The 57,671-nt window shown below is 39.1% G+C and carries 52 protein-coding genes and 1 tRNA gene (2 of these 53 running past the window's edge); 24 read left to right on the top strand and 29 right to left on the bottom strand.

Translation table 11 applies throughout. The annotated features are described in order from the left end of the window. The 6 genes from GQR87_RS03800 to GQR87_RS03775 form a co-directional block, all read right to left on the bottom strand. Window positions 1-981, bottom strand: the 5' portion of a protein-coding gene (locus GQR87_RS03800) for a Na+/H+ antiporter NhaC family protein (RefSeq protein ID WP_158966703.1). The gene continues 327 nt to the left of window position 1, outside the view; only the first 981 of its 1,308 coding nucleotides appear in the window; its start codon is at window positions 979-981; its stop codon lies off the left edge, out of view. Window positions 982-1,075: 94 nt separating this feature from the next. Further along, a complete protein-coding gene (locus GQR87_RS03795) occupies window positions 1,076-2,203 on the bottom strand; it encodes a MalY/PatB family protein (RefSeq protein ID WP_158966701.1) in 1,128 nt (375 codons plus the stop codon). A gap of 52 nt (window positions 2,204-2,255) precedes the next feature. Beyond that, window positions 2,256-2,639 (bottom strand): response regulator, encoded by a 384-nt coding sequence (locus GQR87_RS03790; RefSeq protein WP_158966699.1) that lies wholly within the window; start codon window positions 2,637-2,639, stop codon window positions 2,256-2,258. 168 nt (window positions 2,640-2,807) lie between these two features. Continuing rightward, the gene (locus GQR87_RS03785) at window positions 2,808-4,373 is read right to left on the bottom strand and encodes a SulP family inorganic anion transporter (RefSeq protein WP_158966697.1); all 1,566 of its coding nucleotides are present in this window, start codon (window positions 4,371-4,373) and stop codon (window positions 2,808-2,810) included. 228 nt (window positions 4,374-4,601) lie between these two features. After that, window positions 4,602-5,807: a hypothetical protein gene (locus tag GQR87_RS03780; protein WP_158966695.1), complete on the bottom strand. Its 1,206-nt coding sequence runs from the start codon at window positions 5,805-5,807 to the stop codon at window positions 4,602-4,604. A gap of 154 nt (window positions 5,808-5,961) precedes the next feature. Beyond that, window positions 5,962-6,582: an FKBP-type peptidyl-prolyl cis-trans isomerase gene (locus GQR87_RS03775; protein WP_158966693.1), complete on the bottom strand. Its 621-nt coding sequence runs from the start codon at window positions 6,580-6,582 to the stop codon at window positions 5,962-5,964. A 569-nt stretch (window positions 6,583-7,151) separates the two neighbouring features. On the opposite strand from GQR87_RS03775, the gene ppc reads away from it, so the two are divergent. Then, window positions 7,152-9,773 carry a phosphoenolpyruvate carboxylase gene (gene ppc / locus GQR87_RS03770; protein ID WP_158966691.1) on the top strand — a complete coding sequence of 874 codons (2,622 nt, stop codon included), beginning with the start codon at window positions 7,152-7,154 and terminating at the stop codon, window positions 9,771-9,773. 290 nt (window positions 9,774-10,063) lie between these two features. Then, entirely contained in the window at window positions 10,064-11,917 is a 1,854-nt protein-coding gene (locus GQR87_RS03765) for a diguanylate cyclase (protein WP_199271685.1), read from the top strand. 140 nt (window positions 11,918-12,057) lie between these two features. Here GQR87_RS03765 and GQR87_RS03760 read toward each other — a convergent pair whose 3' ends face one another. Next, window positions 12,058-12,396 carry a YggL family protein gene (locus GQR87_RS03760; protein WP_158966687.1) on the bottom strand — a complete coding sequence of 113 codons (339 nt, stop codon included), beginning with the start codon at window positions 12,394-12,396 and terminating at the stop codon, window positions 12,058-12,060. Between the two features lie 209 nt (window positions 12,397-12,605). Here GQR87_RS03760 and GQR87_RS03755 point away from each other — a divergent pair, with 209 nt between their 5' ends. Then, window positions 12,606-12,785, top strand: coding sequence for a DUF2986 domain-containing protein (locus GQR87_RS03755; protein WP_158966685.1), 180 nt, complete (start codon window positions 12,606-12,608; stop codon window positions 12,783-12,785). A 297-nt stretch (window positions 12,786-13,082) separates the two neighbouring features. Here the strand turns inward: GQR87_RS03755 and GQR87_RS03750 are convergent, their stop codons facing one another. The 8 genes from GQR87_RS03750 to GQR87_RS03715 all read right to left on the bottom strand — a co-directional run bounded on the left by GQR87_RS03750 (window position 13,083) and on the right by GQR87_RS03715 (window position 22,045). Continuing rightward, window positions 13,083-13,850: an HNH endonuclease family protein gene (locus GQR87_RS03750; protein WP_158966683.1), complete on the bottom strand. Its 768-nt coding sequence runs from the start codon at window positions 13,848-13,850 to the stop codon at window positions 13,083-13,085. Between the two features lie 150 nt (window positions 13,851-14,000). Further along, entirely contained in the window at window positions 14,001-14,387 is a 387-nt protein-coding gene (locus GQR87_RS03745; RefSeq protein ID WP_158966681.1) for a DUF3465 domain-containing protein, read from the bottom strand. 51 nt (window positions 14,388-14,438) lie between these two features. Further along, the gene (locus GQR87_RS03740) at window positions 14,439-15,458 is read right to left on the bottom strand and encodes a M48 family metallopeptidase (protein ID WP_158966679.1); all 1,020 of its coding nucleotides are present in this window, start codon (window positions 15,456-15,458) and stop codon (window positions 14,439-14,441) included. Between the two features lie 7 nt (window positions 15,459-15,465). Then, window positions 15,466-16,545 (bottom strand): YjgN family protein, encoded by a 1,080-nt coding sequence (locus GQR87_RS03735; RefSeq protein ID WP_158966677.1) that lies wholly within the window; start codon window positions 16,543-16,545, stop codon window positions 15,466-15,468. 432 nt (window positions 16,546-16,977) lie between these two features. Then, window positions 16,978-18,609 (bottom strand): methyl-accepting chemotaxis protein, encoded by a 1,632-nt coding sequence (locus GQR87_RS03730; protein WP_158966675.1) that lies wholly within the window; start codon window positions 18,607-18,609, stop codon window positions 16,978-16,980. 191 nt (window positions 18,610-18,800) lie between these two features. Then, on the bottom strand, window positions 18,801-19,373 hold the full coding sequence (locus GQR87_RS03725) for a YdeI family protein (protein WP_158966673.1): 573 nt from the start codon (window positions 19,371-19,373) through the stop codon (window positions 18,801-18,803). 294 nt (window positions 19,374-19,667) lie between these two features. Continuing rightward, window positions 19,668-20,513, bottom strand: a complete 846-nt coding sequence (locus tag GQR87_RS03720) for an alpha/beta hydrolase (protein ID WP_158966671.1) — start codon at window positions 20,511-20,513, stop codon at window positions 19,668-19,670. Window positions 20,514-20,515: 2 nt separating this feature from the next. Further along, window positions 20,516-22,045 (bottom strand): sulfatase, encoded by a 1,530-nt coding sequence (locus GQR87_RS03715; RefSeq protein ID WP_158966669.1) that lies wholly within the window; start codon window positions 22,043-22,045, stop codon window positions 20,516-20,518. 564 nt (window positions 22,046-22,609) lie between these two features. On the opposite strand from GQR87_RS03715, the gene GQR87_RS03710 reads away from it, so the two are divergent. Beyond that, entirely contained in the window at window positions 22,610-22,852 is a 243-nt protein-coding gene (locus GQR87_RS03710) for a DUF1778 domain-containing protein (RefSeq protein WP_158966667.1), read from the top strand. A 353-nt stretch (window positions 22,853-23,205) separates the two neighbouring features. On the opposite strand, the gene GQR87_RS03705 is transcribed toward GQR87_RS03710, so the two are convergent. Continuing rightward, window positions 23,206-24,051 carry a MerR family transcriptional regulator gene (locus tag GQR87_RS03705; protein WP_158966665.1) on the bottom strand — a complete coding sequence of 282 codons (846 nt, stop codon included), beginning with the start codon at window positions 24,049-24,051 and terminating at the stop codon, window positions 23,206-23,208. 1,150 nt (window positions 24,052-25,201) lie between these two features. Here GQR87_RS03705 and rpsF point away from each other — a divergent pair. From rpsF to GQR87_RS03685, 4 genes are all read left to right on the top strand, one after another. Further along, entirely contained in the window at window positions 25,202-25,621 is a 420-nt protein-coding gene (gene rpsF / locus GQR87_RS03700) for a 30S ribosomal protein S6 (protein ID WP_158972874.1), read from the top strand. After that, the gene (rpsR, locus tag GQR87_RS03695; RefSeq protein WP_158966663.1) at window positions 25,621-25,848 is read left to right on the top strand and encodes a 30S ribosomal protein S18; all 228 of its coding nucleotides are present in this window, start codon (window positions 25,621-25,623) and stop codon (window positions 25,846-25,848) included. The genes rpsF and rpsR overlap by 1 nt, the downstream gene beginning before the upstream one ends. 15 nt (window positions 25,849-25,863) lie before the next feature. Continuing rightward, complete coding sequence (rplI, locus tag GQR87_RS03690) at window positions 25,864-26,316, top strand: 50S ribosomal protein L9 (RefSeq protein WP_158966661.1); 453 nt, start codon at window positions 25,864-25,866, stop codon at window positions 26,314-26,316. Between the two features lie 182 nt (window positions 26,317-26,498). Further along, on the top strand, window positions 26,499-29,384 hold the full coding sequence (locus tag GQR87_RS03685) for an EAL domain-containing protein (RefSeq protein WP_158966659.1): 2,886 nt from the start codon (window positions 26,499-26,501) through the stop codon (window positions 29,382-29,384). Here GQR87_RS03685 and GQR87_RS03680 read toward each other — a convergent pair. The 3 genes from GQR87_RS03680 to ispB all read right to left on the bottom strand — a co-directional run bounded on the left by GQR87_RS03680 (window position 29,365) and on the right by ispB (window position 32,084). Then, window positions 29,365-30,312, bottom strand: a complete 948-nt coding sequence (locus GQR87_RS03680) for a PstS family phosphate ABC transporter substrate-binding protein (protein ID WP_158966657.1) — start codon at window positions 30,310-30,312, stop codon at window positions 29,365-29,367. The genes GQR87_RS03685 and GQR87_RS03680 overlap by 20 nt on opposite strands. A gap of 148 nt (window positions 30,313-30,460) precedes the next feature. Further along, window positions 30,461-31,093 (bottom strand): MOSC domain-containing protein, encoded by a 633-nt coding sequence (locus GQR87_RS03675; protein ID WP_158966655.1) that lies wholly within the window; start codon window positions 31,091-31,093, stop codon window positions 30,461-30,463. Window positions 31,094-31,112: 19 nt separating this feature from the next. Further along, window positions 31,113-32,084, bottom strand: a complete 972-nt coding sequence (ispB, locus tag GQR87_RS03670) for an octaprenyl diphosphate synthase (protein WP_158966653.1) — start codon at window positions 32,082-32,084, stop codon at window positions 31,113-31,115. A 253-nt stretch (window positions 32,085-32,337) separates the two neighbouring features. On the opposite strand from ispB, the gene rplU reads away from it, so the two are divergent. The 4 genes from rplU to folA all read left to right on the top strand — a co-directional run bounded on the left by rplU (window position 32,338) and on the right by folA (window position 34,833). After that, window positions 32,338-32,649, top strand: coding sequence for a 50S ribosomal protein L21 (rplU, locus tag GQR87_RS03665; protein WP_158966651.1), 312 nt, complete (start codon window positions 32,338-32,340; stop codon window positions 32,647-32,649). Between the two features lie 15 nt (window positions 32,650-32,664). Further along, window positions 32,665-32,922 (top strand): 50S ribosomal protein L27, encoded by a 258-nt coding sequence (gene rpmA / locus GQR87_RS03660; protein WP_133471404.1) that lies wholly within the window; start codon window positions 32,665-32,667, stop codon window positions 32,920-32,922. 139 nt (window positions 32,923-33,061) lie between these two features. Next, complete coding sequence (cgtA, locus tag GQR87_RS03655) at window positions 33,062-34,225, top strand: Obg family GTPase CgtA (RefSeq protein WP_158966649.1); 1,164 nt, start codon at window positions 33,062-33,064, stop codon at window positions 34,223-34,225. 86 nt (window positions 34,226-34,311) lie between these two features. Beyond that, window positions 34,312-34,833: a type 3 dihydrofolate reductase gene (gene folA, locus GQR87_RS03650; RefSeq protein ID WP_233267393.1), complete on the top strand. Its 522-nt coding sequence runs from the start codon at window positions 34,312-34,314 to the stop codon at window positions 34,831-34,833. On the opposite strand, the gene GQR87_RS03645 is transcribed toward folA, so the two are convergent. From GQR87_RS03645 to ftsB, 10 genes are all read right to left on the bottom strand, one after another. Then, window positions 34,808-35,338 carry a hypothetical protein gene (locus GQR87_RS03645; RefSeq protein WP_233267392.1) on the bottom strand — a complete coding sequence of 177 codons (531 nt, stop codon included), beginning with the start codon at window positions 35,336-35,338 and terminating at the stop codon, window positions 34,808-34,810. The genes folA and GQR87_RS03645 overlap by 26 nt on opposite strands. Window positions 35,339-35,412: 74 nt before the next feature. Then, window positions 35,413-36,396: an RNA polymerase sigma factor RpoS gene (rpoS, locus tag GQR87_RS03640; protein ID WP_158966647.1), complete on the bottom strand. Its 984-nt coding sequence runs from the start codon at window positions 36,394-36,396 to the stop codon at window positions 35,413-35,415. Between the two features lie 65 nt (window positions 36,397-36,461). Next, window positions 36,462-37,271: a peptidoglycan DD-metalloendopeptidase family protein gene (locus GQR87_RS03635; RefSeq protein ID WP_158966645.1), complete on the bottom strand. Its 810-nt coding sequence runs from the start codon at window positions 37,269-37,271 to the stop codon at window positions 36,462-36,464. After that, on the bottom strand, window positions 37,271-38,215 hold the full coding sequence (locus tag GQR87_RS03630; protein WP_304611201.1) for a DUF368 domain-containing protein: 945 nt from the start codon (window positions 38,213-38,215) through the stop codon (window positions 37,271-37,273). Before GQR87_RS03630 ends, GQR87_RS03635 begins: the two co-directional genes overlap by 1 nt. Beyond that, a complete protein-coding gene (locus GQR87_RS03625) occupies window positions 38,212-38,850 on the bottom strand; it encodes a protein-L-isoaspartate(D-aspartate) O-methyltransferase (RefSeq protein WP_158966643.1) in 639 nt (212 codons plus the stop codon). Before GQR87_RS03625 ends, GQR87_RS03630 begins: the two co-directional genes overlap by 4 nt. Before the next feature lie 47 nt (window positions 38,851-38,897). After that, on the bottom strand, window positions 38,898-39,644 hold the full coding sequence (gene surE, locus GQR87_RS03620; RefSeq protein WP_158966641.1) for a 5'/3'-nucleotidase SurE: 747 nt from the start codon (window positions 39,642-39,644) through the stop codon (window positions 38,898-38,900). Further along, entirely contained in the window at window positions 39,641-40,696 is a 1,056-nt protein-coding gene (gene truD / locus GQR87_RS03615; RefSeq protein ID WP_158966639.1) for a tRNA pseudouridine(13) synthase TruD, read from the bottom strand. Before truD ends, surE begins: the two co-directional genes overlap by 4 nt. A gap of 2 nt (window positions 40,697-40,698) precedes the next feature. Continuing rightward, on the bottom strand, window positions 40,699-41,184 hold the full coding sequence (gene ispF / locus GQR87_RS03610; RefSeq protein ID WP_158966637.1) for a 2-C-methyl-D-erythritol 2,4-cyclodiphosphate synthase: 486 nt from the start codon (window positions 41,182-41,184) through the stop codon (window positions 40,699-40,701). After that, window positions 41,181-41,897: a 2-C-methyl-D-erythritol 4-phosphate cytidylyltransferase gene (gene ispD, locus GQR87_RS03605; RefSeq protein WP_158966635.1), complete on the bottom strand. Its 717-nt coding sequence runs from the start codon at window positions 41,895-41,897 to the stop codon at window positions 41,181-41,183. The genes ispF and ispD overlap by 4 nt, the downstream gene beginning before the upstream one ends. A 4-nt stretch (window positions 41,898-41,901) precedes the next feature. After that, entirely contained in the window at window positions 41,902-42,180 is a 279-nt protein-coding gene (gene ftsB / locus GQR87_RS03600; RefSeq protein ID WP_158966633.1) for a cell division protein FtsB, read from the bottom strand. A 384-nt stretch (window positions 42,181-42,564) separates the two neighbouring features. Between ftsB and gnd the strand changes: the two genes are divergently transcribed. The 12 genes from gnd to rpsG form a co-directional block, all read left to right on the top strand. Further along, window positions 42,565-44,019, top strand: a complete 1,455-nt coding sequence (gene gnd, locus GQR87_RS03595; protein WP_158966631.1) for a decarboxylating NADP(+)-dependent phosphogluconate dehydrogenase — start codon at window positions 42,565-42,567, stop codon at window positions 44,017-44,019. Between the two features lie 311 nt (window positions 44,020-44,330). Beyond that, window positions 44,331-44,407: transfer RNA gene (locus tag GQR87_RS03590), tRNA-Trp, on the top strand. Between the two features lie 236 nt (window positions 44,408-44,643). Further along, the gene (gene secE, locus GQR87_RS03585) at window positions 44,644-45,021 is read left to right on the top strand and encodes a preprotein translocase subunit SecE (protein WP_158966629.1); all 378 of its coding nucleotides are present in this window, start codon (window positions 44,644-44,646) and stop codon (window positions 45,019-45,021) included. 3 nt (window positions 45,022-45,024) lie between these two features. Continuing rightward, on the top strand, window positions 45,025-45,561 hold the full coding sequence (nusG, locus tag GQR87_RS03580; protein ID WP_158966627.1) for a transcription termination/antitermination protein NusG: 537 nt from the start codon (window positions 45,025-45,027) through the stop codon (window positions 45,559-45,561). 184 nt (window positions 45,562-45,745) lie between these two features. Continuing rightward, complete coding sequence (gene rplK / locus GQR87_RS03575) at window positions 45,746-46,174, top strand: 50S ribosomal protein L11 (RefSeq protein WP_158966625.1); 429 nt, start codon at window positions 45,746-45,748, stop codon at window positions 46,172-46,174. A 3-nt stretch (window positions 46,175-46,177) separates the two neighbouring features. Continuing rightward, window positions 46,178-46,867, top strand: a complete 690-nt coding sequence (gene rplA / locus GQR87_RS03570; protein WP_158966623.1) for a 50S ribosomal protein L1 — start codon at window positions 46,178-46,180, stop codon at window positions 46,865-46,867. Window positions 46,868-47,261: 394 nt separating this feature from the next. Further along, entirely contained in the window at window positions 47,262-47,780 is a 519-nt protein-coding gene (gene rplJ / locus GQR87_RS03565; RefSeq protein WP_158972870.1) for a 50S ribosomal protein L10, read from the top strand. A gap of 53 nt (window positions 47,781-47,833) precedes the next feature. Next, a complete protein-coding gene (rplL, locus tag GQR87_RS03560) occupies window positions 47,834-48,205 on the top strand; it encodes a 50S ribosomal protein L7/L12 (protein WP_158966621.1) in 372 nt (123 codons plus the stop codon). A gap of 279 nt (window positions 48,206-48,484) precedes the next feature. Further along, complete coding sequence (gene rpoB / locus GQR87_RS03555; RefSeq protein ID WP_158966619.1) at window positions 48,485-52,513, top strand: DNA-directed RNA polymerase subunit beta; 4,029 nt, start codon at window positions 48,485-48,487, stop codon at window positions 52,511-52,513. Window positions 52,514-52,602: 89 nt separating this feature from the next. Beyond that, complete coding sequence (gene rpoC / locus GQR87_RS03550) at window positions 52,603-56,787, top strand: DNA-directed RNA polymerase subunit beta' (protein ID WP_158966617.1); 4,185 nt, start codon at window positions 52,603-52,605, stop codon at window positions 56,785-56,787. Between the two features lie 224 nt (window positions 56,788-57,011). Next, the gene (gene rpsL, locus GQR87_RS03545; protein WP_158966615.1) at window positions 57,012-57,386 is read left to right on the top strand and encodes a 30S ribosomal protein S12; all 375 of its coding nucleotides are present in this window, start codon (window positions 57,012-57,014) and stop codon (window positions 57,384-57,386) included. Window positions 57,387-57,465: 79 nt separating this feature from the next. Next, window positions 57,466-57,671: the 5' portion of a 30S ribosomal protein S7 gene (rpsG, locus tag GQR87_RS03540; protein WP_158966613.1), read on the top strand. 265 nt of this gene lie beyond the right edge of the window; the window shows 206 of its 471 coding nt (coding positions 1-206); it begins with the start codon at window positions 57,466-57,468; its stop codon lies beyond the right edge, outside the window.

The raw sequence follows: 57,671 nt of genomic DNA, 5'->3' as shown, positions 1-57,671 counted from the left end.
TTCTGCCCCTTTACGACTTTTAACCCGCTTTTTGATGACAGAAACTAACCACTGTAAACCGCCATAAGCATGCATTAAAGCAACAATACCGCCTATCATTAACGCGATGGCCACCATATCTTGCATCCAGCCCATACCCTTTTGCACACTATGTAACATACTGGTATAGGTAAAAATGCCTTTTGCGATCCCCACAACACATGCTGAACTAATACCCACAGCCAACACAGTAATGACATTCAAACCCACAAGGGCGCACACAATAATAATTAAATAAGGGGTGATTAACCAAAAATCATAATCTTTTGCAGTCACCACCCCTGCACCATTAATATCCACCAACATTAACAGCACAATAGTGACTAAAGCCGCAGGCAGTACAATTAACAAATTTGCTTTGAACTTGTCTCTTAATTTCACCCCCTGTGTTTGCGTAGCCGCAATAGTGGTATCTGAAACAAATGACAAGTTATCGCCAAACATAGCGCCCCCAATGACGATTCCTACTGCTAAAGGTACAGGTACACCCAAACTATTCGCCAAACCTACACCCACTGGCGTAATAGCACTGATAGTCCCCATAGAAGTGCCCATAGCAAAAGCAATAAAACAGGAAATAATAAACAAGCCAGGTAATAACCAATTGGTCGGCACATAATTTAGTGCCCAATTAACAGTGGCATCCCGCGCGCCTATATCAATTGTCACCGCATAAAAAGCACCAGCCAATAGAAAAATCATTGCCAATAAAATAATGGTACTGTCACCTCCTCCTTTGCAAAACACCTCTACTTTTTCTACAAAAGACAAGGGCTTACTTTTCCGATTAAGTATAAATGCATAAGCACTACTGAGCATAAATGCCACCAAAATAGGCATAGTACTAAAATCTTGAGTGATCGCCCCAGAACCCACAACTAGTAATACAAACATAATTATTGGGCTTAAACCAAGCGCATTTTTTTCCGGAAAATTTGACATAAAAAGAGCCCTTTAAGGCAGACTATTAATTTAAAAAGAAGGTATAAATAAAAGACATAGAGTGCATCAACGAACGTGATGCACTCATATTAATTTAGGCTTTGAGTCGTGCTATCGCTTGTTCCAATTGAGAACGAGGACAACCAAAGTTAATTCGAACGAAATTCTTATCGCCAAAATCAATACCAGGTGATGGGCCAACGCCTTTATCTTCAAAATACTTTTGTGGGTTTTCAACACCTAAACCACTGCAATCGATCCAGGCTAAAAATGTACCTTGTGGCCGTAATAATGTTAAGCCATCGATACTGTTAATTTCTTGTTCAAGATAATCCAAATTAGCTCGAAGGTACTGTAAAAGTTCAGCATGCCATTGATCACATTGAGTAAAAGCGGCCAAAGTGGCTTCTAAACCTAACACTGTCACCCAGGGCATAATCCCCCTAGCAGCATTATTAAATTCAACTCTTGTTTTAGCATCTTCAATAATAGCAAAAGAGGTACCTAAACCAGCAACATTGAAGGTTTTACTGGCAGCCATTAGGGTGATAACTTTGCCGTTAAACTCGGATATTTTTCCTGCCGGAATATGTTTAGCCTTTTCATCTAAAATTAAATCACAATGAATTTCATCAGAGCACAAAAGCACATCATTTTGTTGGCAGATTTCTGTTATACGTTGTAATTCATGCTCTGAAAACACCGAGCCAACAGGGTTCATAGGATTACAGACAATAAATAACTTACAGGCGGGATCTGCTGCTTGTTTTTCTAATTCAGCTAAGTCTATAGTCCAACGACCATCTATTGCCACTGTGCCAATGTCAACTCGCTCTAAGCCATTAATTTTTGGTGCAGCTAATAAAGGTGGGTAATTAGGGGTTTGTACCATTACCTTATCACCAGGCTGGCAATACGCTTTACACACAATATTAAATGCTGGCACCACACCTGGGGTCCAAACAATCCAATCCGGCGAAATCTGCCAATCATATTGACGAGACAACCAGTCGACTACAGCTTGGTTCACAGCGGTATGATGAGCTGGCACTGTATAGCCAAGTAAGCCATGTTCGGTTCGCGCATGTAACGCATCTAATATAGGTTGGGCACATTTAAATTCAGTATCCGCTATCCACATAGGTAATACATCAGTGCCATTGTATTTTTCCCATTTAAAAGCGTAGGTAGGTTTTCTATCGATAATTTGATCAAAAAGCATGAATAAAATCACTTACTTTAAAGGTTAAATATTATTAATTAGGGCGATTTATTTAATCGGCATCCCGGATCAGTTTTTCTACTTTAGTTAATAGGTTATTCGTATGAAATGGTTTGACAATAAAATCACTGGCCCCCAAACGCATAGAATCCATCACTAACTGTTTAGTTGCATTGGCTGTGATCATTAAAAATGGGCAATTTGGCTTAGACTCACGCAAAGCTGCGAGAATTTCTAAACCGCCAACATCCGGCATTAACCAATCACATATAACGAGAGAAATAGATTGTATTTTTTCGCTTTGCACAAAAGCCAAGGCTTGGATGCTATCAGAAAAACTAATAATCTCACTCGAGGTAATATCTTCTAATACTATTTGCAATAACTCGAGTGTGACTTTGTCATCATCAATTACCACAATGTTACAATCGTACATAACTCGTCCTCACTGTTAGCCTCACGCAGAATAAAAAGTAATATCCTTGTCAGACCAACTAGACAAAACAAAGCTTAAAGGATGTTAAATTAAACAGAAATGAATCCGTCTAGCATAAGTTATCTTCAGCTTTGTTGCCATTGACTATTCCATATTTTGTGTAAACCATTAACCCAATTTATCTGAGGCAATATGATATCTAGGATCTTCATTTAAATTCATTTCTACATATTCTTGAGCTTTGGTCATTAGCTGACGGCATTCAGGGCTAATATGCCTAATATGCAGTTTTTTACCTTGTTTTTTATATTTATCAGCTAGGCCATCAATTGCATCTATGCCTGAAGAATCCCAAATACGTGAATGATTAAAATCAATCACCACATCTTGCGGATCATTCTGTGGATCAAACAAATTTTTGAAATGTAATACTGAGCCAAAAAACAATGGTCCTTGTAACTCGTAAACTTTCCAACCATCATCATCTGTATGTGTTTTGGCATTGATATGTGCTGCATGTTTCCACGCAAAAACTAAAGCCGAAACAATCACACCGACCACTACAGCAATGGCTAAATCGGATATAACAGTAACAAATGTCACTAAGAAAAGTACAAATGCATCTTCTTTATTTACCCCTCGAATGATCCTAAATGAAGCCCATTCAAAGGTGCCAATCACCACAATAAACATGACTCCCACTAAGGCTGCCAAAGGGATCATTTCAATAAGTGGCGCAGCAAATAAGATAAAACCAAGTAATACTAATGCCGCAGTAATACCAGATAATCGACCTCGCCCACCTGAATTAATATTAATCATGCTCTGACCAATCATGGCACATCCACCCATACCACCAAAAAATCCGTTAACTGTATTAGCGACACCTTGACCTAAACACTCTCTGTTACCTTGGCCACGGGTATCGGTCATTTCATCAATTAATGACAAAGTTAACAGTGACTCAATCAAGCCGACTAAAGCTAAAATAATTGATGTGGGTAATATGACATATAAGGTATTAAGGCTGATTGGGATCACTGGTATTTTAAAGGTAGGTAGCTCACCGGCTAAGGTCGCCTCAGCTTTTTGATCAGCTGGTAACATGTCTCGTACAAAATCAATAACAGTTCTAGCTTCTAAATCTAAACCATGAACTAAAGCAGTGACACCCACAATCGCCACTAAAGAGGCTGGTACCGCTGTGGTTAATTTAGGTAGCAGAAAAATAATAGCCATAGTTAATGCCACCAGACCTAACATTAAATAAAGCATTTCCCCTTGCATCCAAACCCAATTATCTAAGCCATCTGCCACTTTAAACTGACCTAGTTGGGCGAGAAATATTACGATAGCTAAACCATTCACAAAACCTAACATTACAGGATAAGGCACTAAACGGATAAACTTACCCAGCTTGAATAGCCCAAACATGATTTGTAACAATCCTGCTAAAATGACCGCCGCAAACAAATACTGAATACCATGCTGAGCAACTAACGCCACCATGACCACAGCCATAGCACCAGTAGCGCCAGAAATCATCCCAGGACGACCACCAATAGCCGAGGTGATTAAGCCCATCATAAAGGCAGCATATAATCCCACCATAGGTTCAACACCCGCAACAAAAGCAAAAGCAACGGCCTCGGGAACTAGCGCCAAGGCAACTGTGATCCCAGACAATATATCGTTTTTGACATTGCTGTCTTTATTGGTGATCAAATCAAACATTTGAATTCCTCGTGAAAGGTCGACGATTAAAAAATTGGCGCGGATTCTAGCAGTATTCGAGAGAAATTGCTTTTAACAGATTGTAAAAAAAAGAATTGTAGGCACCGACAGTGAATATGAAACAAGCCAAAGATTAAAGGCAGTTGCGAGGGACGAGATTAAAGCTGCGAGTCAAAAGCAAAAGATTGAAAGAATTTTCCCCCAGATATCACCAAGGAGTGACTAGAATTAGTTTAATTTCGGTATATTTCCGAGAAGTGCTTGTTTTAATAAATCATTTAATTCTTCAAACTGAAAGTTAGCTTCTGCTTTTTTGGCTATCGTCTTCGCTTCTTCAACACGCCCATTTTTAGTTAATGATGCCACCAACCTAGCTATATCTAAGGTGATAAATTCTTGAATAGTATTTAATGCCCATTCTCTATCTTCTTCTGTAGGAAAGTCTCTAAATAGAATAGAAAGACGTTGATTTTCGTAGGACATTAGTAAACCGAAGTATTCCTCTTCTGAGTTTAGATGCTTCCCATAGAGTGCAAACTCTCCCAAATCAATAAGCACATCTTTAAAAATAGGAAAATAGCGATTAAATTTTTTAACATCATTTAAATCTAGCCACTTAATTAATTCAAAAGCTTTATCTTTTCTATTCAAAGCCCTAGTCGCCCCAAAAAAATTCAAAGCTAAGTGAGGTGACTCTTCGTTACCCTCTACTATTTTGATCTTGGTATAATTAGAAATATACCTCAATAATGTTTTTGCTGGTGGGTATTGCTTACTTAAGTATTTCCAATGAGTAAAACCGAATGGCTTATTTCCAAAACCAATCCTCATACTCTTGTCAAATTGCGCTTGATAAAGCCACACTGTTTTAGCTAATGCTAATGCATAGTTTTGGCTATACATATCGTTTGCTGCACTTTGAATAATCTCTTTGTGTCCGAATGTATCATCGGGCACAAACTTTGGCAGTCCATTTAAAATTTCCAGCGCTCTATTCGATTGCTCTTTCCAAGAACCAGTTTCATTAATTACGACACACGGATAACTCTTAAAAGCTTTGTTATTTTTTTCACACTTAGACACAGCATTCTGGTTAGCACTGTTTTGGGAGACTTGATTAATTGAATATCCCCATGCTCCATTCTCTGATTGAGCAAAGCTTTTAAAGCCAACCTCCTCTTTGAATGTATTGAAATACTCTTCATATGCAGAAGAAGATATCAAAGCACTTTCTTCCTGTGGAACATACTTAAATATTTCACGGACTTTCGATTCAGGGCTATCATAAACTTTGACATTCGTAACATTTATACCATCAGGAATGTTAGAGTCAGTAGCTGACATATCATTGATAACATTAGAAGATGTGGCATCTAATTTAGAATTGGATATACAGCCGCTCAATAAAATTACCATAAAAATCAAATGCTTCATGAAAAATCCTTTTAATAATCTTGGGGTTACAAAAGTGAAACGTTACCATTATTTTCGACCATGCATACATGCATAAGATTGAGAATCCGTAATAAGAAAAAGGCTGGAAAACCCAGCCTTTAATCGTAAATATCGATGTTAGCATTAAAGCTGTTTAAGCAACGATATCTAATAATTCCACATCAAATACTAAAGTAGCATGTGGGCCAATTGCGCCACCTGCACCTTGCTCACCATAGGCTAAAGCAGATGGCACGTGTAATTTAAGCTTAGTACCTACTTTCATAAATTGTAGGGCTTCTGTCCAACCTTTGATCACGCCATTTACTGGGAATTCTGCAGGTTGACCACGGTCATAAGAACTATCAAAAACGCTACCGTCTAACAACATGCCGTGATAGTGAGTACGTACAGTTGAAGTAAGTGTAGGTACTTCGCCGTCACCTTGAGTTATCACTTCATATTGCAGGCCACTATCAGTAACAGTCACTTCGTCACGTTTGGCATTTTCTGCCAAATAGGCTTCACCTTCAGCAATAACTGGAGCAAATTCCTCAGCTTTAGCGGCTTGCATACGTTGGTGAATCTGATTAAAAGCCTCACGTAATGTATCGTTATCAACTTCAGCTTCTTGCTTATTAAAGGCAACGGCAAGACCAGCTTGTACAGCGGCAATATCTAACCCGTCGAATGGATTTGATGCTAATTGCTCACCCATTTGTAAACCGATCCCATAACTAGCTTGCGTTTCAATAGTAGAATATTTATCTGACACTTTGGCTCCAAAAATAATTTCGAGTTACCTCTATTAAGTAACCCCTAAAAAAAGTGGCGGTAAGTATATCACAGTGCTAAAGCAGCTTTCACCACTAAACTTATCTAAAACCTAAGAAGCACTTTATATTGGGTATATCCTGCCGTACAAACGCTAAGCCCTGCGGTTTACTTGCTCAAAATATATACAAACGGTGAACTTTTACGAGCTTATCATTAAAAAATAAGTCAACCTTTGTATATTCGCTTAGACAAACCCTCTGTATCTAAGTATCTTATGCCTATTCATAGTGATAAGTACTTACGCTGAATGTATCAAGCGGCTTTTGCACAAAGTAGCGTGATACACAAATAGTTGTTTCCTTTCTTTTAGCAAGAGCGTAAAGCAAAATAACGTCGGAGGATCTCCTCTAGATGGTTGTTTAACTGCATATAATGCGTAGTTTGCATTCGAAAAGAGCAGCATTGTGTATTCATTCTAAGGTTTTGAATAGCTTTAAACTATTGCTAAGTGATCGCTTATCACTATGAATTAATACTGTATTTTACTTTTTAACATTGGAGCCTAATATGTCACAAAATCTTGACTCTCAACTGACTGGAACTGTTCGCAATTTGGGCGTGGTGTTAGGTGAAACAATTAAAGCCCAGTTGGGCGAAGAATGGCTAGAAAGGATTGAAGCGGTAAGAAAGGATGGAAGAGAAGCTTATAAAGGTGATCAAGATTCAGCTACGCGAGTTAAACAACTGTTTACTGAATTACCGAGTGAAGATTTACTTACGGTAGGCAGAGCTTTCGCGCAATTTCTAAATTTAGCGAATATCGCCGAACAAGAATTTAATAGTAACAACGAGCAAGATGATTCTATTGACAATTTATTTAGTCATCTAGATCAAGCCAATGTTGAAGCTGCCACCTTTGAAGAAGCTGTGCAAAAACTGAATATTAATTTAGTACTAACTGCGCACCCTACAGAAGTGACTAGGCGTACATTAATTCATAAACATAGTGAATTAGCGAAATGCCTAAGCGAAATCAATGGCTCTGAACTAAAAGCATCGCAACGTGGTAAAATTGAAACCCGCATTGCCGATATTATCAGCCAAGCATGGCACACCGAAGAAATTCGTACTATTAGACCTACACCAGTAGATGAAGCCCGTTGGGGATTTTCGGTCATTGAAAACTCACTTTGGGAAGCCGTTCCTGATTTTATTCGTGAGTTAGACAGTCGTTTTAACAATAAATATGGCCTATCACTACCCCTTGACGCCTCTCCCGTAAATTTAGGTTCGTGGATGGGTGGGGACCGAGACGGCAACCCATTTGTTACCTCGAAAGTTACTGAAGAAGTATTATTATTAGCCCGTAAACGTGCAGCCAAATTATTTGCTCAAGATATCGACTTTTTACAAGCTGAGCTATCTATGGGTGACTGCGATGACAATTTACGCTCATTAGTCGGCGATGCACTTGAACCTTATCGCGCCTTGTTAAGACCTTTATTGGTCAAGTTAAATAAGACTCAAGAAGGTATCTTTGACAAACTAGCTGGCCAAGTCGTGTCAGAAGACAATTGGCTAAACGATAAAGAGCAATTGTTAGAGCCATTAATGACCTGTTATGCGTCATTACAAGCATGTGGTATGTCTGTTACCGCCAACGGGCATTTGCTTGACACTATTCGCCGAGTACATTGTTTTGGTGTGCATTTATTAAAACTAGACGTACGTCAAGACTCAGAAAGACATGCAGATGTATTTTCTGAACTAACTCGTTATTTAGGTATAGGCGATTATGGGCAGTGGAGTGAAGACGATAAACAAGCATTTTTACTTAAAGAGCTAAGCTCTAAGCGCCCTCTATTCCCACCAACATGGCAACCTAGTGAAGATGTTCAAGAAGTATTAGATACTTGTAAAGTCATTGCTAAAAACAGTGAGCACGGTTTTGGTATATATATTATATCAATGGCTAGTTTGCCATCAGACGTGCTCAGCGTGATCTTATTGTTAAAAGAATCAGGCGTAGATTGGCCAATGCCAGTCGCTCCTCTATTCGAAACCTTAGAAGATCTCAACCAAGCATCAAATGTGATGAGTAAGCTACTGTCTATTGATTGGTACCGTGGTTATATTCAAGGTAAACAATATGTGATGATTGGTTATTCAGATTCAGCCAAAGATGCTGGTGCTATGGCTGCAGGTTGGGCTCAATATGAGTCACAAGAAGCCTTAGTGACTATTGCCGAAGCAAATGACATTGAACTGACTTTATTCCACGGCAGAGGCGGCACTATTGGTCGAGGTGGATTACCCGCTCATGATGCTATTTTGTCTCAACCTCCTGGCTCCCTAGACGGTGGATTCAGAGTCACAGAGCAAGGCGAAACCATTCGTCACAAGTTTGGAATGCCGGTATTGGCTCAGCGTAGTTTAAGCCTGTATGCCACTGCGATACTTGAAGCATTAATTCTGCCTCCACCAAAGCCTAAACAAGAGTGGCGCGAAGCCATTATTCAAATGGCTGCAGATGGTCGAGATAACTATCGTAAAATTGTTCGTCATGATGAAAACTTTGTACCTTACTTTAGAGTCGCAACACCAGAACAAGAACTAGGAAAACTGCCGTTAGGTAGTCGACCTGCAAAACGTAAACCTTCTGGTGGTATTGAAAGTTTACGCGCCATACCTTGGATTTTTGCTTGGGCACAAACCCGTATGGTATTGCCATCTTGGTTAGGTGTAATGAAAGCGGTGCAAAGTTCGTTAGATGACAACAAACAAGGTGTTATTGAAGACATGCTCGATAATTGGCCGTTTTTCTACTCACGTTTGTCTATGTTAGACATGGTGTTTAGTAAAGCCGATCCAAGAATAAGCCAAGAATACGATCAACGTCTAGTGCCAGAAAATTTAAAACATTTTGGTGATGCATTACGTACAGAGCTACAAAATAGTATTGACTTGTTACTGGTATTACTAAAACAAGACACTGTGATGCAGAGTGATCCTAAAGGCGAGGTATCGATGAATATTCGCGCCAGTTACTTAGAACCGCTACATTACTTACAAATTGAACTATTAAGCCGTATTCGCGAGTTAGGAGAAGAAGAACACGATCCCACTTTAGAACGCGCGATGATGGTCACAATTGCTGGTATAGCAGTAGGTATGCGCAACACAGGGTAAGTCAGTGTAGACTCGACCCAATGTAATAGTTAAATTTAATAGCCAAGCAAAATGCTTGGCTTTTTTTACAACAAATTTTATCCCCGCAAAATATCATGTAATAAATCCTAAAAATTAAAGTTAGGTATTTAATTAAATACATGCATACAATATTTCTCTACCATTCGAAACAATCCGGCCTTAAACTTTGTTAATATGCGCAATAAATTAATAAAATTTATCTCCCATTTAAGGACAATATGGTGCTGCTAAAAGTTATGGAAAATGTTATCGCCCTGAAAAAGCACCACATGGAAACTTGGTCTAAATCCCTATCTATCGCATTGCTATTTATGGCTATGTTGATATTTTTACCGCTTATTTACCACTTTGGGGTAGCTTTACAACCTGCTAAAAAAGAAGCTGTTGATGGCCAATTAACTGTGATTCCTACAGATTTTTCGTCAACAAAAACCTTAGCTCTTGGTGGTGATTGGTCATTTTTTTGGCAACAACTCTTAGAGCCTGAACAAATTAAAAAAGCTATGCCTGAGTCTGCCAATGTAAAAGGATATGGCGGCTGGCAAGCGAATATATCTAACCAAGATTATGACGCTATCGGATTTGCTACCTATCATTTAGATGTGACTTTACAACAAAGTTCAAATAATTTGGCCCTACATATCCCTCCTATTGAGAGTGCTTACAACTTGTATATCAATTCTGAATTTATGCTCTCTGGTGGCAGAGTATCAAAGTTAGAATCTGCGGGCACACCAGGATACAACAATGCCATAGTGCGGATACCGGACGGCAGTAAAACATTTACGATCACCATTCAAGTATCAAATTATCACTCTAGTTGGGGAGGTTTATGGGAGCCGATAGTACTAGGAGATGCTGATTCGTTGCATACCTTGCAACGAGATAAAGTTGCATTAAGTATGTTTATTTTAGGTGCGCTGTTAATCACCATAATTCACGCTTTAATCCAGTTTTTTTTACGACCAACAGATAATATCCCATTAGTTTTTGCATGCTTATGTTTACTGTTTTTCTTTCGAGAGTTTACAATTGAACATATGAGTTTTGCCCTATCGTCCTTCGCAGGAGGGTTTGTGTTAATAACAAAATTAAACTTTTTAAGTTATTACGCAGGTATTCCTGTTGGTTTATACTTTTTCCATTCATGTTACCCACGTGTGTTCCGCCGCAAAGTGTGTACTTTGTTCTATACAATCTCAGTAATTTTTTCTGCTTTTATATTATTTTCTCCCACCCGTTATTTTGGAGCATCAGTCGACATATTCCAGATCATTGCTTTAATAGTGATGATGTATATTTTGCAGAGAATGTGGATAGCAATGCGGAAAAAACAAAATGGTGCAGCCGTCATGTTGATTGGCTCACTGATTGCATTTGCATTCGCCTTAAACGATATCCTTTATATGAATAACATTATTTCCACTGGCAGGTTTTTTAGCTTGGGGATTATTTGTTTTATCACTTGCCAAAGTTTTGTCACCAATAGCCGGTTTGATAATTTAATTAACAAAAATTCCTCACTAAGCCGCAGATTGAAAGAACGTAATTCCGATTTAGTGATTATGAGCCAGTTACTTGAGACAAAAGTAGAGCAGCGGACACGTGAATTAAAATTAGCTAATAACGAACTTAAAGCCTTAGCTAATAACGATCCTTTAACCAATGTTTTCAACCGCCATGGTTTACAACAATATATTCAAGCTGCCTTTGAACGTTTTCGTCGTAGCCAAGAAGTATTTAGCATTTTATTACTTGATTACGATCTTTTTAAAGAAATTAACGACACTTATGGCCACGATGTAGGCGATATTGTGCTACTCACAGGAACTGATTTAATAAAAAGTGGCATACGTGAACAGGATAAATTAGCTCGCTGGGGGGGGGAAGAATTCCTAATTTTACTACCCAATACTGATTTACAAGGTGCACTAGCCATTGGTCATAAACTAAAAGAAGCTATTAGCGCCAAACCAATAGGACAACCGATTGGAATTGAAGTGTCAGTCACTGGAGGAGTGGCTCAAGTACAGACTCATGACACCTTTGAAACCCTATTCAAACGAGCAGACGATGCATTATACAAAGGCAAACAAGAAGGCAGAAACCAAATTTGTGATTAAATATTAAAAAGAATTTTTTAATAGGCTAAAAAACATCAATGCCAGTTAACTTAGCTAACTGGCATCAGGTTTGAATCATTTTTTTGTGTGCTATAGAAGACTAATTTATTAATGACTCCATCGCCATTAACAAGCCAGTTTTACATTCCGTAAAATGCATCAACCAAAGCACCCACTTTGATTTCACTTACCAAAGGGTTCGCTGTTAATAAGGCTTCAAGCGCAGCTCGGTCTTCTTCTGTAGCATTGCCGTAGCGCTCTGCTGAAGTTACAGAGCCTTCAAAACATTCACTATTATCATCAAGAGTAATATATAAATTATGGCTTTCGACTAACTCAGCAAAGCTACTAAAAAACTGTTCATATTCAGCTTCTGAAGCAGAGGCCAATTTACAGCTAAATTCAAAACCTAAAATAGCAAACTCTTCCAAATATAATTTTTTTCGTAATCTTCTGTTTTTAATCGTATTTTCTGACATTTTGTTACCTATAAAAGCTAAAATTAAACAAATTTTTCATCCGTCCCAATATATCGAGCACATGAAATTGGCCGCATATTAACAGCTTTTATCAATTTGTACTGAAGTAAAAATAACAGCAGGGCTGCGGTGAGTTATAATAGTTAAAATCACGAGGTCGCTTAAAGGGCCTCAATCTTTATTTATCATCTAAGAAGTCTATTTCAAACATGAACAGAAAAAAGAAATTAACCCAGATACACAAGAAACGACTGAAAGCAGCTAAAGCCAAAGGCAACCCTAAAAAAAAGGATCCCTATATATCTAAAGCTGAGCGAGCCAAATTAGCTGCAGAAGCTGAGTCTACAGAAACAAGTGAAACAGAGCTTACTCCACCAACCACAGATTAACGTTTATTCCGCTAATAAGTATCCTGAACTCGGGATAAGCAGAGCCTCTCAATAACGCTCTTTTTGCGCCTAGTGGCGTTGGTTCTTCTAATAATAGCTGGCTATTGTGTACAAAAATCCGCCTTGCTATCCACGAAAAATGTCGTCATCGAGTAAGCGTTGATGGAAATTAATACCCTTTGAATTTTAAGTATAAATTAACACGACACAATTTAACCTGAATTAAGGTTAATACCAATCCGCTTTGATAAGTGTACACTCAGCGAGAATTTATCAATGCGGATTGGTATAAATTGTTTAGCTACAAGCTTTTACCAGACGATTCACTACTCTTTGTTCTGAGGCGATATAAGTCAAATTATACTTGTTCATCACTTTATTAAAATGGGCAATATACTCACATCTATATTGGTGATTAGGCGGTAACCAATCGTTAATACCTTTGGCTCCCTTTTGACGATTCAACGAGGCCTGAGCCAGAATCAAGTTATCCAAGTCATTGGCAAAAATGGCCTTTTGTTCTCTACTCCAATTACTGCCACCGTGACCATGGGCAAACTTTAACGGCACTATGTGATCCAAGTCTAAATCTTTAGATATGGTAAAAATTTCATTGGAGTAAGGGTCATACCATTCTCCGGCAAGTACGTTACATTGTTTATCTGACTTAAAATACACCGGCTTAGTGGATGTTTGCAGCAATAATTCATGGCGAGTATTCTGGCAATCTTTATCTGAGTCTAACCAATGGGGCCAATCCCCTCTATCGTATAACGTGACAAAGGCTCTACCTTGTTCAATGGCCTCTTTAGTCGCTTTATCTATTGATTTAGTTTTAGCCTTGGGTAAACGCCCACCCTGTGCAATACAAGTTGCAATAGAATCATATGCTTCAAACTTTTTTGTTCTTTTGAACGAAGTACTCGTTTGATCGTGACAAATACCAGAAGCAGAGAGTTTAACCTCAGGTTCATCGGCAGCAGTAGCCGCAAGACTAATATTGCATAATGTGAGGACCAGAGACAAGACAAGGGGGATTACTCTAAATAATGTGACAGCTTTCATTAACAACTTAGATTAAATAATACGCCACCTTATTTTGCCACGAGTAGCATAAAAGAAAAGCAAATAATGAGGATTGGTGAATTAACTACACATTAGTAACCCCATGAAAATAGTGACTTTATTTAAGGAGGGTATTAAACCGACCAGACTCTAGTCATAAACTCTGCCTTTATGCTTTAACCAACCATGGAGATGGTTACCATTGGGATCTTTATGAGTCCAATGCACCACTCCACCTTTATCATTCCATTCATATTCACCGAAAAATTGCACCGTATCGCCATTGGTAATGGAATTAATTCTTGGCGCTAGATCAATGTTATGGGCTATTAAGATAGTGTGGTTAGAGGCAATTTTAAGAATAAATTTTTGGTGACGAAAGCCTTGATTATCATCTTCTAATATACGTACAACTATACCGCTGCCTTTGACTTGTACATCACTTTGCTGATTTTTATAAGCTTGGCTAATAGATGCAGCTAGGGCAAAATTGACCCAGCCAAGACCGACTAATAATAAAACTAATAACTGCTTCATATTTTCAATCTTCTTAAATATGCTGAACTCGGGATAACCCTTTCAATAACGCTATTTTCTGGCTCTGGCATTATCAATCCGCTCTTTCATCAAGGGATGCGATTGCATTAAGGCATCTAACTTAGATTCTTCTGGTAAAGTGGCCGCTAACTTTTCCATGGCTTTTGCAAAACTTTCAGGATCTAAACCTAAGGTTTCTATTTGCTCAAGGGCAAAATTATCGGCTTCCCATTCTAGTTTTTGCGAAAACTGGTTTTGTACTAGGGTATTTGATAAGCCTGCAAATACTTCAATCATGCCGCCAAGATCACCAAAAAAATAATCTATCGCTAATGAGGTGGCTAAGGTTTCAGCAATCAGGCGCATAGAATGTCTATTTTCTACATGGCCAATCTCATGTAACAAAATAGCCTGCAATAACTCTTCATTGTTATCTATTAGAGATAACAATTCATCGGTCACCACAACTGTACCATCAGGTAAGGCAAAGGCATTGGCGCCCATTTTATCTGACTCACGAAAATTCAAATTATATTGGACGTCATTCAGAGTTAATTGACTTAAAGTCTGCTGCCAATTATCCCTATATGTTTGTTGTAACTTTGCATCCACTTTACTTTTATTCAGTAGGGTTTTATCCAGCGAATATAAGGTATGTTCAGAGGCAATTCGAATCGCACCCTCTGGCACATATTCAGAAAAATGTACGGCAAAACCTGGGATCATATGTTTAAAAAACACATATAAAAAAGCAGGTACTAAAATCAAACTCAATAACACCATTGAGCGATTTTTTTCTATCTTAGCAATACGATTAGACTTTTTATCAGCGCCTAACCATGAATCAGTTTCCGCGGTCGATTCAACCGACAGCAACCCCAACCCTGACAACACAATTTCACGGGGAATTGAACCTAATTTATCTTTGATTTTCAGCTCATCACGGCGCAGTTGAATGTGAATGTTATTATCTGTCACAGTTAGTGACATAGCGCCTGATTGGCTGAATGTCACTTCAGCCAATAGGCATTGGGATCCTCCCTCAGGATAGAACTGTCCTTGTACTTGCATGTTTGTATTAACCCAAAGCAATGTCGACGTCAAAAACACCGGCCACTTCTTCAGCAACCGCACTAGCCGATCCAGAAGCGTCCACTAACACTTTATCAGCACCTTCTAAAATATTGACTTGCGTCGCTTGGGCATAAAGTTTTGCACTGCGTACATGAGCCCAAGGCATGGCAAAACCTAATGTACAGATCAAGGCAATAAAATTAGTTAAATGCAACCAAACTAATTTGCTGACTGTTAATTCAGATTTAAAACTAGCCACTTCTTCAATACGTGAATGATTAAAAATATGATTACGAATACGTGCAGTATAAAAACTAGAGGCTAACAAAATAACTAATACATAAACCACCATAAGAATGATCAAAGATGATGACATTTGCTTCATTGCCTCAGGATCTTTCAATGCAGCTAACGAGCCACCAAGGGCAAATAAAGCGATAGCAAAAAGCGCAACACCAATAAAAAAAGCACCGAAAGAAGCAATATAATATTCACCCGTTTTTAAATCTGTTTGTACTTTTTTATCACCAAAAGTGACATTGGAATAAATGAATTCATCCATTTTTTTCAATACCCAAGGCAAAGCCAAATAAAGAGTAAACATAGAAGCAATTGGCAGTAATATAAACATAATAAATGCCTCACCAAAGCCCCCCTTAAAATTAAATCTGACATTACGATAAGCTGTCATTCTCATTTTAAAGCGAATACTCAAACATATTAAAAAAGGGGTAGCGGCTAGCAATAACAACATAATCACCAAAGCGGCGATTGGACTAAAAGCCGAGGCTAGAAAATACGCGCCAAAAAGTACCACCCCAATAATTCGACCTTTTAATATTTGGATGGGATCTGCTAAATAAGAAAATCTATGGCCATCGATTTCTGTATTCGAATAGAAATAACGGTTAGTTCTCACTTTAGCCCAAGCTGAATAGATGCCTAAAGTAATGATTGAAAGTAATAAATTCACAATCCAGATAGCAAAAAACTCACCTGCTTTGCCATGAAATTTCACATCTGAAGTATGTTTGATCGAGTGGTTGTCAATTGACGGGGTAACGCTAGTTTCGGTATTTTCCATAAATTCCTCTTTATACTAATAATATTCCGTAACAACACCATCAAAACCAAACTTTAATGGCGCGGGCAATAGATTACGCGATTGGTATAAAAGAAGAAAGTGAAATGTTAACTGCTTGTTTACAAAAAGATCAAAGCAAAATAGATGGGCTGTAACAGCGTGAAACAGACTAAAACAGTAGATAGGAGGTAAAAGCTAGTGAATAGACAAATATTAAGTAAAAAATAGTCACAAGGACACTGAAATTGACAATACGGTTGCGCCGAAAGCCTATTAACAACTGAGCACATAGGTAAAACAGTTTAGAGCGTTAGAGCACAAAAACCTTAAGTGAAGGTGTAATTCTTACGGTTTTTCTGCAAGAAAGTATGTTACAAGCTCCGACGCAGCGGAGCTTACTTCATTTTAACTCCCCCACCAGCCCCTTATAATTTAACACTTAAAACGAGAAACCATATCATTAAGCTCTACAGCAAACTTAGCTAAATTCTCGCTTGATTGAGCAGTCTCTCCAGCACTTGCGGTTATCTGCTCGGTCATGGTGTTTATTCGCACAATAATTTCTTGCACTTGTTGGGTTGTGACGCTTTGTTCTTCAGTCGACGCACTAACGATTGTACTTAGATCGGTCACTTCAATAATTTTGCTTTGCATCTGCCGTACTAGGCTCCCAGCTTCTTCTGCTAAGGAAACACTGGTATTGGCTTTTTCTTGACATTGCATCATATTATTTACTGCTTCTCCAACACCTAGCTGTAGAATATCGATCACTGATGTTATGTTAGCTGTTGATTCTTGAGTTCTACTAGCTAAAGTTCTTACTTCATCGGCAACTACAGCAAAACCTCTACCTTGTTCGCCAGCTCTTGCTGCTTCTATTGCGGCATTTAACGCGAGTAAATTTGTTTGCTCGGCAATGGCTTGTATGGTCGTAACAATCTCACCAATGTTATTACTAGAGTTTTTTAATTCTGATATTTGCTTAACAGATTGTTCAACACTGACATTCAGTTGATTAATAGACTTAATGTTTTTATCAAGTACCAAGGCGCATTGGTTAGTATTTTCTGTTGCTACATTTGTTGAATCAAGGGTTGCGTTGGTATTTTCAGCAACCTCCTTAATTGCTTTAACCATCTCATTAGAAGCTGTATCTGCTCTAATAACATCATTATGTTGCTCATACATTCCTTGATTAATTTGTTCTGTTACCGCTGATAATTTTTCTGCTTGTGATGCTAAATTGGATGACGAATTAGATATTTTGAGCAACATATCTCTAAAGTTTGCCAGCATTTCATTAAACACATAACTAATTTCAGCTAGTTCATCTTTGCCTTGAGTATTTAGTGTTAATGTCAGATTATTAGTTTCATTTACCTCAACCATCAAATCGCGCATCTGATGTAATGGCTGATAAATATTTTTACTCACCTTGTAAGATAACCAACTGATTAGTATAAGAAAACCGAATACTGAAATTAAAATATTTATGGTGGTATTCCAAAAAATAGTATCCACATCATCTAAATATATACCTGTTCCTATTACCCATTCCCATGGTTCAAATAATTTTACGTAAGAAATTTTATCTATGGGTTTATCGCTTCCAACTTTATTCCACTGATAGGATGTAAATCCTTCTCCTTTAGACTTTGCCACATTGACCATATCAACAAATAGCAAAGCACCGTTTGGGTCATTAATCTTTTTGACACTCTGTCCAATGAGGCTTTGTGTCGGGTGAGATAACATAATGTGATCAAGTGTGTTGACCCAAAAATACTCGTCTGTGTCGTAATGCATGGCACTTAAGGACTCTAAAGCATATTTTTTAGCTTCTTGTTCTGTGAGTTTCCCTTGCTTGAATTGTTGGTGAAAATATTTAACTAAATCGGTTGCGACTTCTGTTAAATGTGTGGTTTTTTGATACCTATCTTCTAACAAATTAGTCTTTAATGTATGCATAGTGAGAAACATCACTGCAATTAGGCTGATTAGCGATATTAAGATGATGATTAATAATTTGGATTTAACTTTTAACTTGCTCAATAATGTTTCCATTAATTTTATCCTGTCAATTTTAGTTTTATGGAAAGAACTGAGACTTTGCAGTACAAATCAACCCTATCAACATAATGTATCGGATCTTACTCTCTTTATCTTTAGCATCTATTTTTAAACATAATAGTAGAAGAAGATAACTTTGAGTTTCGAGTGTTAAGGCACAAAAACCTTAAATGAAGGTGTAATTCTTACGGTTTTTCTTCTCGGGTTAACATGGCCATATAATTTTCAAATCGCCTATTTCTGGTTTCGGCTTTTTTGGCACTGGCCAAGCCATGAACTATGACATAACGGTTTGATTTATTAAGTGTTGTAAAAAACTGTTTGGCCTGAGGATTATTTTCTAAAGCTGCAAGAAAATCTGCAGGCACTGTCATTTCGCTAACTGCGTAAGCTTTATCCCAACGTCCGTCTGCTTTGGCAGCACGTACATGCATGAGTCCAGCTTCCATCATACGACCTTCACTGATCAATCGTTCTACATGTTCAGTGTTTCTTTTTGACCAACTACTACGCCTTGTTCTTGGCGTGATCCGTTGAACATAAGCTTGCTCATCAATAGACTTTCTAATGCCATCAATCCAGCCCCAACACAGAGACTCAATCACAACATCATCCCAAGTAACACTATCAACGCCAGTATTTTTCTTAAAGATTTTCACCCACAACTCATTTTCTCTGTTGTGATTAACTTCAAGCCATTGAGCAAACTCAGCAGATGAGGCAAAAGCCATAATTTTAGCAGGGTCAACTTGAGCCATAAAAACAAAATCCTTTGGGGAAAAGCAGACTTTAGCAGAGAAAAGCAGTAGATAGGAGGTAGAAACTAGTCAATCAAAAAAGACAAACGATTCACCAAAGAGGGCACAGAGCACAAAGAGGGAAGACAGTTAAGATAAAATCTGTCGGAACCTCTATTCGCTCAAAAATATACGCACAAAATTCCGTCATGCCTGCATGTTATAAGATGAAATCGACTAATAGATAAATTGGCTCCGAATCACGAATTTTACTAATAGAGGTTGCATCATCATTTAGTACGGCTACGGTCCTTTTTAGTTGGCATTTAGGAGAGAGAACCACCCCATTACACTGCTTTTTACCACATCATCTTTATTTTGTAGGTGATTAATAATACTTTTGTGATCTCTGTTCATGGCTTCAATTACCTGCACATGATTATTGTTAATGAACATGGCCTGTGCAAATTGTTGAATTTCTTTGTCCATACCAGGATGGTCATTGTCCGCATACATAAGCAACATAGGCAATTTATTTTGCTCAATATGTGACGTCACTGACGCCGATCTATATATATGTTTATCGGTGCCCCACACTTGCTCTAAATGTGTTTTGTTAAGGCTTGAGAGTTCAAGCAGTGGACTAATTGCCACAACCCCTTGAATATTACCTCGTAAATTAGCGAGTTTAGACAACCACTGTTCATCAACGGCCAATAAGGCCGCAAGGTAAGCCCCAGCAGAATGCCCCGATATAACAATGTTAGAGGTATCACAACCGTAAGACTGCATATGTTGAACGGCCCATTTTATCGCTTTTACTGCATCTAACATTTGTGCTGGAAAAAGATGTTCTGGCGCTAAACGATAGTTTGGCGCAACAACGCATAAGCCTAATTGTGCAAAAGTTTCGGCAAATGCTTTTGACCCTTTCTCTTTAGAACCAAAGGTTAATCCTCCACCGTGAAAGTGCACCAGTACAGGATTGTTATCCCTTACTTTAGGTAAGTAAACATCTAACTTATCTCGATTGTCTGAATAGTCAGCTGAGGGCACGTAATCAATATTTTGCTTGGCTTGTATAGGCTTAGCAGCGAGTACATCTTCTACAATAAACAGCGCAGTGCAACAACACACCGCAGTGATAATAGGTCTAAGCATCATTATTCCTCAACCAATTTAGGAAACCACGGGGCTTGGCCATTTTTACTTTTTAAGAATTGGGCCTGTGTTTGTTGATACCATTTATGTAAATTCAAACGCATCGCATTAAGCCGATCTGGATATTTACTGGCAAGATCGGTTTGCTCGCCAATATCAGTGTCAAGGTTAAACAAGTGCGTTCGGCCATCTTCAAACCGTTCAATTAATTTCCAATTTCCTTCACGGATCGCAGCGCCGGGAAAACCACCTTGATTCGAATAATGCGGGTAATGAAAATACAGAGGCCGAGTGACTAAACGCTTACGATCAGCTTGTGATGGTATAAATGGGTTTAGATCTACACCATCTACATGTTGTTGTGGCAATAAAGGAATATTAGCCGCACTCAATAAAGTAGGGTATAAATCAGTTGAAGTGACGGGCTCATTGACTTGATTACCACTGTGTTGCATTTGTGGCAGTCTAACAATTAATGGCACGCGAATGCCCCCTTCATATAACCACCCTTTCCCACCCCTAAGCGGTAAATTAGAGGTAGGTGATCCCTCCGCGCTAGACAAGCCGCCATTATCTGACGTAAAAACAATAAGGGTATTTTGATCGAGCCCGGTTTGTTGAAGTTTCGCCAATAATCGCCCTACCTGCTTATCCATTTGGTTGACCATGGCAGCGTAGGTAGGATGATTCTGTTTTACCCGAACCTCTCGTTTATCGGCAATAGGCCATACTTGTTCTTCATCTTGAAACTCATCGTTATGGGCCAATGTTTGTGTTTTTGCTTGATACCTTTGAACATCTTGCTGAGGGGCCTGTAAGGGCGTATGCACGGTATAAAAGGATAACATCATGAAAAACGGGTCAGATTGTTGGCTGTATTGATCTACTAAAGCAATGGCTTCGTTGGTTAAACGGGCCGTTAGATACTCACCTTTGGGCCCATCCTTAAGGCGTGGATTTTTATAAGGCGAAAAATACCCTGCCGCAGGATGACCATTTTTAGTGCCGGCTATATTGACGTCAAAGCCTTGATGTTCAGGCCATAAATGTTCACTTAATCCTAAATGCCATTTTCCCAAAAAAGCTGTGTGGTAGCCGCTTTGCTTAAACGCTTCGGCAATGGTGGTTTCTGAAAGTGGTAAATAGTCTTTAAAACTTGCGGGTAAAAAACGACCAGCACGGGCAGGTTTGTTCTTGGTGGGAAACCAATCGGTAGCTTGCCCTCGAGTGGGGTGTTTTCCTGTTAAAAGAGCGAACCGAGAAGGGCTGCACACTGGGTTAGCAGCATAGCCATTAGTAAACATTACACCTTGCCCAGCTAGGGCGTCTATATTAGGCGTGTCATAAAAGCTTTGCGGGTTAAACGCCTTAATGTCTGAATAACCTAAGTCATCTACCACAATAAACAACACGTTGGGCTGTTTTTCAGGTGGTGAGGCTTTGGCAGAGCTGAAGCCAGCACCTAAACACAACAGAAGTAATGAAAGATAAGCCTTTGCTTTACAGCTAAAAAGGATAGAAGGTGTGGTCATAAAATCGCTCGTATATTAACTCTTTCATAACAATACATAAACATAGGATGTTTATCAACATTAAACCTTAACTAGGTGCTGTATTTAATATCTCCTAGTTTATTCGCACTTATTTACATTTAAAGACGATTTGAGTGCGCAGCAGTGAAAAGCAAAAGAATAAAGCTTTTCACCGAGTGACACAGATAATAAAGATGCGGCTTAGCCGAAAAGATTAAAAGCGATTTACCACAGCACACAGAGGGAAAGCAGTAGATAGTAAATAGTGGCTAGAAAAAGATCAAAGCAATTTAGCACAGAGGAAAAGAAGTTGATAGTGGCTAAAAAAGTCATTGTTATGGCCCCGAAATTATTTTTATCCTCAAATGTAATTTTAATTAACCTGTTGATTTTATATGTTTTTTTATGATTTGTTACAATGGGGGTCTAGCTAAGCTCTGTTATTGCGGAAGAGATTGGTTTCTTAAATTAAGGTTTATATAAAATTACAACATTTGTTCATAATTGACAGTTTGTTGCCACACTCGTTATTATGAACCCTAGGTTTTATTTTGTGAGGTTATTATGCGTTTATCTATCGACATTACCCCAGAGCAACATCAGCACTTAAAAGCCGCAGCTGCGCTACAAGGTCAATCTATTAAAAGCTATGTTTTAGAACGCGCCTTACCGCAAGGCAATGAGCAAAAAGCTATCAATCAGCTAGAAGCATTTTTAGCACCACGAGCAGATAATGCCAAAGCAGGTAAAACCTCAACTAGATCCGTTGATACTATATTTGATGAAGAGTTAGCAAAGGCAAAGTAACTATTATGCACCATTATCACATCACGGAAGATGTAGAGCAGGACTTGCGGGACATTGCCCGTTATACCCTCAGTAAATTTGGCCCCACGCAATTAGCAATCTACCGACAAGCTTTAAACACCAGACTTTATATGGACAGTCACGTTAATAACGATGAGAAATTTGAGTCGCGGGAAAAGTCCCCCCCACACCTTAACTCGACATCGCAAGCCTCTATTGGCTATCCTTGCCAATAGACCTACTAAATTCAACATAAAATTGGCGAGCTTTGAGTCGCGACAAATCTAAAGCATGTGCTGCGCACACAAAGCACCCACTTTGTCCATCGTTATCCTTGGCAGTCGATTGGCAATTTAACAATCAATCAAATACAGCGAGTTCTCTTCCTTACCACTAGCCCTCAATTCTGTTTCATTGTGCCTTAACTCATGATTGGCAAAATGATGCATAGCTTCACAAAGGTGCTGGGCCATACCTATTGCATAATGTTCCAACATCTCTGCCGTAACAGTATTTAAAAGTGTTTGTTCTGCAAAGATTTTATAACCATTCATGGATATACCGATGAAACCTTCAAATGTTAGATAGAGACTATAATTCAACACTAGATAATGATTTCGAATCTCTTGTTGCACCTGTTCAGAGTCAATTGGCATATTTATTAATTTGGCATACCGCTGATGCAATTTATCACTTATCTTTTGGATCTGTTGCGCTTTGGTTTTATCTAGCTGTCCTAGAGCATGAAGCCCCAACTCATTGTTGAATTCACTATCCTGCTGATCAATCATTTTGTTCCAACGTTCCACCTTATCCTTAGGAAAAGATTCGAAAAACATGCCCATATTTTCTCGGCCTTGCTCAACTTGATTTAACGTCAAATTTATCTTTTCTAGCTGACCTTCAACTTTGTTTTTCTGATTTAACAGTAATATTTTTTGTTCAGAAAGTGCTTTTCTAAGATCGAAGTTTTTAGCATAAATAATTTGTTTAATGGTTTCTAAGCTAAAATCCAGCTCTCTATATACCAAAATGAATTGCAACAATTGCAAATGATTATGCTCATAGACTCTATAGCCATTCTGTTGATTTCTCTTCGGTATAAGCAAACCTTGCTCATCATAATAACGAAGTGTTCGAATACTTAAACCAGTGGTCTGGCTCAGCTGGTTAATTGTATAACTTTTTCCTTTACTCATTATTTTCCGACCTGTGTTTTTTGATATTCCACACAACTATCAAGGATAACGTAACGGTAGGGTCAAGGGATACAATGCAAATTCATCGAAACAAAAAACGAAACGAAGTGTCTTCTAGTTTTGAGATGACATTTGTGCAATGCCGCAGGCTATCTGGAATGCAAAAATATATACCTGCTATAGAGTAATAAGCACATCCATGATGATCGGCATCCAACCTCAACATCCCTGTTGAGCTGTTTAACCTGGCGGAACTACGCTCCTAAAAATTCAGCTTTCACCCAAACGTTCATGTTCGGCCATTCGACAAGACAATTCTGTGATGGAAAATTTGAATTCGCGGGAAAAGTCCCCCCCACACCTTAACTCGACATCGCAAGCCTCTAGTGGCTATCCTTGCCAATAGACCTACTAAATTCAACATAAAATTGGCGAGCTTTGAGTCGCGGGAAAATCAAAAGAATGTGCTTCGCACATAGAGCAATAATTATTGACTCCATAATCTCTTGTTTGTTGTCTTGGAATAATGCTAGTGCTAACATTTGTGTACAGTGTAAGTTTGAGGATTTTCATAATAGATACAGCCATACAATTTAGAGTTGACGAAGAAATCAAACGTTTAGCGCAGTTAATGGCCTAAAGGCCAACGTACAACAGAAACACCAAGCTTTTGATTTATCGCGACTACAAATTTCCCATCAAATTATTGGCTTGTCGAATGTCCGAACAAGGACGTTTGGACAAGGCAATCTTTTATAGCTGGGAGCGGCTTATTGCCGTTTCGACATCGAAGCCAAGAATTTTATGGAATAGGAATTTGTTTGGAGGCCGGCTTCTTTTGCTTACTTTTCTTAGCTGTTGAAGAAAAGTCAGTCGAGCCTCAGGGACGAGGCTTGAATAAAGCAATGGATTGCGGTGAGCAACGCGAATGCTTTATGGCGCAGCCATGCCTTGTGTGCGTAGCACATGCCTTATCGCGTAGCGATGTAAGCAAAGCGCATGCCTTTATCTTTTAAAAACACAAATATACCTTGCACCCAACGCCCAGTTTATATACAATGCGCGCCGCTTAAACAGTCACCAATTTTAGTTCCTTGTCTCTATACAGTTTGACTGTGCTGTCGAGACTACAACCGTGAGGAGCAATATGATGCGTCATTACGAAATCGTATTCATGGTTCACCCTGACCAGAGTGAACAAGTTCCAGGTATGATCGAGCGTTATACCGGAATTCTTACCCAAGATGGCGGCACTATCCACCGCTTGGAAGATTGGGGCCGTCGTCAATTGGCTTACCCAATCGATAAACTTCATAAAGCACACTATGTTCTTGTTAACGCTGAAGCAACTGCTGAAGCTGTTGAAGAGCTAGAAACTGCTTTCCGTTTTAATGATGTTGTTTTGCGTAACCTAGTTATGCGTACCAAAGATGCTGTGACTGAGCAGTCTCCTATGGCTAAAGAAGAACGTCGTGAAAAGCGTGAAGAAAAATCATATGACAAGCCAGCCGCTGCTCCTGCTACAGAAGCACCTGTTGAAGCTGCTGACGAAAAAGAAGGAGACGAATAATGGCTCGTTTTTTCAGACGTCGTAAGTTCTGTCGTTTTTCTGCCGAAGGTGTTGCTGCGATTGATTACAAAGACATCGCAATGTTGAAAAACTACATCACTGAAAGTGGTAAAATTGTACCTAGCCGTATCACTGGAACTAGCGCGAAATATCAGCGTCAGTTGTCAACTGCTATCAAGCGCGCGCGCTTCCTAGCATTGCTTCCATATACTGATTCTCACAAGTAATCGTAGGTAGCAAAGATGGAAATCATATTATTAGACAAGATCGCTAACCTAGGCGGCTTGGGTGACACTGTCACTGTAAAATCAGGTTATGCACGTAACTTCTTGTTCCCACAAGGAAAAGCGGTTCCTGCAACTAAAGTTAATGTTGAGAAATTTGAACAGCGTCGTGCTGAGCTAGAAGCAAAAATTGCTGAAGGCCTAGCTGCTGCACAAGCTCGAGCAGATAAAATTGCTGCCTTGGGTGAAGTGACTATTGCTTCTCCAGCTGGTGATGAAGGTAAATTGTTCGGTTCTGTCGGTACTCGCGACATCGCTGATGCAATTACTGCTGCTGGTGTTGAAGTGGTTAAATCTGAAGTTAAATTACCTACTGGTACTTTACGTGAAACTGGCGAATTCGAAATCGACTTGCAAGTTCACTCAGATGTAACAACGACTATCAAACTAATCATCATTCAAGAAGCTTAATTTTTAAGTTCCTTGATATTTAGTTTATAAACGCCGTTTCTGGTAACAGAAACGGCGTTTTTGTTTTCCTAAGCCTCTCCAAGCCCTTAATTCCATACTTCCTGTGGAATTTAATTAAACTGTCACAAATTTCACATATTTTGTGTGCTCGATTTTTATATAAAAAGTAGGGAACAAAAGTAGTGAAGTACTTTACTGAACAGCACAAGAAAACATACTACTTCCCTGCTTTATTATTTATCGTTCTGATAAGTGTTTTTTCTTTCGCGAGTTTGTTTCTATCAGGTAATGAAATAAATAGACGTGCGGCATTAGCACAGGTTGTCGCTTCTCAAGTTTCTAATTCATTGGAGGTATTTTCGGCTGATAGAAAGCGAGCCTTAGAAGATTTAACTTTATCTTGGCCTGCTTACCACCCAAGTCCAATTGATTGGTTTCATACACAAGCATCGAATATTAAAAATATGCTGCCTGGAATAAGTGACATTTGGTGGGTGAACCCAGATTTTACTATTCGATGGAATATTTCTTTCGCAGATAATAATAAGTTGTTTGGAGAAGATATTCAGTCTTTTGGCTTAACTGTTCCTACCTTACTTAAAAATGGTTCAGAAAGCGTCATGTATCAGGGAGATAAGTTAACGAGTTTATATGCTTTACAGATTGATCCCAATAACGAGAAATTAGGTTATGTAGTGGCGAATTTTGATGTGGAAAGCACATTGGAAGTGCTGGTGGGAGAGTTGATTGGGCCCCAGTTTAATTTTTCGCTGTATGATAATGATGTTTTATTAATGGCGCACGGAGTGTTGGTTGAGGACTCAACTATAGCTAAAGTGCAATTAGGTTTTGCTAATCGTAAATGGGATTTAGCGTTACAAAGCCCTAATCAAAAAATACAAATGAGCCAAGTGATTTTTTGGGTCGGCTGTTTAATGTCTACACTGATTTGTATGTTTTTCTTTTGGCAGTTGCGTAGTGCGGTTCGACTGAATCAAAGTCAAATTCATTATAAAGCTGCCAGTGATGCCGCTTTAGATAGTATTTTAATTTATGGGAGTGTCACTAATAAAAAAGGCCAAGTAATTGATTTTCAATTAGTTGATGCGAATAAATTAGCCGTTAAATTAATCAAATGTGATCTCAATAAACCTGCTAATCTATTTTTGAGTCAACAGCTAACCTTGATGCAAATTTCAGAACTCTTAACTGATATAAAACAAGTCTGTGAAACAGGTATACCTTTCGAATATACTCTTAATAATCAATCTAATATTTTCGATGCCCAATGGTTAAGACTGCAAGTCGTCAAGGCGGATAGCGGCATTGCCATGACGATCCGAGACATTAGTTTACGTTACCAGTCTCAGCAACAATTAGAAAAGAGTGAAGCTCGTTTTAGAAGGCTAGTTGACGGTTTAACTAGAGACTATGTTTATTCTTTAGATTCAACCGGCAAACTTCAATTTGTTAGTACCAGTGTGACTAATATTTTAGGTTATGAAGATGAAGACTTTTTAGCCAATAGTGACAACTATTTGCTTTGTGTTCCTGACAATATTTTACAGATCAGAGAACAACAAGCTAAAGGGTTGAAAACTGAGCCCTATATAATCACCTTTCTTTCTACTTCTAAACAAGAGATATCTATTGAGTGTAATGATTCACCGGTATTTGATGAAGAAGGAAAATTAGTTGCCATTGAAGGTATTGGGCGAGATGTAACCGAAGATTTGATTTTAAAACAGAAGATTTATTACCAAGCTAATCATGATCCTTTAACAGGCTTATTGAATCGATATGCATTTGATCAAAAATTAAAAAAGGTGATTAGTGATATTCCATCTGTTTTTAAGTGCGCAGCCTTATGTTACATCGATATGGATCAATTTAAGCTAATTAATGATACCTGCGGTCATCAAGCTGGGGATCAACTGTTAAGAAATATTGCCAATTTATTACAGCAAAATTCAACCAATAAAGATGTATTAGCTAGGGTGGGAGGGGATGAATTTTGTCTAATTTTAGTTAATCAAGATAAAGTCCGAGTAAAACAGAACATGCAAAAGTTGTTAGACAGCGTATCTGCCTTTCGTTTTGAGTGGGAAGACAGAGTTTTTCATATTGGTGCAAGTATTGGGATAGTGCAAATGGATACCCAAAACTTAAATGCAGTGGATCTTGTTAAAGCGGCAGATAGCGCGTGTTATATGGCGAAGAATAACGGTCGTAATCAATATATTTTCCATGACAATTCAGAGACAGAAATTGTATTTAGAAATACCGAGTTACAGTTGCTAAGCCAAGTGCAAACTGCTTTAGATCAAGATAAATTTGAATTGTATTTTCAGACAATAAAACCGCTAGATGCGGCTAATAATCAAAAAATACGTTATGAAATATTATTGAGGATGTTTGATGACGGGGGCGAGTTTATTAGCCCTGCTACGTTTATCCCTATTGCTGAAAGGCACGGCTTAATGACACGCATAGATCAATGGGTGTTTAATCGTACTATGAGTTTACTTGAGTCTTATCCTGAACATTTACAGCACCTTGATAAATGTGCCATTAATTTATCTGGGGCCAGTTTAAATAGCCCATCTTCAATGAAGAGCCTTTTGAATCGCCTAAAACAAACATCAGTGCCATTTGAAAAATTGTGTTTTGAGATCACAGAAACGGCTGCGGTGACTAACTTAGTCAAAGCTAGTCATATCATTGCTGAAATACGTTCGTTGGGCTGTAAGTTTGCTTTGGATGATTTTGGGGCGGGCATGTCGTCATTTACTTATTTGAAAAATATGCAGGTCGATTACGTAAAAATAGACGGATCATTTGTCAAAAATATGTGCAATGATGCGTGTGACTTGGCCACCGTAAAGGCCATTCATGACATTGCTAAAAGTATGAACAAAGAAACCATTGCTGAATTTGTGGGTGATAAACAAACTGAACAATTACTCCAGTCTATGGGGGTGAATTATGCTCAAGGTTTTGGTATTTCTACTCCAACTTCGTTTGCTGTATTTCTCTCACATTACGATATTAATGCAAGAGTTTGTTAAGTTCTTGCAAGCGGGTGTTTTCTGGTAAAGCAACATAACCATCTTGTTTGACTATAGCTTGCCCCTCCTGTGACAAAGCTATGTTTAAAAAATTAGCGACATTGTCTGCCAATTTCTTATCTTGAGCTTGATTAATATAGATATATAAAAACCGTGCTAATGGGTAAGTTTGATTCTGAACTGTATCTGGTGTTGCTTCGATAACTTGCCCTTCACTATTGATAATAGATAAGGCTTTAATGCCTGAAGTTTTGTAACCAAGAGCAGAGAACCCTATTGAATATAAAGAATGACTAACAACTTGAACCACAGAAGTTGAACCAGGTTGATTCAAGACCCTAGATTTAAATCGGCCATTACATAATGCTTTTTGTCGAAAAAATGTATAAGTACCAGATACATTATTTCGTCCTATTAACTCAATTTTTCTGTCTCCCCAACTTTGTTCGACGCCTAGTTCTTTCCAATACTCAATATTTTGGGGATGACCACATTTGCGGTAATTTGAGAAGACAGCATCTAATTGTTGTACAGAAATTTTAGATAAGGGGTTGTTTCTATTCACAAATACAGCAATTGCGTCCATTCCAACTTTTATGGCCGTTGGATAATATCCATACTTATTTTTAAATGCTGTAAGTTCTGAAGTCGACATTAATCGACTCATTGGGCCTAAAGAAGAGGTTTGATTGATGAGGGCCTTTGATGCGGTAGACGAGCCTTCGGAATGGAGTTCTAATTCTACACTAGGGTAACGTTTAGAATATAGCTTTCCCCAAAAGTGCATCATATTGGCTAATGTATCAGAGCCATACGAGACCAAGGTAGTGTCAGTTATGGAGTGATTGGTTGATTCGTTTTTTTCAATGGCCAATAAAGGGGAACAAACGAATTGACCTAAAATGGTTACAAAAATGAATGTAGACACATACTTTTTTTGAAATTTAGTACAAGTAGAAATAAACAAAGCACACATCTTTTTGTTGGAGAAATCAGCGAATTTTATAATACTTCAAGAATGTGTCAAATTAGAGACAATATTATTTTCACGAAAAAAGTGTGAGATGACAAAAAATTTAAGAGCGCTGACGAAGTAGCTTTTCTTTCCATTCCGGGTCCAACCCTCTTGCATTCACACAATGATTCAATCTATCTACTGCCGTTACTTTACCTTGAACTACAGCTAAAAATTCAGCAATGCTCAGTTCTGGATTAGGCCTTTCAATTAAAGTGATGTCGTCATTTATGGTTAACTCACCACCTTTTAAAACTCGGTAATACCAGCCGTGTATTGCATGTTTAGCGACAAACTTGTCGAGACCAGGTGTTTTAAATTTTTCAGCAATTTTAAAACAAGGCATTCTTGGACCTGACACTTGGATTAAACACTCTTCAATTTGGTAAATGTCACCTATACAAACATTTTGTTCATGCATAGTAGGTACACTGATATTTTCGCCCATGGATCCAGGCCAAGCGGTTTTATGTAAAAGAGGATGAGCCTTAATAATAACCTCATAACTCTTTAAGGCATATTGATGCAGCGCTCTCTCTGGGCCGCCGTGATAACGTTTATCAATTTGTACATCACCTTGAATACCAAGGTTATCTATTTGCGCTGAATTAACTGAGTGTTTGTAAATACCCGTTAATTCATTTTTAGGACCAATTCTTTGTACTTTCGCTTGATATAAACCTGTTATCTTCATAGTTCAGTCACTTGTTAGCTTAGGCTGCTCGCTCAACAGCAATGTTAGCTAGGCTTATTAAGGCATCTTTATAATTTGATTCAGGTAAAAGTGATAAAGCTTGAATCGCTTGTTCTGATGCAAGAATAGCTTGCTTCTTCGTATATTCTAAAGCTCCTGTTTGCTGCATTGCTGTCATAATTTCAGCAAAGTTTTGCATACCATTGCCTGATTCAATCGCTTGTTTAATTTGTGCGGACTGTGCTTCACTACCATGCCACATAGCATATAAAAGGGGTAAAGTAGGTTTACCTTCCGCTAAATCATCCCCCACATTTTTGCCCATTTCTTCGGCGTCGGCGGCATAATCTAAAATGTCATCAACCAATTGAAAAGCAGTGCCTAGGTATTTACCGTAATCTTGCATCGCCATTTCTATTTCTGGCTCCTGCTCTGTCAATACAGCAGCTAATAAAGTCGCCGCCTCAAACAAACGAGCTGTTTTACTGTATATGACTTGCATGTAACTTTCTTCGCTAGTATCAGGATCATTACAGTTCATCAACTGCAAAACTTCACCTTCAGCAATAACATTAGTGGCGTCTGACAAAATTTGCATAACTCGCATTTTTTTCAAACTAACCATCATCTGAAAAGAACGGGTATATAAAAAATCCCCAACCAATACACTTGCTTGATTGCCAAACACTGCGTTAGCAGTTTCTCTGCCTCTGCGCATAGTTGATTCATCTACTACGTCATCATGTAATAATGTGGCGGTATGAATGAATTCAATAATGGCTGCCAATGTGTGGTGCTCATTAGTCTTAATATCTAACGCACGAGCGGCTAGAACGGTCAGCAAGGGCCTTAAACGCTTGCCGCCACTATTGACTATGTAAAAACCTAATTGATTAATAAGAGCGACGTCTGAACTGACTTGATTTTGTATTAACTCATTAACGGACATCATATCGTCATGGGCTAGTTGGTTGATAGTTTCAAGTTTCATACTTCAGTGCTTTAACCTTTTATAAATTATATACAATTACTTAACGTTTTTACCGCCAAAGGATTTTACAGAATTCTGCCTGGGTATCCAGTCTCAGATCCTCTAAAAGGTCGGAAAATAACGGGCTGAAGCAAAACGTTTGATATTTAACCAAATTAATTGGAAAATGGGCTTGCTTGGAGATACCTGTTCACGTACAATTCGCGCCCTGTTTTTGAATATAAGCGTCAAGAGACGCAGAGCGGAGTTTATTATGTACGCGGTTTTCCAAAGTGGTGGCAAACAACACCGTGTGGCTGAAGGCCAAACCGTTCGCCTAGAAAAAATCGAAGTGGCTCCTGGTGAGTCAGTTGAATTCGGTGATATCTTAATGGTGAGCAATGGTGACGATATTAAAATTGGTACACCATTTGTTAGTGGTGGAAAGGTTACAGCTGAAGTTGTAACTCATGGACGTGGCGATAAAGTTAAAATCGTTAAGTTCCGTCGTCGTAAGCATTCACGTACCCAAATGGGTCACCGTCAGTGGTTCACGGAAGTGAAAATCACTGGTATTAGCGCTTAATAGGAGTATATACAAATGGCACATAAAAAAGCTGGTGGTAGTACTAACAACGGCCGTGATTCAGAAAGTAAACGCCTAGGTGTTAAGCGTTACGGTGGTGAGTCGGTTCTAGCTGGTAACATTATTGTTCGTCAACGTGGAACTAAATTCCATGCTGGTAACAATATGGGTATTGGTAAAGATCATACTTTATTTGCTTTGTCTGACGGCAAAGTTCAATTTGAAGTTAAAGGTCCTAAAAATCGTAAATTTGTAAGCATTGTTGCTGAATAATTCACGGTAATATATTTTAAGAAGCCCCGCTTTATGCGGGGCTTTTTGTTTAAGTCTTAAAAATAGTCTGCACTGCAATTTCTAGTACGAACAGACTATACTCGATTCAATTGAGTTCTATTCAAGGTGTTGGTAAGTCATGAAATTTGTAGATGAAGCTGAGATCCGTGTCGAAGCGGGTGACGGTGGTAATGGTGTTGTAGGTTTTCGCCGAGAAAAATATGTACCTGATGGTGGTCCTGATGGTGGCGACGGTGGCGACGGCGGCAGTGTTTATTTAGTTGCAGACGAAAACTTAAACACCTTAATAGATTATCGCTTTGAACGATTCCATCGTGCAGAACGCGGTAAAAACGGACAAAGTGCCAATTGTACCGGTCGTGGCGGCTCTGATTTAGAAGTCAAAGTGCCTGTTGGGACAAGAGCCACAGATGCAGATACTGGAGAGTTGTTAGGTGATTTAACTAAACATACTCAACGAATGAAAGTAGCTCAAGGTGGTTATCATGGTTTAGGTAATGCTCGTTTTAAAACCAGTACTAACCGTGCACCTAGACAAAAGACAAGTGGTACCCCTGGAGAAATCAGGAACCTTAAATTAGAGCTAATGTTATTAGCTGACGTAGGTATGTTAGGTATGCCAAATGCTGGTAAATCTACATTTATCCGCAGTGTCTCAGCAGCTAAACCTAAAGTGGCAGATTACCCCTTTACTACCTTAGTGCCTAATTTAGGTGTAGTTCGTTTAGATTCTATGCGTAGTTTTGTAGTAGCGGATATCCCAGGTTTGATCGAAGGTGCCGCTGATGGCGCTGGGTTAGGTGTGCAATTTTTAAAACACCTTGAACGTTGTCGAGTATTAATTCATTTGATCGACTTAATGCCTGCAGATGAATCAGATCCTGTAGATAATGCTAAAGCTATCGTTGCTGAATTAGAAAAATACAGTCCTAAGCTTGCAGCTAAGCCTCGTTGGTTAGTATTTAACAAAGTCGACTTAATGCTTGAAGATGAAGTGGATGAGTTATGCGCAAAAATAGCTAAAGAGTTAGATTGGCAAGACGATTATTATAAAATTTCAGCCTTCCAAAAACTTGGTACTGAACAACTTTGTTTAAAAGCAATGGACTTCATTGAACAATTACCTGAAGAAATTGAGCTACCGGATAGCGAAGAGGAATCAGGGTTTAAGTGGGACACGTACCATAAAGATGTTATCGATGACGCCTATGACTTAGACGATGATGATGACGATTTTGATGATGAAGATGACGACTTCGAAGTGATCTACACCAAAGAGTAAAAATACAGGCCAGAAAGCAATTTCTGGCCTTTCTTGTATAATACGTTTTACTATCCGTTATTTCTGTTTACCCGCAAGATATTATTATGATAAAAATTTCTATGATCGCCGCTATGGCTAACAATCGTCTGATTGGTGCTAATAATGCAATGCCTTGGCATTTACCTGCTGACTTAAAACATTTTAAAAAAACCACTCTGGGCAAACCTATTGTGATGGGTCGTAAAACTTATGAATCGATTGGCAGAGCCTTACCTGGACGGTTAAATATAGTAATTAGTTCAGATCCCAATTATTCTCTGGCTGATGCCTCTGTAGCCAATAGTTGCGAGCAAGCAATAGATTTAGCATCTAACCATTTAGCAGAAAAAAATAGAGATGATGCTGAAGTGATGATTATTGGTGGCGGTACTATTTATCGGCACTTTCTACCTTTTTGTCACTGTTTATATCTAACAGAGATAGACTTAACCGTAGAGGGCGATACCCATTTCCCTAATTATCAGGCTGAATATCAATGGCAAGAAGTGGCAAGTGAATCCCACCAAGCTGATGAAAATAATCCTTATCCATACCGCTTTATTACTCTTCTAAAACAGGCTCTCTAGGTTTTTTCAATAAAGTAAAAGTGTAGGTATAACCATAAATAGCTGTAATGATTATGCTAGGTGCTATGGTAAGCCAGAGGTTTGGAGTTTGATTCAACCAGTTCACGCCAATAGCGATACTTGCCTGTATTGAAATGGGTAAAATTGGTGCTAATAGGGAGCCGGGCACAGCATTAGTATTTAGAAACTGTGCTGAATTAGATAAAGCATCTCTAAAGGTTTTAAATATCGCGATATTCTGTGTGGTTTTTGAATGCACGGTACAAATAATTGGTACAACAAATATAAGAGACAAACTGTTGTTACCGAACCTTGCCACCGACTTTTCAAGTAAAAACGTAAACAACACAGTGACAGTTGCACTGAGAGTGCCTTGTACTAGAGCAGATCTTAGCACTATGGCCTGATCATCGGTTGCCATATTATTAGCCCAATATGACCAAAAAAAATAAAAACTAAACGAAATAACAGCCGAAATAACTAATCTAAGTGAAGAATGTGACATATTTTTCCATTACAATAATTTTATTTTTAGTATAAAAAAAGCCTCTAATGAGGCTTTAATATCAGATTCTTAGATTAACCTAATTTATTAAAAATAGCTTCTAGATCTAAACCTTTATGACCTAACATATCTCTTAGTCTACGCAGTGCTTCTACTTGGATCTGCCTTACACGCTCTCGGGTAAGGCCTATTTCAATCCCTACATCTTCGAGGGTAGATGGCTCATATCCCATTAGTCCAAATCGTCTAGCTAATACTTCTCTTTGTTTAGGATTTAAGTCTTCTAACCACTTGATAATATTTAATTTAATATCTGAGTCTTGAAGATCTTCTTCAGGGCCATGTCCTTTGTCATCAGCAATAACATCAAGTAAAGCTTTGTCATTTTCTCCACCAATTGGTGTATCTACCGAGGTTATTTTTTCATTCAATCGTAACATTTTAGTCACGTCAGCCACAGGTTTATCAAGAGACTCGGCTATTTCTTCAGCAGTGGGTTCATGATCTAATCTTTGTGCTAATTCTCTAGCAGCTCGTAAATAAACATTTAGTTCTTTTACTACATGGATAGGTAAACGAATAGTACGAGTTTGGTTCATTATTGCTCGTTCAATGGTCTGTCTGATCCACCAAGTCGCATAGGTAGAAAAACGGAAACCTCTTTCAGGGTCAAACTTTTCTACAGCTCTAATAAGACCTAGGTTACCTTCTTCAACTAAATCTAACAGTGCTAAACCACGGTTGTTATATCGGCGGGCTATTTTAACAACTAAACGCAGATTACTGACAATCATACGTTTACGTGACGCTTCGTCACCTTTTAAGGCTCTACGTGAAAAGTAGACTTCTTCTTCTGCAGTTAATAATGGGGAAAATCCGATTTCACCTAAATATAGTTGGGTGGCATCAAGGTTTTTTTTCTTGGCTTCGGAAGAGGATAATATATCCTCCAATTCTTTTTGATCGGCTTTTTCAGCTTTAGCAAGTTCTAATTCAACGGCTTCTTCAATATCGCTGAATGGATCAATCTCAACTACAACTGTTTTTTCTTGGCTCATAATTCATGACTCCTTAACTGTCGTTTTTTAACTTCTCCTAATTTGATTCTTATAGTTTATTGTTATTATCTTTTGGGTAGATAGTTCAAAGGATTAATTGATTTACCTTTGTACCTTACTTCAAAATGAAGCTTAACCTTATCGGTCCCACTTCTACCCATATTGGCGATTTTATCGCCTATTTTTACCCATTGTTGTTCTTTAACTAACACTTGGTCATTGTGCGCATAAGCCGATAAATAGGCTTCTGAGTGTTTGATAATAACCAAGTTACCAAAACCGCGTAATGCTTTACCTGTATAGACTACTTTTCCATCGGCAGCGGCCAAAATAGGCTCACCTAATTTTCCAGAAAAATCCAAGCCCTTGTTTCCATCATCTTTGGCTGAAAACCCTTCAGAAACGGGATTTGGCGTAGGCCAAGACCATTGTTTAACTCGGTCAGGAAATTTGCCAATCGAAGATTCATTTGAATCTGTATTAACATTCTTTTCACTTTTACCATACGCTTGCTTTTTAGGCAGGTCAACAGCTTTCTTATGAGACTTTTGTCGAACAGGAACAGCCTTTTTTTGTAAGATTAATGTTTGTCCAGGATAGATATTATAGGGCTTTTTAATGCCATTTAATTTGGCTAAATCTTGATAGTCATTGCCTGAATACCAGGCGATGGAAAATAAGGTATCACCCTTATTAACCGTATATTTATTAGACTTATAACCATCAGCTTGATAGTCGAGATAGGTTTTACCTTGGTAAAGTTCGATTACAGGGGCAGGCTCCGAACGATTAGAGCAGCTTAGTAACAATAAATTACACGCCACAGTTGCAAAAACGACAATATTACACAGAACTGATTTACCAACTAAATTCATCAGTTCTGATTCGCTTTTTGTCCCATTTTTTCAAGAAAAACAACCATTAATATACCCGTTATCAACAAAGCAATAGAAGGCAGAAAATAAGCTGGTTGACTGGTTAATATTTCAAATTGTTGAGGTAATACATTGTCTTGAACCAATGGGATTTCTTTACCATGACGATCTATCACAGATTCTAACGTATGTTTCCAAGGCCAAACTTTATTCAATGACCCCAACATAAAGCCACCGAGTAAGGCCAGAGTCAGTGTTTTATAGTGTTTAAACATCCAGCTCAATACATGTGAAAAGCTTAACAACCCACAAATGCAGCCTAAAGCAAAGAGACTCAGTGTCATTAACTGCAACTCTTTTACTGCCACTAACATAGGCGCATACATACCTAACAGTAACAATAAGAAGCTGCCAGAAATGCCCGGTAAGATCATTGCACAAATAGCAATCATACCAGACACAAAAACAATTAAAGGCGTTGATTCTACTGAGGTTGGAGTAATTGTGGTTATATAGTAAGCCACCAATGTTCCGAGAATAAAAGTTGCAGTTAAAGCTAAATTCCATTTAGGTATATGTCTTATTAACGACCAAACCGCAGCTAAGATTAAGCCAAAAAAGAACGACCATAATAAGACTGGATACTCAGCCAAAAGAAATAACACGGCTCTAGAAACTGTTAATATACTAACAATAATGCCAGCAAATAAGGTCAATAAGAAAGTACCATTTATATGTTGCCAAGTAGCCGCGATGCCTTGTGAAAATAGTAATTTCAAGGCAGATGGACCACACTGCTTAAGTGAAAAAATAAGCTCTTCATAAATACCGGTCATAAAGGCAATTGTGCCACCAGACACACCAGGAACAGCATCTGCAGCTCCCATCAAAGCACCTTTAGCAGCTAATCCTATGTACTGATTTTTCGTCCTTGAGGTTTTCAAATAATATCTCCTGCCACTAAAGGCACAAATCTGACAGCTTCGATAATTTTAGATTCAAACTCATCCCCTACACGGGTAATACAATGTAGCTGTTGATGAGTTTCACCTACCGGTATAATTAAACGACCACCATCATTAAGCTGCTGATATAAGGTCTCTGGTATGGAACTGGCTGCGGCGGTGACAATAATAGCATCGTAAGGGCCTTTACTTGACCAACCCAGCCAGCCATCACCGTGTTTCATTTTAACGTTGTGTAAATCTAATTGATTCATTCTGCGCTTAGCTTGAAACTGCAACGTTTTAATTCTTTCCACTGAATAAACTTGATTAAATAATTGCGCAAGCACAGCAGTTTGATAACCCGAACCAGTGCCAATTTCTAGTACTGTTTGTGGACTATTCTCAGACTCTAATAACAACTCTGTCATTCGTGCCACTATGTAAGGTTGTGAGATAGTTTGTCCTTGGCCTATAGGTAACGCTGTATTTTGATATGCTTTATGGCGTAAAGCATCAGGCAGAAATAATTCTCTAGGGATCTTAGCAATTGCAGTCAAAACTTTAGTATTACTAATCCCTTCTGCATGAAGGAGTTGGGCTAGGCTTTCACCTTTACGTGAGGTTATTCTCATGTGGTTCTGGTTCCATATTTTTTGGCTTTTAAGCTCTAGTTGTTATTTTAAACTTTTTTTATCCATTGGGATAACTCATTAAGACTATTATAAGCAGTCATATCTATTGACAGTGGTGTGACTGAACAATATCCCTGTGCAATAGCGTGGAAATCAGTGCCTTCTCCTGCATCTAGCTCAGGACCAACACTGCCATACCAATAGATATCTTTACCATGAGGGTCTTGTGCCTTAGTCATGTTTTCAGCTTTATGGCGCCTACCCTGTCGAGTTGCTTTTACACCTTTGATTTGCTCATAAACTAAGTCAGGTACATTTATATTTAAAATTTGATCCGCAGGCAATGGATGGTCAATTAATAAATTTATAATATCAGCTACGACTCTGGCTGCGCTCGAAAAATGAGAGGGTTGGCTACTTGCCAAAGACACGGCTATTGCCGGTAATCCCATATGTCGACCTTCGGTCGCTGCAGCGACTGTACCTGAATAGATGACATCATCACCTAGATTAGCACCATGATTTATCCCAGAAACCACTAAATCTGGTTCATCTTGCAGCAACTGATTAAGGCCTAAATGCACACAATCAGAGGGGGTGCCGTTCACTGCAAAAAATCCATTTTCCATTTTTTGCAGTCTAAGTGGAGTTTGAATTGAAAGCGCATTACTTGCGGCACTGCAATTTCTATCTGGCGCAATTACAGTAACCTGATGTTGCTTACTGAGCTCTTGATATAAAATAGCTAAACCTTGAGCAAATACTCCATCATCATTACTTAACAAAATATTCATGCTGGAATTATGTCCATTGTTTGATGAGTGTCTAACACTTCTCTTAATATCGAAGTCGCAAATGTACCTGAAGGTAATGAAAACTCTACATTGAGTTCATCTTCTGTAATAGACCATTGCATATTTTTCGGAAATAATTGTATCGCCCGTCTTTCTTGTTTTAAACCTAATGACGCAAGAGTAGAAGTCACCTCTGGATGCTCGATAGCAAGCTTGTTTTCTAATTCTAGCACTTCGCCTTGGCTAGTTAACTCGCCCTGCCCCCATAAAGGTGCTGACAAATATATATCTTGTTCGGCAAGTCGGCTTTCAATCACAGTATCCAACTCACTCGTACAAAAATAACTGTTACTTCCCGCTAGTTGCATCACATCTCCCACCATAGGTTTATGCAAGACATCTAGTTTAAGTCGATTATTGACCATTTCGTTAAATAGCCAAGAACGTAACGCTGATATAGCCATTGAACGTTTATTGCGGTTTTTTATAGGCTCACCCTGAATCATTTTTTCAGCTAAGACTAAATTCCCCCCACGCGTATCGTAACGTGTATCACCAAAACGTTGTGAGCCATAATAATTTGGCACGCCATGTTGGGCTATTAGCTGCAAACGTTCTTCTAGTCCAACTGTTGAGCTAAGCTGCCGAATAGTTAGATTAAAGCGATTACCTTTCAATACACCTGTTCTTAATTTTTTATTATGGCGTTTAGAGTGAAGTACTTTAGCACCGGGTTCGTCGAATAAGTCCCAATCAAAACTTGCTTTGCCAGGTACATGCACACTAAACCATTGTTGGGTCTTAGCATATTTATCCTTGCGCCCTGCATAAGTAACATTCCGTAATGGCAGTTTGCAAAATTTAGCTAGTTGTTCAGCTAAATATGCAGTATTTAGACCTATTTTTTCTACCCATAAATATATGTGCTCACCTTCACCTATAGGTTCATAGCCTAATATTTCGGTCACTTGGAAATCTTCGGCTACCGCTTTAAGCTGGCCTGAAATAGATAAACTAGGGTATTGATGAAGCCAATGGTCTGTATTTAACAAAGTTAACTTTCGCTCTTAGTTAAAAGCACCACAGCATATGTAGCTATGCCTTCTTTACGACCTGCAAAGCCAAGCTTTTCAGTGGTTGTCGCTTTTACATTGATTTGGTCAATGTTTGCATCTAAATCACTGGCGATAATTTTACGCATAGATTCAATATGAGGTGCCATTTTAGGCGTTTGAGCCACAATAGTCAGATCTAAATTGCCTAATTGGTAATGCCGTTGAGTGACTAATTGATATACATGTCTCAGCAATACTCTACTGTCCACACCAGATAAATTAGGATCAGTATCTGGAAAATGTTTACCTATATCTCCTAAAGCTAATGCGCCTAACATTGCATCGCATAGCGCATGTAAAGCCACGTCACCGTCTGAGTGTGCTATTAATCCTTGTTCATGCTCTATTTGAGTACCAGCAATATAAATAGGACCAGTTCCGCCAAATTTATGTACGTCATAACCATGACCAATACGAATTGTCATTTTTTGTCCTTGTGACTAAGGGTTCTTTGAGTTAAATAAAATTCAGCTAACAATAAATCTTCAGGTTTAGTGACTTTTATATTGGAAGCACACCCCTCGACTATGTGCACACCTTGCTGTACATACTCGATCGCCGAAGCCTCGTCAGTAATAACAATGTTATTTTCTGCCGCTTTAATTAACGCGTTTCTCAATTGTTCCAACATAAAAAACTGAGGAGTGAGTGCATGCCACAGGTTTTCTCTAGGTTCAGTATGAGCAACTAAATTATTTGCATTGGCTCGTTTCATGGTATCTCGCACTGGCGTAGCTAAAATTCCACCTAGATCGCTTTTTTCTGCAAGCCTGAGTAAACGAGTTAAATCTTTGTGTAGTAAACAAGGGCGAGCAGCATCATGCACCAATACCCACTTTTCATGGCTGTTAGATAAATAATGTAAACCAGCTAACACAGAGTCTGAACGTTCTTTTCCCCCTATAGTAGTTTCAACTCGGGGATCATTCGCCACAGGCAATGTGTGGAACGTTTCATCTTTGGCGCTTAATACGATAACCACACGTTTTATTTGTGGATGAGCCAATAAACCTGAAATGGTTTGTTCGATTATGGTTTTTCCAGCAAGTAGTAAATATTGCTTCGGCACCACAGATTGCATACGTTTGCCGATACCGGCTGCAGGTATGATGATTGAATATTGTGGAATAAATGACATTAAATTATTGTTCAGACGGCAAAATACGGTAAAACGTCTCGCCTTGTTTAATTAAACCTAAACCATTACGAGCTTTTTCTTCAGCAGCATCCAGACCCATTTTAAGATCTTGAATATCCGCTTTTAATAAACTGTTACGTTGTTTAAGATTTGAGTTTTGTGTAACTTGAATGGCCACTTGTTCTTTTTTCAACATAAAATCTGGCACACTATTTTTGCCAAACCATAATCGATATTGCAACATACTGAATAGACAAATTAAAATAGCTGTAACCCATTTCATTTTTAGCCTCCCAGTAGTTTTAAGTGAACTTATTATGCCGAGGTTTTTCAGGCTTTAAAAGCGTTATAACCATAAGTCATCGATTCTTCGCCTTATCTGGAGTAATTCCACATAGACTGATTAAATAATGGTTAAGTTTAAGATAAATAAATCAGTTAAAAACATAGCCTTTACAAGAAGTTGTATGACCAGTAAAAGAGAAATCAGTATTTCTTATTCGATTGCATTCTTATTTTTATTTGATTCAGGGATGTTAACGTAGTCAATAGTGAGTAAAATGCTCACAGTCCGAAATTTGAGCTTTGGGGAGTGCGGTCTTCAAAGGGCATAAAATAACTTCGGTTACTTAACACTCTTTAAATTAAAATTATAAATTGGAATTTTATGAAAACTCTATCTGATATTGGGCTGATTGGCCTAGCTGTTATGGGCGAAAACCTAATTTTAAACATGGCCAGTAAAGGGTATACCGTCACGGCGTATAATCGTTCAACCGATAAAGTAGAAAACTTTATTAATGGCCGCGCAAAAGGCGAAACTATTCGTGGTGCGTATTCAGTTGAAGAGTTGGTGCAGTCTCTCGCCACTCCTAGAAAAATAATGATCATGGTGAAATCTGGTGCGCCAGTTGATGCAACAATTGAGCAACTTTTACCTTTATTAGATAAAGGCGATATCATCATTGATGGTGGTAATACACATTTCCCAGACACAATCCGTCGTGAAAAATACTGTGCAGAAAAAGGTATTAACTTTGTTGGTGCAGGTGTTTCAGGTGGAGAAGAAGGCGCATTAAAAGGCCCATCAATCATGCCTGGTGGATCACTTGAAGCATGGCAAGCAGTTAAGCCTATCTTTCAAGATATTTCAGCCAAAGTAGAAGACGGTTCACCTTGTTGCGATTATGTTGGCGAAAATGGCGCAGGTCATTTTGTTAAGATGGTACATAACGGTATCGAATATGGCGATATGCAACTATTGTGTGAAGCATACCAAATAATGAAAGAAGTATTAGGTATGTCTGCAGATGAAATGCATGAAGTATTTAAAGAGTGGAACACTACTGAACTAGATAGCTATTTAGTTGAAATCACTCGTGACATCTTAGCTTATAAAGATGAAGATGGTGGTCCATTAGTAGAAAAAATCCTAGATACCGCTGGCCAAAAAGGCACAGGCAAATGGACTGGTGTTGTTGCTCTTGATTTAGGTGTTCCACTTACTTTAATTGCAGAATCAGTATTTGCTCGTTGTATTTCAGCACTTAAAGATGAGCGTGTTCAAGCGTCTAAAGTTATCTCTGGGCCAGCTAAAGAATTTAACGGTGATAGAGCTGCGTTTATCGAAGATTTACGCCAAGCCGTTCTAGCCGCTAAAATTGTTTCTTACGCACAGGGTTACACTCTAATGCGTGAAGCAGCAAAAGAATTCAACTGGAATCTAAACTATGGTGGCATCGCCCTAATGTGGCGTGGGGGTTGTATCATCCGTTCAGCTTTCTTAGGCAAAATCAAAGAAGCGTACGACAAAAATCCAGAATTAAACAACTTATTGTTAGATGACTACTTTAGAGAAACAGTAGTCGCTGCACAAGAAGGCTGGAGACGTGTCGCGGTTAACGCCATCACAACTGGTGTTCCTGCTCCTTGTTTGACAGCTGCATTGAATTATTTTGATGGATACCGCACGGAGCGTTTACCAGCTAATTTATTACAAGCTCAACGTGATTACTTTGGTGCGCATACATATGAGCGTACAGATAAGCCAAGAGGCGAGTTCTTCCACACTAACTGGACAGGACGAGGTGGTAACACTTCATCGTCAACTTATAACGCTTAGTTGTTGGGCATAAGCTCTTTATCAATAGTAAGTAATAGAGCCCATCAGTGTTAACGCTGATGGGCTCTTTGTTATTAGGCTCTGTGCTATTGAATGTTTTTTCTAATACACCTGTATTTATTAACTTCCAAAAGAAGGCGTATATTAAGCATAACTGATCTTTCTTCTTGAATCCGGCTATGCAATAAGTATAATACTGCTCCCTCCTTAGTAGTGATTCAGAATTTTTCCAGAAAAATCTATGATTCCACAAGGTTGGTGTAACCAAAATTTGCGCGGTTATGAGTAACCCAGCAAGTGTATAAAATTTTAGGGGTGTAGTTCCAATTGGTAGAACGGCGGTCTCCAAAACCGACGGTTGTGGGTTCGAATCCCTCCACCCCTGCCATTACAATGTAAAGTACAGCCTAGTTTAGGTCTGTAGAGCAAAAAATATAATCGTAGAGGTGGAGGGTGAGAACCCACACGGGTTTGACAAATCGTCTGGAACGATTTGAACCGCTTTAGCGCCGCTTGCGGTCGGTTACAAGGATGTAACTGAGTTTATCCCTCCACCCCTGCCATTTTTCGGCAAATACCACAAAAGTGTTGGTATTGCATTACGTAACAAAATTAGGGTTTAGCATGAGCGAGAATATAGAAAACAGTTCCAATCCATTCGACTTAGTCAAATGGTTGGTTACATTGGGCTTGTTAGCTGGAATTGTTGCCGCTAACCATTTTTTACCAGAACTATCAGTTCTGTATATCGCCCTTATTGCTGTAGTTGCTGTGGGATTAGCTGGTTATATAGCTTCTACTACAGTTAAAGGTAGTGCCTTTATCACCTTCGCTAAAGACTCTCGTACTGAAGTACGTAAAGTAGTATGGCCTACTCGTCAAGAAACAACTACCACCACAATGATTGTATTAGCAGCAACTGTCATTATGTCTCTTATCCTTTGGGGATTAGATGGAATTATTGTAGAAGTTGTTAAATTTATAACTGGATTAGGAATTTAAACTATGTCTGATAAAAAATGGTACGTAGTTCAAGCATTTTCTGGTTATGAAGGCCGTGTGCAAAAAACATTGCTTGAACATATTAGAATGAATGAAATGGAAGATTTCTTCGGTGAAATTTTAGTACCCACTGAAGAAGTTGTTGAAATGCGTGCCGGTCAACAAAGAAAAAGTGAGCGCAAATTTTTCCCAGGTTATGTTTTAGTACAAATGGACATGAATGAAGACTCATGGCATTTAGTCAAAAGTGTACCCCGTGTATTAGGTTTTATTGGTGGCACATCTGATCGCCCTGCACCTATTACCACTAAAGAAGCAAATGCTATCTTGAATCGTCTTGAAGAAGGCGTGGACAAACCAAAACCGAAAACATTGTTCGAACCAGGCGAAGTGGTACGTGTTACCGATGGTCCTTTTGCCGATTTCAATGGTGTAGTTGAAGAAGTCGATTATGAAAAAAGCCGCTTAAAAGTATCTGTGCTTATTTTTGGTCGTTCTACCCCAGTTGAACTTGAATTTGGTCAGGTAGAAAAAGGCTAATAAGCCTATTTTATTACCGCAATAGCGGTGATGAAGCATAATATCTAAAAAAGTCAACAATTAGACTTGTATAGGGCTGCTGGTTAATCTATAATTCGCGGCCCTTTTTATTAGAACGGGAAGCCGATAGAGTAAGCATACTCAGTGTTTACAAGGCGTTACACCCAAATTAGAGAGTATTATCATGGCGAAGAAAGTCACAGGCTTAATTAAGCTACAGGTTGCCGCAGGTGCTGCGAATCCTAGTCCTCCAGTTGGTCCTGCATTAGGTCAGCATGGTGTTAATATCATGGAATTCTGTAAAGCGTTTAACGCAAAAACAGAAAGCCTAGAAAAAGGCGCTCCAGTACCAGTAGAAATTACTGTTTACGAAGATCGTTCTTTCACATTCATAACCAAAACTCCTCCTGCTGCATTCTTACTTCTGAAAGCTGCTGGTGTAAAAAGTGGTTCTGGCCGTCCTAACACTGAAAAAGTGGGTAAGGTAACGCGCGCGCAATTAGAAGAAATTGCAAAAACTAAAGAACCAGATTTAACTGCAGCGACTTTAGACGCAGCAGTAAACACCATTGCTGGCTCTGCCCGCAGCATGGGCTTAGTGGTAGAGGGATAAGAAATGGCTAAATTATCAAAACGCGCACGCTTAGTACTTGAAAAGGTTGATGCGACTAAAGAATACGAATTTAATGAAGCTGTCGCTTTATTAAAAGAATTAGCTACTGCTAAATTTGCAGAAAGTGTTGATGTTGCCGTTAATCTAGGCATCGATGCTCGTAAATCTGATCAAAACGTTCGTGGCGCAACTGTATTACCAAACGGTACTGGTAAAGATGTTCGTGTTGCCGTGTTTACTCAAGGTGCAAATGCAGAAGCAGCTAAAGAAGCTGGTGCTGACATAGTAGGTATGGAAGACTTAGCTGACTTAGTTAAGAAAGGCGAAATGAACTTTGACGTTGTTGTAGCATCTCCTGATGCAATGCGTGTTGTAGGTCAATTAGGTCAAATATTAGGTCCACGTGGACTTATGCCTAACCCTAAAACAGGTACAGTTACACCAGACGTAGCAACAGCGGTTAAAAACGCGAAAGCTGGTCAAGTTCGTTATCGTAACGACAAAAACGGTATTATCCATGCTAGCATCGGTAAAATCGCTTTTGAAGCAAACCAAATTCAAGAAAACTTAGCAGCATTGCTAGAAGCGCTTAACAAAGCTAAGCCTTCTTCAGCTAAAGGCACTTTCATACAGAAAATCAGCCTTAGCACAACAATGGGTGCAGGTGTTTCTTTAGATCAATCTAGTTTATAGATTGATCGCTTTAACCTTAGTGGTTAAAGCATTATAAACAATATTCAAAGAATACTGTTTATTTCTCTGTAAAGGTTATGGGTTAGAGTCCGAGTTGAACTTTTGAAAATTAGTGAGACAACGACTCTCGTCCAAGACCGCAGGCGTAAGTTGGAGAATGAAGTAAGAGAGCATTTTCCGTGATAGTGATGAAAAATCATTTATCGTAAACAACTTACTTAAAACATAAGCCTGCGCAGACGGTGGTATCGACTCAGACTCTCTGGGATTAACGAACACCGTAGAGCGGTGGAATTGTGAGAAGGTAAACTTCTAACAGTGACATCAATCTGTGAATCCTGAAACGGATATTTCAAATAGAAATGAAGTTTCAGACTTTAAGAAGGTGAACTCAGTGGCATTAGGCTTAGCAGCAAAAAAAGAGATCGTAGCGGAAATAAACGACGTTGCATCTCAAGCTCTATCTGTTGCCGTTGCTGAATACCGTGGCATGGAAGTGGCAGAATTAACTGACCTTCGTGTTAAAGCACGTGAACAAGGTGTTTACTTACGAGTAGTTCGTAACACTCTTGCAAAACGCGCTTTAGCTGATAGTAAGTTTGCTGACCTTGACAGTGCGTTAACTGGTCCGTTGATTTACGGTTTTTCTATAGAAGCACCTGGCGGTGCTGCGCGTCTTTTCAAAGACTTTAGCAAAACTAACGACAAGTTAAACGTTACTGCACTTTCTATTGGTAGTGGTTTATTGGGTCCAGACAAACTGGATGCAGTAGCTTCACTTCCTACCCGCGACGAAGCGTTGGCAAGATTACTTGCTACCTTCAAAGCACCTGCCGAGAAATTCGTTCGTACTATCAACGAAGTTCCAGGCAAGTTTGTGCGTGTATTGGCGGCGATCAAAGACGAAAAATAATATTCGTTTTTGTACATTTTAAATTTTAACATTAAACCCAGGAGTTTAGAGAAATGGCTCTAACTAAAGAAGATATTTTAAACGCAATTGCTGAAATGCCAGTAATGGAACTAGTTGAACTAATCGAAGCAGCTGAAGAGAAATTTAACGTTTCTGCTGCTGCAGCGGTTGCTGTTGCTGGTCCTGCTGTAGCTGCTGAAGCTGCTGCAGAACAAACTGAATTTGATGTTGTTATGACATCTTTCGGTGCGAACAAAGTTGCAGTAATCAAAGCGGTACGTGGCGCAACTGGCCTAGGTCTTAAAGAAGCTAAAGAAGTAGTTGAATCTGCTCCTAAAGCTATCAAAGAAGGCGTATCTAAAGAAGAAGCTGAAGAACTTAAGAAGACGCTTGTAGAAGCTGGCGCTGAAGTTGAGCTTAAATAATCTGCCTAATCGCAGATTGTTAGCCTGAAATGGCATAGGCTGGTGACTTTTTAGTCACCAGCCTTTTTGCGCTGTAGGATTTACTATTTTCATCCTTTGATATGGGTCCTAGTAATAAAGTGCAAATTACAATTAAAACCAACAAAACCAATAAGTTAAGTAAGCCTCTTAATGAATTTGGGTCAGGTAGTAATTGTAACTTAAAGGGTAGCGGAAGTTTGCTTATATAGTTCGTACTATTAAGCAAGTTGGGTCAAAAATCGGCAGGCTGAGGAACCCATGGTTTACTCTTATAGCGAAAAGAAACGTATCCGTAAGGATTTTGGCAAACGCCCACAGGTATTGGAAATACCGTATCTACTTTCAATCCAGTTAGATTCTTTTAAGAAGTTTATTGACCTAGATGTAGATGGTCAACATGGACTGGAAGCGGCATTTCGATCAGTTTTTCCAATCAAAAGTTACTCCGGTAACGCTGAATTGCAATATGTAAGTTACCGTTTAGGTGAGCCAGTATTTGATGTTAAAGAATGTCAAATTCGTGGTGTTACATTTTCTGCGCCATTGCGCGTAAAATTGCGTTTAGTGTTGTTCGATAGAGAAGCAGCACCTGGTACAGTTAAAGACATTAAAGAGCAAGAAGTATACATGGGTGAAATACCACTCATGACTGATAACGGTACATTCGTTATCAATGGTACTGAACGTGTTATTGTCTCTCAATTGCACCGTTCTCCAGGCGTGTTCTTTGATCACGACAAAGGAAAAACACACTCCTCTGGTAAAGTATTATATAACGCTCGTGTTATTCCTTACCGTGGTTCGTGGTTAGACTTTGAATTTGACCCTAAAGATAATCTTTTTGTACGTATAGATAGACGTCGTAAATTACCAGCGACGATTATGTTACGCGCATTAGAAATGCCAACCGAAGAAATTCTAGGTTTGTTCTTTGAAACGAACCAAGTTAGAGTTCAAGGTGAAAAGTTCTTATCAGATGTTGTCCCAGATCGCCTTCGTGGTGAAACTGCACAATTCGACATTTTAGACGCTGATGGCAAAGTTCTAGTTGAAACTGGTCGTCGTATTTCTGCACGTCATACTCGTGCATTAGAAAAAGCGAAAATTACTGAATTAGAAGTACCAGCAGAATATTTGGTTGGTCGTGTATTTGCTCGCGATTATATCAATGAAGAAACCGGTGAAGTAACAGTTTCAGCCAATGACGAACTAACCCTAGAAAATCTAGCTGAGTTGGTTGCATCAGGTGTCACTGCGTTTGATACTCTTTATATCAACGAACTTGATCATGGTGCTTATATTTCAGACACCTTACGTATCGATAACTCAACGAATAAACTAGAAGCATTAGTTGAGATTTATCGCATGATGCGTCCTGGTGAGCCACCTACTAAGGATGCAGCTGAGACATTGTTTACTAATCTATTCTTCTCTGAAGATAGATATGACTTGTCTTCTGTTGGCCGAATGAAATTCAACCGTCGTATAGGGCGTGAAGAATCTACCGGTGCTGGTACCTTAAATAAAGAAGATATCGTTGCAGTAATGAAGCAACTGATCACTATACGTGACGGTAAAGACGAAGTTGATGATATCGATCACTTAGGTAACAGACGTATTCGTTCTGTAGGTGAAATGGCTGAAAACCAATTCCGAGTTGGTTTAGTTCGTGTTGAACGTGCAGTTAAAGAACGTTTAAGTTTAGGTGACCTTGATGCAGTAATGCCACAAGACCTAATCAACGCTAAGCCTATTTCTGCAGCTGTAAAAGAGTTCTTTGGTTCAAGCCAATTATCTCAATTTATGGATCAGAATAACCCGTTATCAGAAGTCACACACAAACGTCGTATATCTGCATTAGGTCCGGGTGGTTTGACTCGTGAACGTGCAGGTTTTGAAGTACGAGATGTACACGCCACTCACTATGGTCGTCTATGTCCTATCGAAACACCAGAGGGACCAAACATTGGTTTGATTAACTCTCTGTCAAGTTTTGCTCGTACCAACGATTTTGGCTTCTTAGAAACCCCATATCGTAAAATTGTTGACGGTCTGATCACTGACGAAATCGACTACTTGTCGGCTATCGAAGAAGGTCAATACGCAATTGCTCAGGCAAATGTTGTATTAGACGACGACGGTAGATTAGCAGATGATCTTATTCCATGTCGTTTCCGCGGTGAAACTACACTAATGTCAGTAGCTGACATTAAGTACATGGATGTATCTCCTCAACAAATCGTATCTGTAGCTGCCAGTATTATCCCGTTCCTAGAACACGATGATGCTAACCGTGCACTGATGGGTGCAAACATGCAACGTCAAGCAGTGCCCACTCTAATTGCTGAGAAGCCTTTAGTTGGTACTGGTATGGAAAAAACGGTTGCTGTAGATTCGGGTGTAACTGTTGTTGCCAAACGTGGTGGAACAGTTGATTACGTTGACGCAAGTCGAATTGTAATCAAGGTAAATGAAAATGAAATGGCCGCTGGTGAAGCGGGTATTGATATTTATAACCTAACCAAATATACACGTTCAAACCAAAATACTTGTATTAACCAAAAACCAACTTGTAATGTTGGTGAGCCAATTGTGGCTGGTGATGTATTAGCTGATGGTCCTTCTACTGACTTAGGTGAGTTAGCTTTAGGTCAGAACATGCGCATCGCATTTATGCCTTGGAATGGTTATAACTTCGAAGATTCAATCTTAATTTCTGAGCGTGTAGCGATGGAAGACAGATTTACTTCTATCCACATTCAAGAACTAAGCTGTATCGCTCGTGATACTAAGCTAGGTCCAGAAGAAATTAGTGCTGATATCCCTAATGTTGGTGAATCTGCTCTAGGTAAACTGGATGAGTCTGGTGTGGTATATATTGGTGCTGAAGTTAAAGGCGGCGATATATTAGTAGGTAAAGTAACACCTAAAGGTGAAACTCAACTTACTCCAGAAGAGAAACTTTTAAGAGCTATCTTTGGCGAAAAAGCATCCGATGTTAAAGATACTTCATTACGTGTACCTAACAGTGTACGTGGTACGGTTATTGACGTTCAGGTCTTCACTCGTGATGGCGTTGAAAAAGATAAGCGTGCTCGCGAAATCGAAGATATGCAATTACGTGAAGTTAAAAAGGATTTGTCTGACGAATTTAATATTTTAGCTGACGGTATCTTTGCTCGTGCAACCAATTTGTTACTAAAAGCCGGTGTTGAACAAACTAAGCTTGATAACTTACCTCGAGATAAATGGTTTGATCTAACTCTTGACGACGAAGACTTACAATTAGAACTAGACCAAATTGCTGAGCAGCATGGTGAAATCAAATCTGATTTTGATACTAAGTTCGAAATTAAGCGTCGTAAGATCACTCAAGGTGATGATTTGGCACCGGGTGTACTTAAGATTGTTAAGGTTTATCTAGCGGTTAAGCGTCATATTCAACCAGGTGATAAAATGGCTGGTCGTCATGGTAACAAAGGTGTTATCTCGACTATTCAACCTGTAGAAGATATGCCTTACGATGAAAACGGCACGCCTGTTGATATCGTTTTGAACCCACTTGGTGTACCTTCGCGTATGAACATCGGTCAGGTTCTAGAAACCCACTTAGGTATGGCTGCAAGCGGTATCGGTGTGAAGATCGACCGTATGTTGAAAGAACACGAAGAGATGGCTAAGTTACGTAGCTTCTTAAAAGAAGTATACAGTGCTGGTAAGTCTCACCAAAACGTAGATATTGATAACTTTACAGATGACGAAGTTAACCGTTTAGCAGACAACTTACGTAAGGGTGTGCCTATGGCTACACCAGTCTTCGACGGTGCAACTGAAGCTGAAATTAAGCATATGTTAACTTTGGCAGATATACCTGAAAGCGGACAGATCACTTTGTTCGACGGACGTACAGGTCGCGCATTTGAGCGTCCAGTTACTGTAGGTTATATGTACATGCTGAAACTTAACCACTTGGTTGATGACAAAATGCATGCACGTTCTACTGGTTCTTACAGCCTAGTTACTCAACAGCCGTTGGGTGGTAAAGCTCAGTTCGGTGGTCAGCGTTTCGGAGAGATGGAAGTATGGGCACTAGAAGCTTATGGTGCTGCTTATACCTTGCAAGAAATGTTAACCGTTAAGTCCGATGACGTGAATGGCCGTACCAAAATGTATAAAAACATTGTGGATGGCGATCATCGTATGGAACCTGGTATGCCTGAATCATTCAACGTATTGTTGAAAGAGATTCGCTCACTAGGTATCAATATCGAACTGGAAGAGCAATAAACGCTCTGACTGAACTTGTAGACAGACAGTCCTGTTAGTGTGATAAGCACTAACAGGATCTTTGCAACTGACTCCGCTGGGAGAGAAATGTGAAAGATTTATTAAAGTTTCTTAAGCAACAACATAAGACTGAAGAATTCGACAACATTCGAATTGGTTTAGCGTCGCCGGAGATGATCCGCTCGTGGTCTTTTGGTGAAGTTAAGAAACCAGAAACGATTAACTATCGTACTTTTAAACCAGAACGTGATGGATTGTTCTGTGCTCGTATATTCGGGCCTGTAAAAGACTACGAATGTCTATGTGGTAAATATAAGCGCCTTAAACACCGTGGTGTTATATGTGAAAAATGTGGAGTTGAAGTTACTTTAACTAAAGTACGTCGTGAGCGTATGGGCCACATTGAATTGGCAAGTCCAGTTGCACATATATGGTTCCTTAAATCATTACCGTCTCGTATCGGCTTAATGTTAGATATGACATTACGTGATATCGAACGCGTACTATATTTTGAATCATACGTGGTATCAGAACCAGGTATGACTACGCTTGAGCGCAGCCAACTTCTGACTGAAGAAGAATACTTGGATGCACTTGAAGAACATGGTGACGAATTTGAAGCCAAGATGGGTGCTGAAGCAGTATTTGAATTGCTTAAAGCCCTTGACGTTGATGCTGATGTTGTTTCTATGCGTGAAGAGTTACCTAGTATTAACTCTGAAACAAAGCGTAAAAAAATCACTAAACGTTTAAAACTTTTAGAATCTTTCCAATTATCTGGGAACAAACCAGAATGGATGATTTTAACAGTTCTTCCTGTTTTACCGCCAGATTTACGTCCTTTGGTACCTCTAGATGGCGGTCGTTTTGCGACTTCTGATCTGAACGATTTATATCGTCGTGTTATCAACCGTAATAACCGTCTTAAACGTCTATTAGATCTAGCTGCACCAGACATTATCGTCCGTAACGAAAAACGTATGTTACAAGAAGCAGTAGATGCTCTTCTTGATAATGGTCGTCGTGGTCGCGCTATTACTGGTTCCAACAAACGTCCTCTTAAATCTTTGGCCGATATGATCAAAGGTAAACAAGGTCGTTTCCGTCAGAACTTACTAGGTAAACGTGTTGATTATTCTGGTCGTTCTGTAATTACAGTTGGTCCTACATTACGTTTACATCAGTGTGGCCTACCTAAGAAGATGGCTCTTGAATTATTCAAGCCGTTTATCTATGGAAAATTAGAAGGTCGTGGTTTAGCCACTACTATCAAGGCAGCTAAAAAATTAGTTGAACGTGAAGATCCGGAAGTATGGGATGTGTTAGACGAAGTTATTCGTGAACATCCAGTATTACTAAACCGAGCTCCTACACTTCACAGACTAGGTATCCAAGCGTTTGAACCTATTCTAATCGAAGGTAAAGCGATTCAGTTGCACCCATTAGTATGTGCTGCTTACAACGCCGATTTCGATGGTGACCAAATGGCTGTTCACGTGCCGTTAACGATTGAAGCACAGCTTGAATCTCGTGCACTAATGATGTCTACCAACAACATATTATCACCAGCCAATGGTGAGCCGATCATCGTACCTTCTCAGGACGTTGTAATGGGCTTGTATTATATGACCCGTGACCGTGTAAATGGTCTAGGTGAAGGCATGGTGTTTACTAGCCCGAAAGAAGCTGAAAAAGCGTACCGTACAGGTCATGCTGAGTTACACGCTAGGGTCAAAGTACGTATTACTGAATACTTCACAGATGAAGAAGGTAACAGAACAGAAACTGTAACATTGACAGATACAACTGTTGGTCGTGCAATTTTCTCTGAAGCTTTGCCTAAAGGTGTACCTTTCGAAATTATCAACAAAGCTATGGGTAAAAAGAATATTTCTAAGCTGTTGAATGCTTGTTACCGTACTCTAGGTTTGAAAGATACAGTAATAGCTGCTGACCAAATCATGTATACAGGTTTCCATTATGCGATGATCGCCGGTGCATCTGTTGGTATTGATGACATGGTTATCCCTGATGCTAAGAAAGATATAATCGAGGCAGCAGAAGCAGAAGTACGTGAAATCCAGGAACAATTCCAATCAGGTCTTGTTACTGCTGGTGAACGTTACAACAAAGTAATCGATATCTGGTCTAATGCGAACGAAAAAGTCGCAAAAGCCATGATGGAAAACTTGTCTAAAGAAACAGTTAAAAATCGTGATGGTGAGATGGAAGAGCAAGCCTCTTTCAACTCAGTATTCATGATGGCCGACTCCGGTGCTCGTGGTAGTGCTGCACAGATTCGTCAATTGGCGGGTATGCGTGGTCTGATGGCAAAGCCAGATGGCTCAATCATCGAAACACCGATTACTGCAAACTTCCGTGAAGGTCTAAACGTACTTCAGTACTTTATTTCAACTCACGGTGCTCGTAAAGGTTTGGCCGATACAGCATTGAAAACAGCTAACTCGGGTTATCTAACTCGTCGTTTAGTTGACGTTGCGCAAGATTTAGTTATTAACAATGATGACTGTGGTACTTTCGAAGGCGTTAAAATGACACCTCTAATCGAGGGTGGCGACGTTGTAGAACCATTGCGCGAACGTGTACTAGGTCGTACTGTCGCTGAAGACGTACTTAAACCTGGTACGAATGAAATCTTAGTAGAGCGTAATGTTCTGTTAGATGAAGCTTTGGTTGATTTATTAGAAGTGAATTCTGTAGATCAAATTCAAGTTCGTTCGGTTATTACTTGTGAAAATGACTTTGGTGTTTGTGCTAGATGTTACGGCCGAGACTTGGCTCGTGGACACATGGTTGGCCATGGTGAGTCTGTTGGTGTTATCGCAGCTCAATCAATTGGTGAACCTGGTACACAGTTAACCATGCGTACGTTCCACATCGGTGGTGCTGCATCTAGAGCATCTGCTGAAAACAACGTGCAAGTTAAAACTACTGGTACTTTGAAACTGCATAACGCTAAGTTTGTTATTAATACAGACGAAAAAGTTGTGATTGTTTCTCGTTCAACCGAAATCACTATTATTGATGATCAAGGTCGTGAGAAAGAGCGTTATAAGGTTCCTTACGGTGCGATTCTTACGACTAAAGACGGTTCTTCAGTAACCTCTGGTGAGATTGTTGCTAACTGGGACCCGCATTCACATCCAATCGTTACAGAACGTGCAGCTAAAATTAGCTTTGCTGATGTTGATGATAGTAACACTGAAATGCAACAAGATGAGCTTACAGGTTTAACTCGTATAGTAGTTAATGACTTATCTAAAGCTAACGCTAAAGAGCCTAAGTTAATTCTTGAGAGTGATGAATTTGGTTTACAAGAAATTCGTTTACCGAGCTTTACAACTATTGAAGCAACGGACGGAATGGATGCTAAGCCAGGTGATGTTTTAGCTCGTATACCACAAGAAAGTTCGAAAACTCGTGATATTACCGGTGGTCTACCACGTGTTGCTGACTTGTTCGAAGCACGTAAGCCTAAAGAGCCTGCCATCCTAGCTGAAGTATCAGGTATGATTGGATATGGTAAAGAGACTAAAGGTAAGAAACGCTTAATGATTACACCTAAAACAGGTGATCATTATGAAGAGATGATTCCGAAATGGCGTAATCTGAACGTGTTCGAAGGTGAAAACGTTGAAAAAGGTGAAGTTATTGCTGATGGCCCAGAGTCACCGCATGACATCCTTAGACTACGTGGTATCAGTGCTGTTTCTAACTATATCGTTAACGAAGTACAAGAAGTTTACCGCCTACAAGGGGTAAAAATTAACGATAAGCACATCGAAGTAGTTATCCGTCAAATGTTACGTAAGTGTATGATCACTTATTCTGGGGATACTAAATTCCTAGAAGGCGAACAAGTTGAAGTGTCTAACGTGAAGATCGCTAACCGTGAAATTGAAAAGCAAGGAAAAATTCCTGCTCAGTATGAAACACAGTTATTGGGTATCACTAAGGCGTCTTTGTCTACTGAGTCATTTATCTCAGCGGCTTCTTTCCAAGAAACCACTCGTGTACTTACCGAAGCAGCAGTGCAAGGTAAAGAAGATGAGTTACGCGGCTTGAAAGAAAACGTAATTGTTGGGCGTTTGATACCTGCCGGTACCGGCTTCTCGTATCACCAAAAACGTACAGCTAGAAAACTAGCTGAAATGCAGGAACGTGAAGAACCTTCAGTTTCTGCATCTGAAGCAGAGTTAGCCTTAACTGAAGCATTAAATGCTGAAGTAACGGATACTCCTGCCGACGAGTAAAAAATAGGATCTATAAATGATCTAATTAAGTTAGATTGTTGCTTAAACCCACATATTGTGTAGTTTAGCAGCAGTCTTACTTGACAGTTCATCAATTGATCATTAGACTTCCGCGACCCGAAATTAGGTGACTTTACTGCCACTTAATTACGGTTCGCGGATTTTTCGCGTTTACGGCCCACAAGATGGGTCAAACAGTCGTAATTTTAATCAGGAGCTAGTTAATGGCAACAGTTAACCAGTTAGTGCGCAAGCCCCGCCAAAAGCCAGTAGTGAAGAGCAACGTTGCTGCTTTGCAGGCCTGCCCACAACGTCGTGGAGTATGTACTCGTGTATATACAACCACACCAAAAAAACCGAACTCAGCATTACGTAAAGTATGTCGTGTTCGTCTTACTAATGGTTTTGAAGTTTCTTCATACATTGGTGGTGAAGGTCACAACTTACAAGAGCACAGTGTTGTTCTTATTCGTGGTGGTCGTGTTAAAGATTTACCAGGTGTTCGTTATCACACTGTTCGCGGTACATTAGATTGTGCAGGCGTAAGTGATAGAAGAGCCGGCCGTTCTAAATACGGCGCAAAAAGGCCTAAGTCTTAACGGTTCTCCGTTAGTAAGGCCAAACTAAAGTATTAATTGAGTTTTGGGAATATCCTGAAAATTCTACGGAGAATTTAAAATGCCAAGAAGAAGAGTCGTAGGTCAACGTAAAATCCTACCCGATCCTAAGTTCGGATCAGAGTTACTTGCTAAATTTATGAATGTCGTTATGTTAGACGGCAAAAAATCGACTGCTGAAAAAATCGTTTACGGCGCGCTAGAAATTGTTGCTTCTAAAGCTGACAAAGCACACTTAGACATCTTTGAAGAAGCGTTGGACAACAT

Source organism: Paraglaciecola sp. L3A3 (genome assembly GCF_009796765.1).
GTDB lineage: Bacteria > Pseudomonadota > Gammaproteobacteria > Enterobacterales > Alteromonadaceae > Paraglaciecola.
The sequence above is the reverse complement of the archived record's forward strand: the minus strand, read 5'-3'. Positions and strand labels throughout refer to the sequence as shown.

Bases quoted from the DNA above. Each gene is read 5' to 3' on its own strand.
- GQR87_RS03645 (WP_233267392.1), bottom strand. From the start codon at position 35,338: ATGTCACATTCTTCACTTAGATTAGTTATTTCGGCTGTTATTTCGTTT.
- rpmA (WP_133471404.1), top strand. From the start codon at position 32,665: ATGGCACATAAAAAAGCTGGTGGTAGTACTAACAACGGCCGTGATTCA.
- rpsL (WP_158966615.1), top strand. From the start codon at position 57,012: ATGGCAACAGTTAACCAGTTAGTGCGCAAGCCCCGCCAAAAGCCAGTA.
- GQR87_RS03780 (WP_158966695.1), bottom strand. From the start codon at position 5,807: ATGAAGCATTTGATTTTTATGGTAATTTTATTGAGCGGCTGTATATCC.
- GQR87_RS03720 (WP_158966671.1), bottom strand. From the start codon at position 20,513: ATGCTTAGACCTATTATCACTGCGGTGTGTTGTTGCACTGCGCTGTTT.
- rplU (WP_158966651.1), top strand. From the start codon at position 32,338: ATGTACGCGGTTTTCCAAAGTGGTGGCAAACAACACCGTGTGGCTGAA.
- ispF (WP_158966637.1), bottom strand. From the start codon at position 41,184: ATGACAATTCGTATTGGTCATGGTTATGACGTACATAAATTTGGCGGA.
- surE (WP_158966641.1), bottom strand. From the start codon at position 39,644: ATGAATATTTTGTTAAGTAATGATGATGGAGTATTTGCTCAAGGTTTA.
- ppc (WP_158966691.1), top strand. From the start codon at position 7,152: ATGTCACAAAATCTTGACTCTCAACTGACTGGAACTGTTCGCAATTTG.
- rplL (WP_158966621.1), top strand. From the start codon at position 47,834: ATGGCTCTAACTAAAGAAGATATTTTAAACGCAATTGCTGAAATGCCA.
- rplK (WP_158966625.1), top strand. From the start codon at position 45,746: ATGGCGAAGAAAGTCACAGGCTTAATTAAGCTACAGGTTGCCGCAGGT.
- GQR87_RS03725 (WP_158966673.1), bottom strand. From the start codon at position 19,373: ATGGCTCAAGTTGACCCTGCTAAAATTATGGCTTTTGCCTCATCTGCT.
- rpsR (WP_158966663.1), top strand. From the start codon at position 25,621: ATGGCTCGTTTTTTCAGACGTCGTAAGTTCTGTCGTTTTTCTGCCGAA.
- GQR87_RS03675 (WP_158966655.1), bottom strand. From the start codon at position 31,093: ATGAAGATAACAGGTTTATATCAAGCGAAAGTACAAAGAATTGGTCCT.
- GQR87_RS03755 (WP_158966685.1), top strand. From the start codon at position 12,606: ATGAACAGAAAAAAGAAATTAACCCAGATACACAAGAAACGACTGAAA.
- ftsB (WP_158966633.1), bottom strand. From the start codon at position 42,180: ATGAAATGGGTTACAGCTATTTTAATTTGTCTATTCAGTATGTTGCAA.
- nusG (WP_158966627.1), top strand. From the start codon at position 45,025: ATGTCTGATAAAAAATGGTACGTAGTTCAAGCATTTTCTGGTTATGAA.
- GQR87_RS03710 (WP_158966667.1), top strand. From the start codon at position 22,610: ATGCGTTTATCTATCGACATTACCCCAGAGCAACATCAGCACTTAAAA.
- GQR87_RS03785 (WP_158966697.1), bottom strand. From the start codon at position 4,373: ATGTTTGATTTGATCACCAATAAAGACAGCAATGTCAAAAACGATATA.
- cgtA (WP_158966649.1), top strand. From the start codon at position 33,062: ATGAAATTTGTAGATGAAGCTGAGATCCGTGTCGAAGCGGGTGACGGT.
- gnd (WP_158966631.1), top strand. From the start codon at position 42,565: ATGAAAACTCTATCTGATATTGGGCTGATTGGCCTAGCTGTTATGGGC.
- GQR87_RS03730 (WP_158966675.1), bottom strand. From the start codon at position 18,609: ATGGAAACATTATTGAGCAAGTTAAAAGTTAAATCCAAATTATTAATC.
- GQR87_RS03625 (WP_158966643.1), bottom strand. From the start codon at position 38,850: ATGAGAATAACCTCACGTAAAGGTGAAAGCCTAGCCCAACTCCTTCAT.
- ispB (WP_158966653.1), bottom strand. From the start codon at position 32,084: ATGAAACTTGAAACTATCAACCAACTAGCCCATGACGATATGATGTCC.
- GQR87_RS03745 (WP_158966681.1), bottom strand. From the start codon at position 14,387: ATGAAGCAGTTATTAGTTTTATTATTAGTCGGTCTTGGCTGGGTCAAT.
- ispD (WP_158966635.1), bottom strand. From the start codon at position 41,897: ATGTCATTTATTCCACAATATTCAATCATCATACCTGCAGCCGGTATC.
- GQR87_RS03715 (WP_158966669.1), bottom strand. From the start codon at position 22,045: ATGACCACACCTTCTATCCTTTTTAGCTGTAAAGCAAAGGCTTATCTT.
- rpsF (WP_158972874.1), top strand. From the start codon at position 25,202: ATGCGTCATTACGAAATCGTATTCATGGTTCACCCTGACCAGAGTGAA.
- GQR87_RS03735 (WP_158966677.1), bottom strand. From the start codon at position 16,545: ATGGAAAATACCGAAACTAGCGTTACCCCGTCAATTGACAACCACTCG.
- folA (WP_233267393.1), top strand. From the start codon at position 34,312: ATGATAAAAATTTCTATGATCGCCGCTATGGCTAACAATCGTCTGATT.
- GQR87_RS03760 (WP_158966687.1), bottom strand. From the start codon at position 12,396: ATGTCAGAAAATACGATTAAAAACAGAAGATTACGAAAAAAATTATAT.
- rpoS (WP_158966647.1), bottom strand. From the start codon at position 36,396: ATGAGCCAAGAAAAAACAGTTGTAGTTGAGATTGATCCATTCAGCGAT.
- secE (WP_158966629.1), top strand. From the start codon at position 44,644: ATGAGCGAGAATATAGAAAACAGTTCCAATCCATTCGACTTAGTCAAA.
- rplI (WP_158966661.1), top strand. From the start codon at position 25,864: ATGGAAATCATATTATTAGACAAGATCGCTAACCTAGGCGGCTTGGGT.
- GQR87_RS03635 (WP_158966645.1), bottom strand. From the start codon at position 37,271: ATGAATTTAGTTGGTAAATCAGTTCTGTGTAATATTGTCGTTTTTGCA.
- GQR87_RS03765 (WP_199271685.1), top strand. From the start codon at position 10,064: ATGGAAACTTGGTCTAAATCCCTATCTATCGCATTGCTATTTATGGCT.
- GQR87_RS03790 (WP_158966699.1), bottom strand. From the start codon at position 2,639: ATGTACGATTGTAACATTGTGGTAATTGATGATGACAAAGTCACACTC.
- GQR87_RS03795 (WP_158966701.1), bottom strand. From the start codon at position 2,203: ATGCTTTTTGATCAAATTATCGATAGAAAACCTACCTACGCTTTTAAA.
- GQR87_RS03750 (WP_158966683.1), bottom strand. From the start codon at position 13,850: ATGAAAGCTGTCACATTATTTAGAGTAATCCCCCTTGTCTTGTCTCTG.
- GQR87_RS03705 (WP_158966665.1), bottom strand. From the start codon at position 24,051: ATGAGTAAAGGAAAAAGTTATACAATTAACCAGCTGAGCCAGACCACT.
- rplA (WP_158966623.1), top strand. From the start codon at position 46,178: ATGGCTAAATTATCAAAACGCGCACGCTTAGTACTTGAAAAGGTTGAT.
- rpoB (WP_158966619.1), top strand. From the start codon at position 48,485: ATGGTTTACTCTTATAGCGAAAAGAAACGTATCCGTAAGGATTTTGGC.
- GQR87_RS03740 (WP_158966679.1), bottom strand. From the start codon at position 15,458: ATGCAAGTACAAGGACAGTTCTATCCTGAGGGAGGATCCCAATGCCTA.